Annotated in this window: 53 protein-coding genes and 1 riboswitch (1 of these 54 running past the window's edge); of the genes, 23 read left to right on the top strand and 30 right to left on the bottom strand. The window is 68.2% G+C overall.

Annotated elements, in window-relative coordinates; translation table 11 throughout:
- Positions 1–766, bottom strand: the 5' portion of a protein-coding gene (locus ACWDUD_RS22375) for a cytochrome P450 (RefSeq protein WP_450110709.1). The gene continues 467 nt to the left of window position 1, outside the view; 766 of the gene's 1,233 nt are visible here — the first part of the coding sequence; its start codon is at positions 764–766; the stop codon falls past the left edge of the window.
- 147 nt (positions 767–913) lie between these two features.
- Between ACWDUD_RS22375 and ACWDUD_RS22370 the strand changes: the two genes are divergently transcribed.
- Both ACWDUD_RS22370 and ACWDUD_RS22365 read left to right on the top strand, forming a co-directional pair.
- Positions 914–2,116, top strand: a complete 1,203-nt coding sequence (locus ACWDUD_RS22370; RefSeq protein WP_450110708.1) for a cytochrome P450 — start codon at positions 914–916, stop codon at positions 2,114–2,116.
- Between the two features lie 19 nt (positions 2,117–2,135).
- A complete protein-coding gene (locus ACWDUD_RS22365) occupies positions 2,136–2,936 on the top strand; it encodes an enoyl-CoA hydratase/isomerase family protein (RefSeq protein ID WP_450110707.1) in 801 nt (266 codons plus the stop codon).
- Between the two features lie 99 nt (positions 2,937–3,035).
- On the opposite strand, the gene ACWDUD_RS22360 is transcribed toward ACWDUD_RS22365, so the two are convergent.
- Positions 3,036–3,650 (bottom strand): hypothetical protein, encoded by a 615-nt coding sequence (locus ACWDUD_RS22360; RefSeq protein WP_450110706.1) that lies wholly within the window; start codon positions 3,648–3,650, stop codon positions 3,036–3,038.
- Between the two features lie 194 nt (positions 3,651–3,844).
- Here ACWDUD_RS22360 and ACWDUD_RS22355 point away from each other — a divergent pair, with 194 nt between their 5' ends.
- Positions 3,845–5,026 carry a trans-sulfuration enzyme family protein gene (locus ACWDUD_RS22355; protein ID WP_450110705.1) on the top strand — a complete coding sequence of 394 codons (1,182 nt, stop codon included), beginning with the start codon at positions 3,845–3,847 and terminating at the stop codon, positions 5,024–5,026.
- A gap of 6 nt (positions 5,027–5,032) precedes the next feature.
- Here the strand turns inward: ACWDUD_RS22355 and ACWDUD_RS22350 are convergent, their stop codons facing one another.
- Positions 5,033–5,656, bottom strand: a complete 624-nt coding sequence (locus tag ACWDUD_RS22350; protein WP_450110704.1) for a DJ-1/PfpI family protein — start codon at positions 5,654–5,656, stop codon at positions 5,033–5,035.
- Positions 5,657–5,762: 106 nt separating this feature from the next.
- Between ACWDUD_RS22350 and ACWDUD_RS22345 the strand changes: the two genes are divergently transcribed.
- Positions 5,763–6,479 carry an SOS response-associated peptidase gene (locus tag ACWDUD_RS22345; RefSeq protein ID WP_450110703.1) on the top strand — a complete coding sequence of 239 codons (717 nt, stop codon included), beginning with the start codon at positions 5,763–5,765 and terminating at the stop codon, positions 6,477–6,479.
- A gap of 63 nt (positions 6,480–6,542) precedes the next feature.
- Here ACWDUD_RS22345 and ACWDUD_RS22340 read toward each other — a convergent pair whose 3' ends face one another.
- Entirely contained in the window at positions 6,543–6,944 is a 402-nt protein-coding gene (locus tag ACWDUD_RS22340; RefSeq protein ID WP_450110702.1) for a hypothetical protein, read from the bottom strand.
- Between the two features lie 27 nt (positions 6,945–6,971).
- Positions 6,972–7,084: riboswitch (SAM riboswitch) on the bottom strand.
- Between the two features lie 54 nt (positions 7,085–7,138).
- Positions 7,139–8,047, bottom strand: coding sequence for an enoyl-CoA hydratase/isomerase family protein (locus ACWDUD_RS22335; RefSeq protein ID WP_197255730.1), 909 nt, complete (start codon positions 8,045–8,047; stop codon positions 7,139–7,141).
- Between the two features lie 88 nt (positions 8,048–8,135).
- Here ACWDUD_RS22335 and ACWDUD_RS22330 point away from each other — a divergent pair, with 88 nt between their 5' ends.
- Positions 8,136–8,939, top strand: a complete 804-nt coding sequence (locus tag ACWDUD_RS22330; RefSeq protein WP_197255732.1) for an enoyl-CoA hydratase/isomerase family protein — start codon at positions 8,136–8,138, stop codon at positions 8,937–8,939.
- Positions 8,936–10,405 (top strand): class I adenylate-forming enzyme family protein, encoded by a 1,470-nt coding sequence (locus ACWDUD_RS22325; protein WP_450110701.1) that lies wholly within the window; start codon positions 8,936–8,938, stop codon positions 10,403–10,405. Before ACWDUD_RS22330 ends, ACWDUD_RS22325 begins: the two co-directional genes overlap by 4 nt.
- A gap of 10 nt (positions 10,406–10,415) precedes the next feature.
- Here ACWDUD_RS22325 and ACWDUD_RS22320 read toward each other — a convergent pair whose 3' ends face one another.
- Entirely contained in the window at positions 10,416–11,954 is a 1,539-nt protein-coding gene (locus ACWDUD_RS22320; RefSeq protein WP_450110700.1) for a coniferyl aldehyde dehydrogenase, read from the bottom strand.
- A 210-nt stretch (positions 11,955–12,164) separates the two neighbouring features.
- On the opposite strand from ACWDUD_RS22320, the gene ACWDUD_RS22315 reads away from it, so the two are divergent.
- The gene (locus ACWDUD_RS22315) at positions 12,165–13,433 is read left to right on the top strand and encodes a cytochrome P450 (RefSeq protein ID WP_450110699.1); all 1,269 of its coding nucleotides are present in this window, start codon (positions 12,165–12,167) and stop codon (positions 13,431–13,433) included.
- Between the two features lie 45 nt (positions 13,434–13,478).
- Here ACWDUD_RS22315 and ACWDUD_RS22310 read toward each other — a convergent pair whose 3' ends face one another.
- Positions 13,479–14,276, bottom strand: a complete 798-nt coding sequence (locus ACWDUD_RS22310; RefSeq protein WP_450110698.1) for an SDR family NAD(P)-dependent oxidoreductase — start codon at positions 14,274–14,276, stop codon at positions 13,479–13,481.
- 207 nt (positions 14,277–14,483) lie between these two features.
- On the opposite strand from ACWDUD_RS22310, the gene ACWDUD_RS22305 reads away from it, so the two are divergent.
- Positions 14,484–15,227 (top strand): TetR/AcrR family transcriptional regulator, encoded by a 744-nt coding sequence (locus tag ACWDUD_RS22305; RefSeq protein ID WP_450110697.1) that lies wholly within the window; start codon positions 14,484–14,486, stop codon positions 15,225–15,227.
- A gap of 229 nt (positions 15,228–15,456) precedes the next feature.
- Positions 15,457–15,684, top strand: coding sequence for a hypothetical protein (locus ACWDUD_RS22300; RefSeq protein WP_450110696.1), 228 nt, complete (start codon positions 15,457–15,459; stop codon positions 15,682–15,684).
- A gap of 262 nt (positions 15,685–15,946) precedes the next feature.
- Here ACWDUD_RS22300 and ACWDUD_RS22295 read toward each other — a convergent pair whose 3' ends face one another.
- The 10 genes from ACWDUD_RS22295 to ACWDUD_RS22250 all read right to left on the bottom strand — a co-directional run bounded on the left by ACWDUD_RS22295 (position 15,947) and on the right by ACWDUD_RS22250 (position 26,666).
- Positions 15,947–16,549 (bottom strand): hypothetical protein, encoded by a 603-nt coding sequence (locus ACWDUD_RS22295; protein ID WP_450110695.1) that lies wholly within the window; start codon positions 16,547–16,549, stop codon positions 15,947–15,949.
- Between the two features lie 19 nt (positions 16,550–16,568).
- Entirely contained in the window at positions 16,569–17,828 is a 1,260-nt protein-coding gene (locus ACWDUD_RS22290; protein ID WP_450110694.1) for an MlaD family protein, read from the bottom strand.
- Positions 17,825–18,934 carry an MCE family protein gene (locus tag ACWDUD_RS22285; RefSeq protein ID WP_307846510.1) on the bottom strand — a complete coding sequence of 370 codons (1,110 nt, stop codon included), beginning with the start codon at positions 18,932–18,934 and terminating at the stop codon, positions 17,825–17,827. Before ACWDUD_RS22285 ends, ACWDUD_RS22290 begins: the two co-directional genes overlap by 4 nt.
- Before the next feature lie 32 nt (positions 18,935–18,966).
- Positions 18,967–20,061 carry an MCE family protein gene (locus tag ACWDUD_RS22280; RefSeq protein WP_450110693.1) on the bottom strand — a complete coding sequence of 365 codons (1,095 nt, stop codon included), beginning with the start codon at positions 20,059–20,061 and terminating at the stop codon, positions 18,967–18,969.
- On the bottom strand, positions 20,058–21,077 hold the full coding sequence (locus ACWDUD_RS22275) for an MCE family protein (RefSeq protein WP_197255744.1): 1,020 nt from the start codon (positions 21,075–21,077) through the stop codon (positions 20,058–20,060). The genes ACWDUD_RS22280 and ACWDUD_RS22275 overlap by 4 nt, the downstream gene beginning before the upstream one ends.
- Before the next feature lie 17 nt (positions 21,078–21,094).
- Positions 21,095–22,138 (bottom strand): MlaD family protein, encoded by a 1,044-nt coding sequence (locus ACWDUD_RS22270; RefSeq protein WP_197255746.1) that lies wholly within the window; start codon positions 22,136–22,138, stop codon positions 21,095–21,097.
- Entirely contained in the window at positions 22,135–23,484 is a 1,350-nt protein-coding gene (locus tag ACWDUD_RS22265; protein ID WP_450110692.1) for an MlaD family protein, read from the bottom strand. Before ACWDUD_RS22265 ends, ACWDUD_RS22270 begins: the two co-directional genes overlap by 4 nt.
- A 2-nt stretch (positions 23,485–23,486) precedes the next feature.
- On the bottom strand, positions 23,487–24,347 hold the full coding sequence (locus tag ACWDUD_RS22260; RefSeq protein ID WP_450110691.1) for an ABC transporter permease: 861 nt from the start codon (positions 24,345–24,347) through the stop codon (positions 23,487–23,489).
- Entirely contained in the window at positions 24,347–25,186 is an 840-nt protein-coding gene (locus tag ACWDUD_RS22255) for an MlaE family ABC transporter permease (RefSeq protein ID WP_248674407.1), read from the bottom strand. Before ACWDUD_RS22255 ends, ACWDUD_RS22260 begins: the two co-directional genes overlap by 1 nt.
- 310 nt (positions 25,187–25,496) lie before the next feature.
- Positions 25,497–26,666 (bottom strand): thiolase family protein, encoded by a 1,170-nt coding sequence (locus tag ACWDUD_RS22250; protein WP_450110690.1) that lies wholly within the window; start codon positions 26,664–26,666, stop codon positions 25,497–25,499.
- A 52-nt stretch (positions 26,667–26,718) separates the two neighbouring features.
- Here ACWDUD_RS22250 and ACWDUD_RS22245 point away from each other — a divergent pair, with 52 nt between their 5' ends.
- Positions 26,719–27,258 carry a Zn-ribbon domain-containing OB-fold protein gene (locus ACWDUD_RS22245; RefSeq protein WP_197255762.1) on the top strand — a complete coding sequence of 180 codons (540 nt, stop codon included), beginning with the start codon at positions 26,719–26,721 and terminating at the stop codon, positions 27,256–27,258.
- On the opposite strand, the gene ACWDUD_RS22240 is transcribed toward ACWDUD_RS22245, so the two are convergent.
- Both ACWDUD_RS22240 and ACWDUD_RS22235 read right to left on the bottom strand, forming a co-directional pair.
- A complete protein-coding gene (locus ACWDUD_RS22240; RefSeq protein WP_450110689.1) occupies positions 27,165–28,601 on the bottom strand; it encodes a phosphotransferase family protein in 1,437 nt (478 codons plus the stop codon). The genes ACWDUD_RS22245 and ACWDUD_RS22240 overlap by 94 nt on opposite strands.
- A 31-nt stretch (positions 28,602–28,632) precedes the next feature.
- A complete protein-coding gene (locus ACWDUD_RS22235; protein ID WP_197255764.1) occupies positions 28,633–29,868 on the bottom strand; it encodes a cytochrome P450 family protein in 1,236 nt (411 codons plus the stop codon).
- A gap of 236 nt (positions 29,869–30,104) precedes the next feature.
- Between ACWDUD_RS22235 and ACWDUD_RS22230 the strand changes: the two genes are divergently transcribed.
- The 3 genes from ACWDUD_RS22230 to ACWDUD_RS22220 all read left to right on the top strand — a co-directional run bounded on the left by ACWDUD_RS22230 (position 30,105) and on the right by ACWDUD_RS22220 (position 33,558).
- Complete coding sequence (locus ACWDUD_RS22230) at positions 30,105–30,908, top strand: enoyl-CoA hydratase/isomerase family protein (protein WP_197255766.1); 804 nt, start codon at positions 30,105–30,107, stop codon at positions 30,906–30,908.
- A 92-nt stretch (positions 30,909–31,000) separates the two neighbouring features.
- Positions 31,001–32,563 (top strand): AMP-binding protein, encoded by a 1,563-nt coding sequence (locus ACWDUD_RS22225; protein ID WP_308200798.1) that lies wholly within the window; start codon positions 31,001–31,003, stop codon positions 32,561–32,563.
- 119 nt (positions 32,564–32,682) lie between these two features.
- The gene (locus ACWDUD_RS22220; RefSeq protein WP_450110688.1) at positions 32,683–33,558 is read left to right on the top strand and encodes an acyl-CoA thioesterase; all 876 of its coding nucleotides are present in this window, start codon (positions 32,683–32,685) and stop codon (positions 33,556–33,558) included.
- Between the two features lie 96 nt (positions 33,559–33,654).
- Here ACWDUD_RS22220 and ligD read toward each other — a convergent pair whose 3' ends face one another.
- The 3 genes from ligD to ACWDUD_RS22205 form a co-directional block, all read right to left on the bottom strand.
- Entirely contained in the window at positions 33,655–34,623 is a 969-nt protein-coding gene (gene ligD / locus ACWDUD_RS22215) for a non-homologous end-joining DNA ligase (RefSeq protein WP_450110687.1), read from the bottom strand.
- Positions 34,624–34,714: 91 nt separating this feature from the next.
- A complete protein-coding gene (locus ACWDUD_RS22210) occupies positions 34,715–35,881 on the bottom strand; it encodes a serine hydrolase domain-containing protein (RefSeq protein WP_450110686.1) in 1,167 nt (388 codons plus the stop codon).
- Complete coding sequence (locus tag ACWDUD_RS22205; protein WP_197255774.1) at positions 35,878–36,342, bottom strand: hypothetical protein; 465 nt, start codon at positions 36,340–36,342, stop codon at positions 35,878–35,880. Before ACWDUD_RS22205 ends, ACWDUD_RS22210 begins: the two co-directional genes overlap by 4 nt.
- Positions 36,343–36,441: 99 nt before the next feature.
- On the opposite strand from ACWDUD_RS22205, the gene ACWDUD_RS22200 reads away from it, so the two are divergent.
- The gene (locus ACWDUD_RS22200; protein WP_450110685.1) at positions 36,442–37,122 is read left to right on the top strand and encodes a TetR/AcrR family transcriptional regulator C-terminal domain-containing protein; all 681 of its coding nucleotides are present in this window, start codon (positions 36,442–36,444) and stop codon (positions 37,120–37,122) included.
- 62 nt (positions 37,123–37,184) lie between these two features.
- Positions 37,185–38,279 (top strand): DUF7065 domain-containing protein, encoded by a 1,095-nt coding sequence (locus ACWDUD_RS22195; protein ID WP_231611384.1) that lies wholly within the window; start codon positions 37,185–37,187, stop codon positions 38,277–38,279.
- A 94-nt stretch (positions 38,280–38,373) separates the two neighbouring features.
- Here ACWDUD_RS22195 and ACWDUD_RS22190 read toward each other — a convergent pair whose 3' ends face one another.
- Entirely contained in the window at positions 38,374–39,123 is a 750-nt protein-coding gene (locus tag ACWDUD_RS22190) for a FadR/GntR family transcriptional regulator (protein WP_248674420.1), read from the bottom strand.
- Between the two features lie 201 nt (positions 39,124–39,324).
- Here ACWDUD_RS22190 and ACWDUD_RS22185 point away from each other — a divergent pair, with 201 nt between their 5' ends.
- Together ACWDUD_RS22185 and ACWDUD_RS22180 are read left to right on the top strand one after the other, a co-directional pair.
- The gene (locus ACWDUD_RS22185) at positions 39,325–40,794 is read left to right on the top strand and encodes an aldehyde dehydrogenase family protein (RefSeq protein WP_450110684.1); all 1,470 of its coding nucleotides are present in this window, start codon (positions 39,325–39,327) and stop codon (positions 40,792–40,794) included.
- A gap of 70 nt (positions 40,795–40,864) precedes the next feature.
- The gene (locus ACWDUD_RS22180; RefSeq protein ID WP_450110683.1) at positions 40,865–41,911 is read left to right on the top strand and encodes a spirocyclase AveC family protein; all 1,047 of its coding nucleotides are present in this window, start codon (positions 40,865–40,867) and stop codon (positions 41,909–41,911) included.
- A gap of 77 nt (positions 41,912–41,988) precedes the next feature.
- On the opposite strand, the gene ACWDUD_RS22175 is transcribed toward ACWDUD_RS22180, so the two are convergent.
- Positions 41,989–42,669, bottom strand: a complete 681-nt coding sequence (locus ACWDUD_RS22175; RefSeq protein WP_450110682.1) for a hypothetical protein — start codon at positions 42,667–42,669, stop codon at positions 41,989–41,991.
- A 78-nt stretch (positions 42,670–42,747) separates the two neighbouring features.
- Between ACWDUD_RS22175 and ACWDUD_RS22170 the strand changes: the two genes are divergently transcribed.
- From ACWDUD_RS22170 to ACWDUD_RS22155, 4 genes are all read left to right on the top strand, one after another.
- A complete protein-coding gene (locus ACWDUD_RS22170) occupies positions 42,748–43,590 on the top strand; it encodes an enoyl-CoA hydratase/isomerase family protein (protein WP_450110711.1) in 843 nt (280 codons plus the stop codon).
- Positions 43,591–43,604: 14 nt separating this feature from the next.
- Positions 43,605–44,393, top strand: coding sequence for an enoyl-CoA hydratase/isomerase family protein (locus ACWDUD_RS22165; RefSeq protein ID WP_450110681.1), 789 nt, complete (start codon positions 43,605–43,607; stop codon positions 44,391–44,393).
- Between the two features lie 160 nt (positions 44,394–44,553).
- Entirely contained in the window at positions 44,554–46,278 is a 1,725-nt protein-coding gene (locus ACWDUD_RS22160) for an acyl-CoA synthetase (RefSeq protein ID WP_450110680.1), read from the top strand.
- Positions 46,279–46,352: 74 nt separating this feature from the next.
- Entirely contained in the window at positions 46,353–46,733 is a 381-nt protein-coding gene (locus ACWDUD_RS22155; RefSeq protein ID WP_450110679.1) for a DUF1622 domain-containing protein, read from the top strand.
- A gap of 6 nt (positions 46,734–46,739) precedes the next feature.
- Here ACWDUD_RS22155 and ACWDUD_RS22150 read toward each other — a convergent pair whose 3' ends face one another.
- Genes ACWDUD_RS22150 through alaS form a run of 4 tightly spaced genes read right to left on the bottom strand, consistent with a single transcriptional unit; the run spans position 46,740 to position 52,627 of the window.
- Complete coding sequence (locus tag ACWDUD_RS22150) at positions 46,740–47,573, bottom strand: shikimate dehydrogenase (RefSeq protein ID WP_450110678.1); 834 nt, start codon at positions 47,571–47,573, stop codon at positions 46,740–46,742.
- Positions 47,563–49,440 carry an endolytic transglycosylase MltG gene (mltG, locus tag ACWDUD_RS22145; RefSeq protein ID WP_450110677.1) on the bottom strand — a complete coding sequence of 626 codons (1,878 nt, stop codon included), beginning with the start codon at positions 49,438–49,440 and terminating at the stop codon, positions 47,563–47,565. Before mltG ends, ACWDUD_RS22150 begins: the two co-directional genes overlap by 11 nt.
- Positions 49,437–49,958 (bottom strand): Holliday junction resolvase RuvX, encoded by a 522-nt coding sequence (ruvX, locus tag ACWDUD_RS22140; protein ID WP_197255797.1) that lies wholly within the window; start codon positions 49,956–49,958, stop codon positions 49,437–49,439. Before ruvX ends, mltG begins: the two co-directional genes overlap by 4 nt.
- A 2-nt stretch (positions 49,959–49,960) precedes the next feature.
- Entirely contained in the window at positions 49,961–52,627 is a 2,667-nt protein-coding gene (alaS, locus tag ACWDUD_RS22135; protein ID WP_450110676.1) for an alanine--tRNA ligase, read from the bottom strand.
- A 315-nt stretch (positions 52,628–52,942) separates the two neighbouring features.
- On the opposite strand from alaS, the gene ACWDUD_RS22130 reads away from it, so the two are divergent.
- A complete protein-coding gene (locus ACWDUD_RS22130) occupies positions 52,943–53,080 on the top strand; it encodes a hypothetical protein (protein WP_450110675.1) in 138 nt (45 codons plus the stop codon).
- On the opposite strand, the gene ACWDUD_RS22125 is transcribed toward ACWDUD_RS22130, so the two are convergent.
- Positions 53,077–54,483: a replication-associated recombination protein A gene (locus tag ACWDUD_RS22125; RefSeq protein WP_450110674.1), complete on the bottom strand. Its 1,407-nt coding sequence runs from the start codon at positions 54,481–54,483 to the stop codon at positions 53,077–53,079. The genes ACWDUD_RS22130 and ACWDUD_RS22125 overlap by 4 nt on opposite strands.
- Positions 54,484–54,642: 159 nt before the next feature.
- On the opposite strand from ACWDUD_RS22125, the gene ACWDUD_RS22120 reads away from it, so the two are divergent.
- Entirely contained in the window at positions 54,643–56,262 is a 1,620-nt protein-coding gene (locus ACWDUD_RS22120; RefSeq protein WP_450110673.1) for an alkaline phosphatase D family protein, read from the top strand.
- A 24-nt stretch (positions 56,263–56,286) separates the two neighbouring features.
- On the opposite strand, the gene ACWDUD_RS22115 is transcribed toward ACWDUD_RS22120, so the two are convergent.
- Positions 56,287–57,456 carry a kinase gene (locus ACWDUD_RS22115; RefSeq protein ID WP_450110672.1) on the bottom strand — a complete coding sequence of 390 codons (1,170 nt, stop codon included), beginning with the start codon at positions 57,454–57,456 and terminating at the stop codon, positions 56,287–56,289.
- Positions 57,457–57,671 lie beyond the last annotated feature (215 nt).

Below are 57,671 nucleotides of genomic sequence, written 5' to 3'. Positions count from 1 at the left end.
TGCTGGTGGTGTCGTGCCCGGCGGTGGCGATGAGGGTGTAGTACGACATGGTGTCGATGTCCGACAGCGGTTCGCCGTCGACTCGGGCGTTGGCGATGGTCGACGCGAGATCGTCGGTGGGATTCTCGCGGGCGGCGGTGAGCGCCGAGAAGTACTCGAACATCTCGAGCAGTGAGTTGATCTTCTCGTCGGCGGGCGTGGCGCGCTTGAGTTCGTCGTCGTCGCTGCCTACGAGTTCCTGGGTGAGCTTGCGCATCTTCGGGAAGTCGGATTCGGGGACACCGAGCAGCGACATGATCACGTAGAGCGGGAAGTCGACGGCGATGTCCTGCACGAAGTCGCACGCGCCGCCGTGCTCCCGCATCCGGTCGACGTAGCGCCTCGCGAGTTCCTCGATCCGGATCTCCATGGCCCGCATCGACTTCGGGCGGAACCAGTCAGCGGCGATCGCCCGCACCACCCGGTGCTGCGGGTCGTCCATGTGGATCAGGGTCCGGACCCCGGCGGCGGCCTGCATGGCGTCGGATTCCTCGGGCATCAGCACCGGCCGCGGCCAGTTGGTGAAGCGTTCGTTCGCGCGTTCGATCGCCATGATGTCGGCGTGCTTGGTGACGGCCCAGAACGGCTTGTAGGACGGCACGTCGACACGGGCCACCGGCGCCTCGGCGCGCAGTTTCGTCAGCGCGGCGTGCAGGCGCGGTTCGTCGGCGTATGCCGCGGGTTCTGCCAGCACTTTCGCGGCTTGCTCGACGATCGACATGCTCATCCGTGGCACTTTCGTTCGGTCCGAGAAGCGTTGTTCCGGGCATCAGAGTGATTTATAGTGAGCCTTACTGTCAAGCATTCTATAACTCTCTCCGTTACGGCGGACCGCAATCTCCGGGTGATGGGAAGCAACCTCCAGAGGTGATCAGTGGACAGCTCCGTCCGAGACGAATCGGCCACCGCCACACTCGACTTCCGCGACCCGTATCCGTTCTTCGCTGCGCGCCGCCGCGAGGGAGGCGTCTTCCACGGCACGGTCATGGACTACTCACGCACCCCGGAATCACTGCGTCCGGCGGATTCGTATGCGGCGCTCACCTATTCGACGGTCAGCGCCGCCCTGCGCAACGACCGCGTGTTCAGCTCCAAGCTGTACGACGCGACCATCGGCGTGTTCATGGGGCCGACCATCCTCGCGATGAGCGGCACGAAGCACCGCGCCCACCGCAACCTGGTGTCGGCGGCGTTCAAGCCGCAGTCGCTGCGGGTGTGGGAACCGGACATCGTGCGGCCGATCTGCAACGCGCTGATCGACGAGTTCGCCGGCGACAGCCACGCCGATCTCGTCGCGGACTTCACGTTCGAATTCCCGACCCGCGTGATCGCGCGGCTACTCGGGCTGCCCGCCGAAGACCTTCCGTTCTTCCGCAAGGCCGCGGTGTCGATCATCAGCTACGCCGGCAACGTGCCGCGCGCCCTGGCGGCGTCCGAGGACCTGAAGAACTACTTCCTCGGCCACATCGAACAGCGACGGTCGCAGCCGACCGACGACATCATCAGCGATCTCGTGACCGCCGAGGTCGAGGGCGAGAACCTGACCGACGAGGCGATCTACTCGTTCCTGCGCCTGCTGCTCCCGGCCGGCCTCGAGACCACCTACCGGTCGTCGGGCAACCTGCTGTACCTGCTGCTGCGGCACCCGGACCAGTTCGCCGCCGTGCAGGCCGACCACGGCCTGATCCCGCAGGCCATCGAGGAGGGTCTGCGCTACGAGACCCCGTTGACGTTCGTGCAGCGGTACACCATCGAGGACACCGAACTCGGCGGTGTCCCCATCCCCGCCGGGGCAGTGGTCGATCTCGTTCTCGGTTCGGCGAACCGGGACGAGGACCGATGGGAGCGACCGGAAGAGTTCGACATCTTACGAAAGACGCTGCCGCACATCAGCTTCACCGCCGGTGCCCACACCTGCCTGGGCTTGCACCTGGCGCGGATGGAGACGCGGGTCGCCGTCGAATGCCTGCTCACGCGGCTGACGAACTTCCGGCTGCAGGACGACGGCGATCCGCACATCACCGGGCAACCGTTCCGCTCCCCCAACCGACTGCCGATCACGTTCGACGTCGTCTGACCACCGGAAAGGAACGTTCGTGACCGACGAGTCCGTCCTGCTCACCGACCTCACCGACGGGGTGCTCACGCTGACCCTCAACCGCCCGGACCGCCGCAACGCGATCACCTCGCAGATGTGGACGTTGCTGGGCGAACGGTTGCGTGACGTCGAACCGGGTCACGACGTGCGCGCGGTCGTGCTGACCGGCGCGGGCGGCACGTTCAGCAGCGGGGCCGACCTGTCCGCCACCGCGGGCATGGACAAGTTTCCCGACCCGAGCGAGGAGACCCGCCGCGTCAACGACACCGTGCGACTGCTGCACGGCCTGCCGGTCCCGACGATCGCGAAGGTGCGCGGCGTCACCGTGGGCGCCGGATGGAATCTGGCGCTGGGCTGCGATTTCGTGGTCGCGACCCCGGAGGCGCGCTTCTGCCAGATCTTCACCCGGCGCGCCCTGTCGATCGACACCGGCGGTTCGTGGCTGCTGCCGCGGCTCGTGGGGCTGCAGCAGGCCAAGCGGCTGACGATGCTCGCCGACATGATCGGCGCCGACGAAGCACACGCGCTCGGTCTGGTCACGTGGCTGCAGCCCGAAACCGAAATCGACGGATTCGTCGACGCCCTCGCGGCCCGGCTCGCGACCGGCCCACCGATCGCGCTGGCGCAGACCAAGTCCCTGATCGACAACGGGATCGACCGGACGCTGGACGAAGCGCTCGACGGGGAGGCCGCGGCGCAGGCGGTGAACCTGGCGGCACCGGATGTGCTCGAAGCGTTCGCAGCATTTGCCGAGAAGCGCGACCCGGTCTATCGCCGCACCTCCGTCGCCGAGCGCTGACGCTCCCCCTGTTTTCCGAGCGAGCGGTACATTCAGTCGATCCAAGGAGACGAGCGGTACATTCGCTCGGGCACCACCGCCGACGACGCGCCGGCGACCTCACGAAATCCTGCTCAGCCGCCACCACTCGCCGGCTGCGGTGTCGCTCGTGCTTTCCCGCCCGGCGGCGGCGAGAACGTCGTCGCGGAACAGGCCCGGCAACACGCGGTAGCGGATCGAGGCGCGATCGCTGACCAGCGCGAGCGGCCACCACAGGGCGCGGACGTAGTCCCGAGCGCTGTCGGCACCGTCCCACTGATAGAAGCCCCGGTACCGGCCGGCCTCGTCCGCGGTGAGCCACAGCTTCGACACGAACCCGGGAAAGCCGGCGAACAGCGGTGTGTTGAGCATGCTTTCCGCCCGGAACAGTGCGTGTCCACGGCCCCGGACACCGCGCAGCCGGAATGCGACCACCAGGATCACCGGGTCGGCCGGGTCGCCGCGATCCGCGACGGTTTCGCGGTAGATCACCGCGGAGGTTCCGTCGGCGAAGGCTATCGTCCGGCCCTTGTTGCCGGTCGGCAGGTGCAGGCTCCGGTGGGCCAGCAGCGACGCGGTGCGTCCGGCGCAGCGCCCAAGACGCGGCAGCGCCGTGCGCAGCGGCAGCGGTTCCGGCCGGTCGTCCGGCTCGCCGCCGGCTCCGAGCGGTTTCGGTGCAGGATCGCTCGCAGTCATCGCCCAGTCCCGTCGTATCGGTGATACGGACATCGGAGACGCTACGCCGCGCTCATGTTCGGCACGACCTGATCCTTGTCGGCAGAGGTCCTCTTCTTGTCGGCAGACGTCCCGGGACGGCGCCTCGAGGTGCCGAACCGCGCATCCGCGATACTCGGTGACGTCCGAGGAGTCTCATGGAACGGAGCTAAGGCGTGAAGGATGCATCAGCGGGTCGGTCTACCAGGGCCATTCACGGCACCACCGTCACCGACGCCTACGGTGCGCCGCACATGCCGGTCTACAACACCACGACCTTCGCGTTCGAGAACACCGCGGCGCTGCTCGACGTCGCCGACGGACGCGTCCGCGGCCCGCTCTACACCCGCTACGGCCTGAACCCGACGATCTTCGCCCTCGAGGAGACGATGGCCTCGATCGAAGGTGCCGCCAGCGCGTTGGCGTTCTGCTCGGGGATGGCGGCCGAAACCGCGCTGTTCGTGCACTACGGCCGCGACGGGATCGTGTGCGTCGGCGATGCCTACGGCGGCACCATGGAACTGCTCGGCAATCAGCTCGCGCAGCTCGGGATCACCACCACGTTCCTGTTGGGCGACGAACTCGACCGGCTCGAGGACGTGCTGCGCGACGGAGCGAAGCTGGTGTTCTTCGAGACTCCGACCAACCCGGCGCTGGGCATCTATGACATCACCGCGATCTCGGAGCTGGCGCACCGTTACGGCGCGAAGGTCGCGGTCGACAACACCTTCGCCTCGCCGGTCAATCAGCGGCCGCTCGAGCTGGGCGCCGACCTCGTCTCGTATTCGGCGACGAAGTACCTCGGCGGGCATTCCGATGTCACCGCCGGATTCGTGCTCGGCGCAACCGAACTCGTCGAACCGCTGAAGGCCTGGCGGAAGAGTTTCGGTTCGACTATCGCGCCGGAAACGGCGTCGATGCTGTCGCGCAGCCTGCGCACCCTCGTCGTGCGGGTGCGTCAGCACAATGCCAACGCGCAGGCGGTCGCCGAGGCGATGGAGGCCGATCCGCGAGTGTCGCGAGTGCTGTATCCGGGACTGCCGAGCTTTCCCGGTCACCTGCTGGCGGCGAAGCAGATGTCCGGGTTCGGCGGGGTCGTCACCATCGAGGTCGCGGCGGACGCAGAGACGACCGTGCAGGTCGTGGACCGGCTCGAGTTGTTCGCGTTGGCGCCGAGCCTCGGTGGGGTGGAAAGCCTGGTGACGCAACCGGTCACCACCACCCACTACGACCTCTCCCCCGAAGAACGCGAACGGCGCAGGATCACCGGATCGATGATTCGCCTGTCGATCGGGCTCGAGGACGCCGACGATCTGATCGCCGACCTCACCCGGGCGCTCGACGTCGTCGGACGCTGAGTTCGGCTATTCGAGTCCGTGCGCCACGGCGAACGGATCACGGTCGGGGTCGGTGTGCAGCTCCAGCTCGATCTCGCGCGCGGCACGTTCGGCTTCCTCGCGGCCGAACAGGTACCTGAGCAGAGCACCCGTCATGTCCATGCCGGCGGCCACCCCGGACGAGGTCCACCGGTCGCGGTCGTGCACCCATCGTGCGCGGGGCGCCCATTCGACGTCGGTGCCGTGGCCGGATGCCCACTCGAAGGCCAGCTTGTTCGACGTCGCCCGATACCCGTTCAGCAGCCCGGCGGCGGCGAGCAGCGCGGACCCGGTGCACACCGATGTCACGATCGTCGCCGTCGATGCCCACTCCCGAAGCCAGGTGAGGAAGCGTTCGTCGCGGACAAGGGAGCGGGTGCCCATCCCTCCGGGCACCATCACGATGTCCGATTCCGGTGCGTCGTGGTAGCTCGCGGTCGCGACGACCTCGGTTCCCTGGCTGCTGCGGACCGGTCCTTCGTGCGGCCCGAGCATCAGCACCTCGACCGAATCGGGGAACCTGCTCAGCAACGCCACGGGCCCGAAGACGTCCAGCAGTTCGAAACCGTCGAACAGGACGATGGAGACGCTACGCGTTGCCGATCCGGTCACCTTCCGAGTCTTGCACGACGTCGGCGTGCCCCGGACGACATCGCCACCGATCGTCCGCCGTTCCGGCAGGATGGGACATGAGCCGAACCACGGGAAGGAGCGCCCGATGTGTGGACGCTATGCGAGCACGAGCACCCGCGACGACCTGATCGCGGCGTACGAAACCGCAGCCACGGTCGGTGACGAACTGCCCCCGTCGTACAACATCGCCCCCACCCAGCGAGTGAACGTCGTGCTCGAACGCGCCCCGCGAGACGAACCCGACGCCGAACCGGTTCGGCAGCTCAACAGCACGACCAGGTGGGGGCTGGTTCCGTTCTGGGCGAAGGACCCGAAGATCGGTTCCCGCATGATCAACGCGCGCTCCGAGACCGTCACGAGCAAACCCGCGTTCAAAGCGGCCGCGGCACGTCGGCGCTGCATTCTGCCGGCCGACGGCTACTTCGAGTGGCTGAAGGACGAGAACGGCAAGAAGATCCCGTTCTTCCTCCACGCCGACAAACCGCTCGCGATGGCCGGCCTGTACGAATTGTGGCCGAATCCGGAACTACCCGAGGACGATCCGAACAGGTGGCTGTGGACGTGCACTGTGCTCACCCGACCGGCGACCGACGCGGCCGGGCACATCCACGACCGCTCCCCCGTGTTGCTGCCGGAGTCGTTCATCGACCCGTGGCTCGACCCGACCCTCACCGATCGCGACGACGTCGAAGCCCTGCTCAACTCGATCCCGGAGCCGCATCTGCACCCGTACGAGGTGAGCACCGCGGTGAACAATCCGCGCAACAACTCCCCGGAGCTACTGCTTCCGGTGAACCCGTGACGGCGACCCGATCCCGTCGGCGGGCGGAAACACCTTTCCTACACCGAGTTCCGCCGGTCCCGCTCACACGAGTGCATTCAGCACCTGCTCGATAGGGCCCGTCTCCGGTTTCGGCGAGGTGCAGTCGGACCAGTGCTCCGAATCGCTCAGCGTGAACACGGTGCGGTCCTCCGGTTCCCGGCCGGGCAGAACGAGCACGCGCCATCGCGGGATCCATTCGCCGATGTCACCGCCGAGGTCGAGAGCCTGGGCGATCGCGTCGACGTCGTGGTGCTGGAACTCGAATCTGTTTCCGTCCCAGGACAATTGCAGGGTTCTTCCGTCGACGATCTCGACGAGCACGTGCACCGCGAGATCGCGGTCCGCGAGGGCGTGCCGAGCACGGATGTGATGGACGTGATGGCCGTCGTGGTACGAGCGGCACGTGACGGCGGTGCGGACGATCGAACGAGCGACAAGGATCATCGTGTTCCTCCGGGTAAGCCCCGGGACGGGGCGCTCCTGTCCGAGCCGGTCGGTCTCGGACCGCTTCGTCACCCGAACCACCCGCGAGCGTGGGGTTGGTGTGCCGTCCAGTCGGGGCTTGGCGACGGCAACTCGTGAAGCACCGTCACTGTACCGCATCCCTCGGTGTGCCTTTGTGGCGGCCCCAACCGCCACTAGTGCACACCGGCGGCGGAGCCGCCGGGATCGGGGACGTGGAAGTGCTCGTCGCGCAGGCGGAATGCTTCCTTGGTCCCGTGTTCGGCCCTCGTCTTGACGAAGTTGAACTCACCCGGCCCGAACTGCAGGTTCGTGCCGAAGGCGTGGAACAGATAGCTCGCGACCTCCTCGCCCTGATAGGCCTGACTCTGCTCGACGAGCCGGAACGCCTCCTTCGCGATGACGACCCCGTCGGCGGGCATCTTCGCGGCCTTCTCCGCCCAGTACCGGGCGCGTGCGGTGACCGCACCGGGCTCGCACGTCTCGGTGAACACTCCGAGGTGTTCGACGGACGCGGCGTCGACGATGTCTCCCGTCAGCAGCAGCCGTCGCGCGAGGACCGGTCCGAGCCGGTGGAAGAACATGTGCAGGCTGCCCAGCGCCGGGCCGAGGAACCGGGTGGCGGGCATCCCGATGCGGGTGTCCCGCGCGATCACGGAGATGTCGGTCATCAGTGCCATCTCGAACCCACCACCGAGCGCGTAACCGCTGATCTCCCCCACCGTGACCTTCGGATAGCCCAGGAACTCGTGGTAGAAGCCGAATGTCTTGCGGTCGACGGTGAGACGGCGCCGCTGGCTGGGCCGGCTCTTCTGCGAACGGTCCCACTCACCCTTCGTGCCATACCACCCATATGCGTTGTTCATATCGGCTCCGGTACTGAACACACCGTCGGCGCCCCGCAGCAGCACGACCGTGATGTCATCGTCCTGCGCGACGTCGTCGAGGTATCGGGCGAGCGCGTCGCGCATAGGGGCGTCGTAAGAATTGCGGCGCGCGGGGTCGTTGAGGGTGACGGTCGCGATGCGGCGATCCGGATCCACGTCGAAGAGGACACGTCCGTCCGCGGCACTGGAGCTCGTCATCGTTGTCTCTCTTCCGCTGGATCGGGCATAACGGTATGGGATACTGTAGATACACCAGTATGGCTGTCATCTCCGCAGAAGGAAACACATGCCGTTCGACACGATCGAGTACGAAGTCGACGGGCACACGGCCACTCTCACGCTGAACCGGCCCGAAGCCCTCAATGCGCTCAGCCCCCACATGATCACCGAACTGCGCGCCGCGTACGCCGAGGCGGAGAACGACGACAAGGTCTGGACGCTCGTCGTCACCGGCACCGGCCGCGCGTTCTGCACCGGGGCCGACGTCAAGGAGATCCCCGGTGACGGCAAGGTGATCAACGAGCGCCCGTATCTGTCGACCTACGAACAGTGGGAGGCGCCCCAGGAGGGCACACCACCGTTCCGGACCATGACGAAACCGATCGTCGCCGCGATCAACGGTCTGTGCTGCGGCGCAGGACTCGACTGGGTCACCACCTGCGACATCGTGATCGCCTCGGAGGAGGCCACCTTCTTCGACCCGCACGTGAGCATCGGCCTGGTCGCCGGCCGCGAGATGGTCCGGGTGTCCCGGGTGCTGCCCCGGTCGGTCGCCCTGCGCATGGCGCTCATGGGCAAACACGAGCGGATGAGCGCCGCGCGCGCATACGAATTGGGGATGGTCACCGAGGTCGTCGAGCACGACCGGCTCCTGGACCGCGCCCACGAGATCGCCGGCATCGTCAATTCCAATGCGCCCCTGGCGGTTCGGGGAACACGGCTGGCGATCGTCAAAGGCCTGAACGTCCCGCTGCACGAGGCGGAGATGCTGGCCGAGTCGTTCCGCGAACGCGTGACCCGCACCGAAGACGCCCTCGAGGGCCCGCGCGCGTTCGTCGAGAAGCGGGCACCCGTGTGGCAGTGCCGGTGACCACGCACGCATTGTCCGCGCGCATCGCCGCGGTCCTTGCGCTCGCACCGGATTCGCCGATGGTCGAATTCGACGACGCATGGGTGTCGCGAGGGCGGATGCGCGACGCAGTGCGCCGGATCGCGTCGACCCCCGGCGCCGACGGTGAGGTGGGGATCCTGCTGCGCAACCGCCCCGAGTTCGTCGCTGCGCTTCTCGGCGTCCTGGTGGTGGGCGGCACCGTCGTGGTGATCAACCCCGCACGCGGCGACGACCGCACCCGGGCCGACATCGCCGCACTCCGGCTGCCGCTGATCATCGGCGGTCCCGACGACCTGCGTGCCCTCGTCGCACGCTTACCCGGCACCGTGACCGTCGAACTGAGCGGTCTCGATGCCGAACCACACCTCATACCCGCGACTGTCGGACCGGAACTCCGCGACAGCACCGGTGTGGCGGTTCGGATGCTCACCAGCGGCACGACCGGACCTCCCAAGCGCATCGACCTGACCTACGACATGCTCGCTCGCAGCGTCCTGGGACCGGACGCGAACCGCGCACCCGCACCGACCCGGCCGCGCACCGGTGTCGCCATCGTCAACGCACCGCTCGTCCACATCGGCGGGGTGTTCCGGGCCCTGCAATGCGTCACCGAAGCGCGGCCGTTCGTGCTGCTCCCCCGCTTCGAACTCGATCGGTGGATCGCCGCGGTACGCACGCACCGGCCGCGCGCGGTGTCGTTGGTGCCGGCCGCGCTGCGCACGGTGCTGCATTCCGACCTCGGCCGCGAGGACCTCGCGTCGATCGAGGTCGTCACGTCCGGCACCGCACCGCTGTCCGCCGACGACGCGGACGCCTTCCACGACAAGTTCGGCATACCGGTACTCACGTCGTATGCCGCGACCGAGTTCGGCGGTGGCGTCGCGGGCTGGACCCTGCCCGAATATCGCCGGTACTGGCAGACCAAACGCGGCAGCGTCGGCCGAGCGAGTGGCGGTGCGCGACTGCGGGTCGTGGACGACGACGGCGCAGTCCTGCCCGCCGACCGTCCCGGTCTGCTCGAGGTCAAACCGGGCCAGCTCGGCCCGAAATCGGAGTGGATCCGCACCACCGACCTCGCCCGCATCGACGAGGACGGGTTCGTGTGGATTCTGGGCCGCGCCGATCAGGCGATCATCCGCGGCGGTTTCAAGGTCCTGCCCGACGACGTGCGCGCCGCGCTGGAACAGCATCCCGGGGTCGACGGTGCCGCGGTCGTGGCGGCACCGCACTATCGGCTCGGTGAGGTGCCCTGCGCCGTCGTCGAACCGCGGAACGGGGTCACCGTGACCTCCGACGAACTCGTCGAATTCCTGCGAACCCGGCTGGCGCCGTATGAGATTCCGGCACGGATCGTGTTCGTCGGTGCGCTTCCCCGAACTCCTTCCGGCAAGGCCGATCTCGGCGTGGTCCGCGCGCTGGTCAGCGAATCCAGCGGGAACACCTGAGCCGCTGCGGTCAAGACGTGACGGTCCCGGAGGGCGTCGGCCCATCCGTCGGACGGTGCGGAAGGCGACCGCGGGTACGTCGCCGCGAACGGCGGTGAGCGGCGTTCAGTGCGAGATCGACGATCCTCCGTGTCGGAGCCGCGAACGGCGGTGCCGCCATGGCGGTGACGGCGAACGGCAGGTCGGTGCCGACGATCGTGCGGTGGTGGCTGAACGTGTCGAACCCGGCCTTGCCGTGGTAGGCGCCCATGCCGCTGTGCCCGACCCCGCCGAACGGCGCGTCGTCGGGGAGCATGTGGATCGCGAAGTCGTTTCGGGCGACACCGCCGGTGCGGGTCCCGCGGACGAAGCGGCGGAAGTCCGGGCCGTCGGGACCGAACCAGTACGCGACCAGCGGCGACGGCCCGGCGTTGACCCGGCCGATCACCTCGTCCAGCGCCGTGTACGGACGGACGAGGACGACCGGTCCGAAGATCTCCTCGCTCGCGATGCGCATGTCGTCGGTGACGTCGCGGACGACGGTCGGCGCGATCTTGCGGGTCACCGGGTCGGGTAGGAGTTCACCCGCGGGCGCCACCGGCTCGATGCGCGCACCTCGGGTCCGCGCGTCGTCGAGCAGCGCCAGGATCCGTTCGTAGTTCGCGGTGTCGACGCACGCGGTGTAGTCGTCGTTGCCGACGATGGTCGGGAACATCGCGCGCAGCGTCGACTGCAGCGTGACGGTGAACGCGTCGATCCGGTCGGCGGGTACGTACACGTAGTCGGGGCACACGCACACCTGGCCACCGTTGACCATTCGCGCCCGGGCGATGCGCTCGGCGGATCGGTGCACGTCGGCGTCGGATGCGACGACGACGGGGTTCTTCCCGCCGAGTTCGAGCGTCACCGGTACCAGGTTCTCCGATGCGGCCCGCTGCACGAGCTTCCCGACGCGGGTCGAGCCGGTGAAGAACAGGTGGTCGAACGGCAGTGCGGAGAACTCCGCTGCCACGTCGGCGCCGCCGGTGACGACCGCGAACTCGATCGGATCGAAATAGGACGATGCAAGCGACCGCGTGAGTTCTGCTGTGTGACCGGTGATCTCGGACATCTTGATCATCACGCGATTGCCGGCGGCGAACGCGGCCGCCGCGGGCAGAACGACGAGATTGAGCGGGAAGTTCCAGGGTCCGATGATGCCGACGACGCCGAGCGGGGTGGGCTGCACCTCGGCGCGGATTCCGTAGAGCCGGGCGCCGGGCTTCGGGTTGCGCGGTTTCATCCATTTGTCGATGTGGGCGCGGGTGTGTTCGATCACCGAGAGCATGCCCATGATCTCGGTGAACAGTGTCCCGGTGCGCGCACGCGTCCCGAAGTCGGTGGACAGCGCGTCGACGTAGGCGTCGCGGTTGTCCAGAACCATCGCGACGAGCCGGTCGATCCGGTCCCGCCGAACCGCCGCGGTGGGTGGACCTTCCGCCAGGAACGCCCGACGCTGCTCGTCGAGCAGCGTGGTGAGGTCCGGTGCCGGGTGGAGGCCGGTGGGATTGTCGGCGGTGCCGGTGCTCATTCGCTCAGCCTTCCGGTCGAGTCTGATCGGCAGGCTCGACGCCGACCGCACGAACTTCGACCCGTCGGCGGATATCGATCCCGTAACATCAACTGTAATACCGAACACTCGTCTGGAAGTCCGAATACAGGGGGATGCTGTGACCGGCCGACACTACATCGAATTACGCACCGATGCAGCACTTTCCAACGGTTCGCAGGACGGGGCCCGATGACCGTCGACGGCACCCCCTCGCCGCGCCCCTTTCATCGGCTCGACATCTCGGCGCCCGAGTTCTGGAAGAACGACTTCCGCACCCGGGACGACACGTTCGCGGCACTGCGCGCCGAGGAGGGCTTGAGCTGGCACCCACCTACCCCGTCGATCTTCCCGCACGCGGAGACCGGATTCTGGGCGGTCACGCGCCACAGCGACATCCAGTACGTCAGCCGCAATCACGAATTGTTCTGCTCAAGCCAGGGTGTGAGCATGGACCCGATGCCGGCCGAGATCCAGCGGGCGATGACCTTCTTCCTCGCCATGGATCCGCCCGAGCACACCCGGTACCGCCGTCTGATCAACATGGCCTTCACCCCGAGACAGATCCGGTTGATCGAGGACCAGATCCGAACCAGTGCCCGGGAGATCGTCGACGATCTGGTTGCCGATCTGGCGGCGAACGGCACGGTGGATTTCGCTGCGGAGTACTCACGCAGGATGCCGATGCGCACGATCTCCGACATGATCGGCGTCGCTCCCGAAGATCGCGAGAAGATCGCCGATGCGGTGGAGAGCCTGTTCGGGGCCAGCGACGAGGAGTATTCCTCCCTGGAGGAACGCGCGCCGCACCTGATGGCCCAGCTCGGCATCCTCGCCGGCGCCGGCACCGAACTGGCGGGTGCGCGTCGCGAGGATCCCCGCGACGATCTGATGACCAACATCGTGAACGCCGAGGTCGACGGCCACCGCCTGAGCGACGAGGAGATCGGCGCGTTCATGGTGTTGCTCGGTTCCGCGGGCAACGACACCACCAAGCAGGCGAGCAGTCACGCCCTCGCCGCGCTCGTCGCGCACCGCGAGCAGCGGGACTGGCTGCTCGCGGATTTCGATGCCCGTATCGACGGTGCCGTCGAAGAGTTCGTGCGCTGGTCGACTCCGGTCATCCACTTCGCCCGGCACGCGACGGAGGACACCGAGGTCGCGGGCACGAAGATCGGAGCCGGCGAGAAACTCGTGCTGTTCTACTGTTCCGGCAACCGCGACGAGTCGGTGTTCGACCGACCCCACGAGTTCGACATCACCCGAATCCCGAATCCGCACGTCGGCTTCGGCGCGCCGGGTCCGCACTCGTGCCTGGGCCGGCAGCTCGCGAAGATGGAACTGCGGCATCTGTTCCACGAACTGCTGACGCGGCTGCCGGACATCACCGTCGGCGAACCCGAGTACGTGCACAGCGATTTCGTGCACGGCATCAAGCGGATGCCGATCTCCCTGCGCTGACGGCCATCTCGATCGGTCCCCCGGAACGTCGGGCGGCGGTTCGGCTCAGGTGAAATCCGAGCCGCCGTCGACGTTCACGTTCGCCCCGGTCATGTACGAATTGCGCCGCGAGGCCAGAAACGCGACGACGGCACCGATCTCCTCGGGCCTACCGGCGCGCGGAAGTTGCGCGGCGTGGCCGTATTCGGTGTCGATGAGTTCCATCAACCGGTAGGGATCCTCCGACTCGACACCCACCGACGCGGCCCAGTCGACCAGAGCCGGGGTGACCACCGCTCCGGGTGAGACGACATTGACGAGAATCTCGTCGCGGGCGAGCAACAGCGACAGGTTCTTCGACGCGCTGGTCACCATCGCCTTGGCCGCCGTGTAGGCCGCGAGCGAAACACTCTGCCGCTGCGTCGACTGCGCGGAGAAGTTCACGATCCGGCCCCACTCGGCGCGCCGCAGCATCGGCAGGGCGGCGCGGGCGCAGCGGACCATCGACAGCACACCGTCGTCGACCGCCTCGTGCCACTGGTCGTCGGTCAGCATCTCGAAACTGCCCTGCACGTTCGGTCCGACCGCGTTGACCAGCACGTTGAGTTCGCCGTTCCATCGTCGATCCAGTTCCGCGAACACCGATGCGACACGCGCGGCATCGCGAACGTCGGCGACCAGGCCGAACGCCTCCGGACTACCGCGATCGGTCAACTCCTGTGCGGCAGCGGTGACGGCGGCCTCCGATCGGCCGACGACGGCGACGCGCGCCCCTTCCTCGGCAAGACATCGAGCGGTGGCCAGGCCCATCCCGCGGCTGCCACCGACGACCACCGCTGCCGCGTCCGCTAGTCCGAGATCCACGACGTGCCGCCTCTCGTCCACCCCGCACAAATACCGACAATGTTACTGTATTGCTATCGGTAAGGATATCGGGATAGGCCGTCACCGGGCCGACCGTGCCCCCGTCGGTATCATTTACGGTGGCATGTACGGGTGGGTCGGCGGCATCGAGCCGGTCCGGCGGACGGGTGGCACTCCGGTGCGACACCACAGAGTTGGGAGTGTGACATGGCGAAACGGCCACGGCGCGAACGGGGTTCACTCAACCCTGACGACATTCTCGACGGCGCGTTCGAACTCGCGGAGGAAGTCTCGATCGACAACCTGAGCATGCCGATGCTCGGCAAGCACCTGGATGTCGGTGTCACCAGCATCTACTGGTACTTCCGCAAGAAGGACGACCTGCTCAGCGCGATGGCCGACCGGGCACTGCGCGAGTACGCCTACTCGATGCCGTTCGTCGAGGCCGCGAACTGGCGCGACACCTTGCGCAACCACGCACGGACCGTTCGGGAGACGTTCGTGAAGAACCCGATTCTGTGCGACCTCATCCTGATCCGATCCGCGTTGAGCCCCAAGGCCGCCCAGCTCGGCGCGAAGCAGACCGAGAGCGTCATCGCGAATCTCGTCGAGTCGGGGTTCACGCTCGAGGACGCGGTCGACGTCTACTCGGCGGTGCAGTTGCACGTCCACGGCATGATCGTGCTGCAGCGCCTGCAGGAGAAGAACCGGCAGTCCGAAGCTCCGTCGGGTGCGTACTACGAGCTCCTTCCGATCTCGAGCGAAACCACTCCGCTGCTCGCCGAGGCGAATGCGAAGGGAATCCAGAGCGGGGCGCCCAACGACCGGAACTTCGAGTACGGTCTCGACTGCATTCTCGACCAGGCCAGCCGCCTGCTCGAGGCCCGGCAGGCCGAGGGCAAGACCCCGCAGTCGAAGAAGTCGCCCAGCGCAGCGGCCGTCACCAACTAGCCTCCGGGCCCCCTGACTCCGGTCACGTCCGACGAGCCACAGATCCACGGCAGCGAGGTGAGCTGCCGACATGCGGCCAGCCCTGGCTGTAGACGGTCCGTGATCGTTGATGCGGGTGGCGATTCCGCGCCCATAGGGTCGGCAAGATCGGGGTCGGCCCCGCCGGGAAAGGACGGAGTAGACCAGCTCCTCCCCTTCACCCCACGAGCAAAGATAGAGAGCACGCCCGATGACCACTACCAAGCAACTGATGCAGCAACTCGCGAACAACGAGATCAGCCTGGACAACGTCGCGGCAGAGTTGAGGGCCAAGTCCTTCCCCCGAGTCGAGAAGTCAAGCGGCCAAGCAGACGTCCCCGTCTACGACGACGACAGCCTGTTCTGGCTCGGACATGCGAATTTCGTGGGCGTCATCTCCGACGAGGAGTACAACATGCTCGTCCACAGCGCCGGATAGAACCGTCACCTACCGCAACGTACCGCTCGATCCGCCCGTCCGGTTCGCGATCCATGAGCAGCAACTGCGCCACGACTGCCGCCGCTGCGCCGGCGACATCCCGGCCGGGCCGGCGGCGTGGGAGGAGCGGATGATCCTGATGTCGACCCCATCTCGACGAAGCGCTGTACGAGCTGGAACAATCGACGGCCCCGCGCGGATCGTCATCAGCAACAGCGGTTTCCGGGCATTACCCGGAGCGTGATCGCGCCCGGCCGCGCGATCAGAGCAGGTCGACCCTGCTCACCAGCCAGCGTCCGTCCACATTGTCGAGCGTCATCACCACGCGGCTGCGATCGACCCGCGGTTCCGGGGTGGCGGTGTTGGTGATCGTCTGGTCGACGAAGAGCAGCACCACCGCCTCGTCGGCGGTCGCCGACCGCACCGCGGCGTCCACCACCGTGCCCGTGCTGCTGGCGTTGTTGTCCACCAGCATCTGCTTGAGCTGGCTGCTGGACCTCGAGTACATGTCGCGGAACTCCCCGGTCGCCCCGGCGAGGACGTCGGAGAAGTTCCGGTCGATGTCACCGGCCTGGATGCTGGTGAGGGTGACGGCGTAGTTCCTCGCGGTCTCGAGCGCCTCCGATGCGGCGCGGTCCACCGCCGCGTCGGAGTACATGCGCCAACCGGCGAACCCCGCTCCGGCACACACCGCGGCGGCGAGTACACCGGCGAGTACCCTGCGGATGGGGTGTGTCGTTGTCCCCGGGGCGGGTGTCGCGGTGTCCGGTTCGGAGACAACGGCTTTCCCCGGCTCGGATCGCTCGGCCGCGGCCGTCACGGTGTCCGGGTCGTCCTCCAGCAGGGGATCCTTCACGCTGCTCACGGTTACCTCCAGGTCGGGTTCAGTTGAAGTGGATCGGCGGCCCCGCGTACGGGGTCGGCAGGGTTTGCGGGCCCTGCGGAGTCGGGCTGGTGCGGCCCAGCGGATCGCTGCCCGGCGCCGGCTTGTCGGTGTCGTCTCCCGGGGGCCGCGGTGCCGCCGCCGCGCCGCGGGGAAGCAACTGCGGATCGGGGCAGTGCGTATTGAGGAACGGCTCGGGGAAGTCCGGGCGCGAGGGCGCCGACCGGGGCAGCGGATAGTCGCACGGCACCCTCGGGTAGACGTCGACCGCGCCCCAGATTCCGCCGTCCCGGAAGACGGTCCCGATCGACTGGAGTGTCGACCCGTCGCGCTGCTGCGGGAAAATGAACTCCTGCAACGCCGGCAGGCGCACGTTCACCATCTGCGTCACGGTGACCAGGTTGCCCAGCAGTTGCACCATGGTCGGCGAGTTGTCGGCGAACAGGGCGTCGATGCTGCGCACGGTCGCCGGGGTCTGCTCCAGCAGCTGCCGCAGGCCGCCGTCCATGGCGCTGACCCCGCGCAGGGTGCCGTCGAGATTCGCCGCGGTCGCGGCCAGGCCGGGTGCCGTCTCGGACAGGGTGGCCAGAACGACCTTGTCGGTCTGCAGGATTCCCAGGGTCTGCGGCAGCACCGCGTGCAGCGTGGACACCAGGAACGTTCCGCCGTGCACGATGTCGCGCAGTTTGTGGACTCCCTCGGGACCGGTCCCGAGTTCTTTCGTGATCACGGCCAGATCGTCGGGGTCGATCTGCGCCAGCATCGGCTCCATGTTCTCGAGCATCGTCGCCATCGGGACGGGGGTCGACGTGTTCGATTCGTCGACGACGGAACCGTCGGTGAGGTAGGGGCCGTCGTCGGTGGTGGGCTGGAAATCCAGGAACTGTTCGCCCGCCGGGGACAGGCTGGACACCCGCACCTGCCCGGTCGCCGGGATCGGCACGGCGGCGTCGATCACCGCGACCGCCCGGACGCCCGTGCCGTCGATATCCACCGACTCGACCCGGCCGACCGCCACCCCGCGCAACGTCACGTCCTGACCCGGCAGCAGACCACCGGACTGCGCGAGCCGGACGTCCACCCGGATCGTCGCCCTCGCCGGGTTGAGCTCCAACGTATTCAGGAACAGGTAGGCGACGCCACCGACGAGCAACGCGACCAGAGCCAGGACCGACAGCGCGGTCCGGTGTCGCCGGCCCCACCGCACCCCGGAGAGCAGCCCCCGCGCCGAGGCCTCGACGATGTCGCCCTGCGTGCTCATCGCGGACCCTCGAGCCGTTGCTGGAGGCGGAACATCGTCACCGCGAGCGACCCGGCGAAACGCTCCCAGTCCCCCGCGTCCGGGAGCCTCGATCCCGGGTCTGCGTGGTAGTTCGGGTCGTCGAACGCGCCGAGCGCGAACTGCGAAATCGACACGTCGACATGACCGGAGGTGCCGCTGGTGAGCTTGATGATCGGGCCGAGGATCCGGTTGACGTCCTCGATGCTGGCGCCCGGCGCCGTCGCCGCCGCGTTCAGCCATCCGGCGATCCGGTTGATGTCCTGCACCATCCCACCCGCACCTGTCCCGTTGATCGACGGGAACCGCTCCAATTGCTGGGTGATCCGGGTGAGCTGGTCGACCGTGCCGAGAATCGCCTGGGTGTTGTCGGCGACCACCCCGAGGGCCGGTCCGGCTGCGGCGAGCGCGGAGTCGATACTCTGCTGCCGCTCCACGACGGTGTCGGCGAGGGCGTTCGCCGAACCCAGCACCGCTTCGATCTCCGACGTCCGCGCCGACAGCGACGCGACCAGCGTGGTGGACTCGCGGACCAGCGCACCCAGTTCGTCGCCGCCGTCACCGACCGATTCACCGAGACCGTTGACGAGTTTCGTCAGATTCCGGATGGCACCGCCGTTGACCAGCATCGCCGCCGTCGAAAGCACCTCCTCGACCGTCGCGCCCGCGGACGTCGACTCCACCGGGATGGTGTCGCCGTCCTGCAACACCGCACCCCCGGGGTCGGCGGGCGGTTCCAGCGCGACGAAGACGTCTCCGAGCGGTGTCGCGGAACGCAATTCTGCCCGCGTGCCCTGGGGTAGCAGGGTTCCGTCCCGGAGTTGCATCCGCACCACCGCCAGGTAGTCACGGACCTCCATGTCCAGCACGAATCCGACGTCGGCGCCCTTCACCCGGACCTTCGCCTTCGCCGGCAGGTTCAGCGCGTTCCGGAAGATCGCGGTGACGACGAAGCCGTCGCCCCCTGTCCCGGGCGCGGGCAGCGGGAGCTGGCCGAGCCCCACCGAGCAGCCGGCGAGCGCCCAGCAGAGCACACAGACGACGGCCACCGCGATCGGCGACAGCCGTGACTGCCGTGCCGCAGGCACCCGTGACCGCCCAGCCGAGCGTCGAACCGTCCTCACGGGACCACCCCCGCCACGGTCGCCAGCATCGCGGTGATACCGAAGTCGGGTCCGAAGTCCTGCGGTTTGCCGGTCGCGCACCCCAATTCCTGAAGTCCGGCGAGATTGCAGACCTCCTTGAGCATCTGGTGGTCGAACAGAATCCGGTCGGCGAAGGTGTGCACGCGGACCACTCCGTTGGTGCGGTCGATCGCGTTGTACGCGTTGTCGAGCAGCAACGGGGCCACGTTCAGGAACTCCGACATCTCCCGCTCGTAGTCGCTCATCGCCCGAGTGAGGGTCTCGGTGCTGGCGACCGTGCCCTGAATGGGAATTCGGTTCTGTGCCAGCATTTCCTCTGTCCGGATGAGGATTTCGTTCAGTTTGGAACCGGTGTCGCCCTGACCGAGGGCCTCGTCGGCGAGCATGTCACTGAGCCGACGCAGGCTCCCGCCGAATTCCCGGATCGTGGCATCGTTGTCGGCGGCCGCCTGGGTGAGCGCGTTCAGGTTGTCGACGAGGGTGACGATCGAGTCCCGCGTGGCGCTCGGGTCCTCCCCCGTCCGGAGCGCGTCCGATAATCGGCTGAGGGCCTCGCGCATCGCCGGACCGTTCCCCTCCAGCGAATCGGCGGTGACCGCGAGCATCCCCCCGACCGGGCCGTCGCCGCCGTCGTCGCTGCCCAGTTCCCGCGACAGGGTGTCCACCATCGACAGCAGCCGGTCGAACTCGATCGGTGTTCGGGTGCGGTCCAACGGCAGGAAAGCGTTGTCCGACAACACCGGACCGCCGGTGTAGGCGGGCGATAGTTCGATGTGCCGATCGGTCAACACGGACGAGGACACCGCGACCGCCTGCACGTCGACCGGGACGGGGACCTCCGGATCGACCTCCATCGTGATATCGACCGCGGTGCCGCGCGGCTCGATGGTGACGATCCGGCCGACGGTGATTCCGAGCACGGTCACCTTGTTGCCCTCGTACAGTCCTGCGCCGCTCGCGAACTGGGCGACGATGGTGCGCTGCTTTTCGCCCGGCCACGCGGCCGCCGCCGCAACCACGACGAGCACGAGCATCAGCGCCGCCGTGAACCCGATCCGCCGGCGGTTCATCGGCATTCCTGGAAGTACGGGTTCGCTGCGAGTTCTTCGGCGCGCCCGCTCAGCGCGCACATCCAGGAGTCGACCAGGACGCCGGCCGGCCCGGTGAAGTCGACGTAGTTTCCGGACCCCGATGCGTTGGTGAAATTGCGCACCGGCAGGGGCGCCACCTCCAGGATGTTGCGGAGCAGGTCGTCGTGCCGGGCCAGCGATCCGAGCATGCTGTCGAGTTCGGCCATCAGTTCCTGGATCTCGGGGCTGTCGTCGACGACGGTCCGGTGCAGCTCGTCGATCAGGGTGGTCGTCGCGGCGAACATGCCGATCACCGACTCCCGGCGCCGGTCGAGTTCCGACATAAGATCGCGGCCCTGCACCATCAGGGACCCGATGTTCGACTGCTGCGTCCGGATCACCGACGTGATCCGCTCGGTGCCGCTGATCAGGTCGCCGATCTGCGTGCGCCGGGCGGCGACGATCTCCGCGAGGGTGCCGGCGTTGGCGATCGCCTGGGGCACCACCTCGGGTGCCCCCTCCAGCTGGCCGGTCAGTGTGGTCATCGCGTCGGCGACCTCCGCGGCGTCGACCTGCTCGAAGGTGCTGGTCGCCCCTTCGATCGTCTCCTGCAGATCGTAGGGAACTTCGGTGTGGTCCAGTGGAATTCGCCGGTCCTCGAAGGTGCCGGACCCTCCCGGCGTGAGCGCGACGTAGCGCGAGCCGAGCAGCGTGGTGAGTTTGATCGACGCCCGCGTGTCGGCACCGAGCGCGACGTCCCGGTCGATCTTCATCGTCACGTTCACCCGGTCACCGGCGAGTTCGGCGCCGGTGACCTCTCCGACCGCGACGCCCGCCACGGTCACCTGGTCGCCCACACGGATCTCGGCGGCCTGCGCGAACTCGGCCACGATCTCACGGCGTCCGGGATCGATTGAACTGACCCCGACGATCGCCAGGACGACCACGACGAGGGCGACGACCCCGGCGATTCCGAGCCGCAGCGAATCCCACTCCTCGACCGGTTTCCTCGTCATCGTGTGCACCCCCGTCCTCATGGCTGACAGATCGGCGAGTACTGGGCCTTGCCGCCCGGCGTGGAGTCGGCGACCATCTCCGGAACCAACGGCACCAGGAACGGAGCGAACCCGAGTGGGTTGAGATCGCACACGTAGGCGCCGAGGAAGCTGCCCTCCTGACTGATCCGGGCGAGGCCCTTGAGCAGCAACGGCGCGTTGGCGCCCAGGTATTCGAAGTCTTCCTTCCCCGCGTTGAAATGGGAGGAGAACCCCGGCTCCCGGTCCAGGAACTCGGTGACCTCGGGCCGGGTGGCCGCGGCGATCTCGGCGACCCGGTTCCCGACCCGAGTGATGGTCTCCGCGGACGTGACCAGGTCGCTCCTGCGGGACGCGAGCTCGGTGAAGATCACCTGGGAGCGGGTGATAACGTCCTGAAGATCTCCGGACTGCCGGGACAGCCCGGTCAGCGCGGTCCCGAGTTGGGTGATCAGATCCCCGAGAACCTCGTCCGGGCCGGCGATCGACTCGGCGAGGGCCGAGGTCTGCGCGAGCAGCCGCGTGATCGATCCCGCGTCGCCGCCGAGGGCACCGACGAGCGCTTCGGAGAGGTCGTTGACGCTGTCCGGATCGAGGACGCTGAACAGCGGTTCGAATCCGTTGAGCAACAGTGAGATGTCGAAGGACGGTTCGGTGTGGTCGACGGGGATCTCGGCGCCCGGTTCCAGCGGCGTCGGCGTGCCGAAGTCGCCGAGCGACAGCGCCAGATAGCGCTGGCCGATGAGGTTCTGATAGGTCACCGCGGCCCGGGTGTCGCCGCTGAGCGTGTGGTCACGGTCCACCTGGAAACGTACTCGGGCGAGATTGCCGTCGAGATCGATCGAGTCGACGCGGCCGACGCGGACCCCGGCGACCCGGACGTCGTCGCCGGAACGCAACCCGGATACATCCGTGAACACGGCGGAGTAGGTGTGGGTCGAGCCGCTCATCCCGCGGCGCAACGTGTTCAGGATCGTCCAGGTGAGGACGACGGAGGCCACCAGGAACAGCGAGAGCCAGATGATCGAGCGCCGGTAGCTCATCGTCCTCCCTCCGCGACAGGGACCGGATCCCCGGCTCCCGCCGGCACGGGGACGGTGTCCACGCTCACGTTCATCCCGCGCAGCAGAGGTCCGAGAATCAGCGAGGCCGCCGTGGTCGCCTGTTCACCGAGCAGTTCCCGCAGGGCCTCCATCTCGGCGGGGCCGCCGACCGGGCCGACGTTGCCGCCCGACAGAGCCGCGGGTGGCCGGAAGTTGCGCGGGTCCAGGCTCGCCGGCAGCACCGGCTGCGCACTGCCGGCCGGTGCCGGCCACGTGCACGACGGACCGGCGAGGTCGCCGTAGCGGGGGCAGTCCGCGGGGCCGAAGACCTTGTGCGGCGTCAGCGTCCACACGAAGTGTCCGGTGCCGCGCTGGCGGGCAGGGTCCCAGAATTCGGTCGAGAACCGGCGCGATACGACCGCGATGTCGGTGGCGATCCCGGGGAAGGCCGCGCCGCCCGCGGCGAGCAGGTCCAGCACCGGGGCCAGCTGACCGGTGATGGTGATCATCCGGTCGGCATTGTTGCCGAGTGCCCGTTCGGTGGTTCCCATCGTGTACTGGCCGGCTGCGAGCAGGTCGGTGAGTGCGGCCTGTTTCTCGGCGACGGTCAGCATCGGCACGGCCGAGTGATGGACGGCGTCGAGCAGTTCGGGTGCGGATTCCTGGAGTCCCCGCAGCGCGGTGGCCAGGTCGACCAGCTGGGACCGGTCCGAACCGTCGTCGACGGCGGCATTGAGCGCGGTGGTCATGTCGACGAGTTGCCCCCCGGCGTCGCGGATCTCCTGCCCGCGGTTCTCGGTCGCCGATGCGAGCGCGGTCAGCACGCCGACGGTGGCGTCGCGGCGGTCCCGCCCGACCGCCGCGACGATGTCCCGCATCTTCGTCAGGGCCGTCTGCAGTTCGACGGTCGGCCGGCTCGTGTCGGCGGGGATCACCGCACCGTCGGTGAGCGGGGCCCCGGCACCGTTGTCGACCAGCTGGACCGACGAAACCGCGAACACGTTGCTCGGGACCACCCGCGCGGTCACGGTTTCGGGAATGCCCTGCGCATCATGGGGTTCGAGCAGAATCGACACCTCGTTCGGCCGGCCGTCGCGGCCCGGTTCGACGCCGGTGACGATACCGACGACGAGACCACGGAACTTCACGTCCGATTTCGCGGGGATACCGTCGCCGACGTCGGGAAGCAGTGCGGTGACGGCTACCCGGTCGTCGAGCGACCCCGTCGAGCGCAGCAGCAGGACGGCGACGACCGCCGCGATGACGACGAGACCGACGAGACCGCGGATCAGCAGAATGCGGTCGGTCGGCGCACCGGCCTCGGATTCCAGCGAGATCGTCCGCATCCTCAGCCCCCCAGCTTCGAACCGGCCGAGACTCCCCAGAAGGCCAGCGTGAGAAGCAGATTGACGATGATCATCACGCTGATCCCGGAGCGCATCGCACGTCCCACGGCCACCCCGACGCCCTGCGGGCCACCCCGGGCGTAATAGCCGTAATAGCACTGGATCGTGGAGGTGATGGTCACGAACACCACCACCTTGATCACCGAATACACGATGTCCGGTCCGGCCATGACCAGGTGAAAGTAGTGCTGGTAGGTGCCGATGGACACGCCGCCGGCGAGCGCGACGACCAGCTGCACGACGACGTAGGTGAGCACCAGGCAGCACACGAACAGCGGGATGACGGCGATCATCGACGCCAGCAGACGCGTGGTGACGAGGTACGGAATCGGTCTGATAGCCAGCGATTCCATGGCGTCGATCTCCTCCGAGATGCGCATGGCACCGAGCTGGGCCGTGAACCGACAGCCGGCCTGCGCCGCGAAGGCCAGCGCCGCCATGATCGGTGCGAGTTCGCGGGTCGCCGCGGTGGCGGAGACGAGCCCGGTCGCCTGGCCGAGACCGAGCAGGCGCAGCGCGTTGTAACCCTCGATCCCGACGATCGCCCCGGCGCTGGCACCGAGCACCAGGATGACGCCGGCCGTGCCACCGCCGACCACCAGGGACCCGTTCCCCCAGGTCACGTCGGACAGCAGGCGCAGGAACTCGCGGTGGTAGTGCCGGAGCATCGCAGGCAGACCTGCCACGGCGCGGCAGAAGAACGACACCAGGTGCCCGATCATCCGGATCGGTCGCGTGATCGCCCCGTACGCGACCACGAGTGGGCGCACGCCCGGGGGGTGGTAGGCCGACGGCGATGCCATCAGAACGACGCCCTCGGGAACGCGATGACGTAGAGCTGGGTGAACAGCACGTTGACGACCATCAGCAACATGATCGACCCGACCACGGTGGAGTTCACCGAGTTCGCGACCCCCGCCGGACCACCGTGGGTGGACAGTCCCTTCTGGCATGCGACGGTCGCCACGATCGCACCGAACACGATCGCCTTGACCATCGTCAGCACCAAGTCGCCGACGGTCGCGAACGACGCGAACGTGGCGACGAAACTGCCCGGCGCACCGTCCTGGACGTAGACGTTGAACAGGTAACCGGCGAGGAAGCCGATGAAGGTGATCGTTCCGGTGAGCGCGGTGCCCACGACGACCGCGGCCGCCAGGCGCGGGACCACCAGCCGCCGGACGGGCGAGACACCCATCACCTTCATCGCGTCGACCTCTTCGCGGATGGTCCGAGATCCCAGATCGGCGCAGATCGCGGCACCGACGGTGGCGGCCATCATCAACGCGGTCACCAGCGGCGCGCCCTGCCGGATCACGGCGAGACCGCTCGCGGCACCGGCGAGGGAGGTGGCACCCACCTGCCCGGCGAGCAATCCGAATTGAATCGACAGGGTGACGCCGATCGGGATGGCGACGAAGAAGCTCGGCAACAGCGCGGTTTTCGCCATGAACACCGCTTCGCGGACGAAGTACTCGAAGGGGAACCGGCCACGCACGAGGTCCACGACGAGATACCGCATCGCCTCGATACCCAGCTTGATCTGTTCCCCGACGGTGACGAGCGACCGGCCGAGATGCCGGTCGAGGTATCCCCTCGACCAGTCGGTGATCTCGTCGACCGCACCCCCTGTCGTGTCCACGTGATCCCCTGCCCCGCCTGGAATCTCGTCTTCAGTCACCTCAACCCCGTCCGGTTGCGACGAACAGACATCCGATCAGCGATCCGCGCGATCCCCCACGCCCGTGCGGACCGTCGAGTCATTCATATAACCCAATTTACTGTATTGCTTCGGCCATGTTCCGCACTTTGGCCGGATCGACTCCACTCTGATCCGGCTCCCGCAGAAGGCACTCGTCCAGAGCACGGAGATGACGGTCGGCGTACCGAAGTTTCGGTACACCAACCACCATAAGTGGTGTTACCGAATGACATTCGACTTCGACCGCCGGTCACCGCGTGAGGAGCATACATCCGGCGATCGGTCCTCCCCCGACGGACACCGCCGCCACCTCGGGTGGACGGGGCACCTGCCGGTCCCCCGCCGTGCCGCGCAGTTGAGCACACGCCTCGTGCAGCACCCAGTAGCCGTGCATCCGCCCGGCGGACAGCTGACCCCCGTAGGTGTTGAGCGGTAGCGATCCGTCGCGCGCGATGCGGGTACCTCCGTCCACGAAGTCGCCACCGCCGCCCTCCGGGCACAGCCCCAGCGCTTCGAGCCAGGTGATCGTGAGAAACGTGAATCCGTCGTACAGTTCCGCGATGTCGACGTCGGCCGGGGTTAGTTCGGTCCGGCTCCACAGCCGCGCCGCGGCATCCGTGGCGGCCATCCGGGGATAGTCGGGCCGCTGGGTCCATCCCCCGGTTCCGGCGGCCCCGCCGATCGCTGCGATGCGGACCGGTGGGTGCGGCATGCCGGCGGCGTGATCGCGGTGGGAGACGACCACCGCGATCGACCCGTCGACGGGCACATCGCAGTCGAGCAGCCCGAACGGCGTCGAGACCGGCCGGGCCGCGAGATAATCGGCCATCGTGATCTCGTCCCGGAACACCGCCGACGGATTGAGTGCCGCGTTGCGGCGCGCGTTGATCGCGACCCATCCCAGATGCTCTCGGGTCGTGCCGTACTCGTGCATGTGCCGACGGCAGTGGAGCGCCAGCCAATTGGCCGCGGAGAACGCGTTGGCCGCCAACAGGTACGACACATCGCCCATGGCCGGGCCCGGACCACGACGGGGCCGCCCACCGCCCTTCCCGCCACCGGACCGGCGCGGTCGATCGACCGTGCCTCCCATCATCTGCACGGTCCGATAGACGAGGACGTGCCGGGCCCGGCGCTCCCCGACCGCGACCGCGGCCTGCTGCACCGGGACGAGCAGCCCCGCATCACCGTCCAGTGCCGGAAGGTCCGGCGATTCGATGCCCAGAGCGCGGGCAGCCTCGGCCGCCGGAGTGTCCCCCAGTGTCAGGACCGTGTCGATGTCCGCGGGCGTCAGGCCTGCATCCGCGACCGCCGCCGATGCACTCTGCACGGTGAGATCGAGTCCCGGTGTGCCCGTTTTCCTTCCGATGTCGGAGATGCCGATCCCCGAGATGATCGCGTTCTGCTCAGGAAAGTGCATCGGAGCCTCCGTTCGGATGCGGCCGGGTGGGGGTCGCGGATACTGTGAAGCGATGCAGGAGCTCTCGACCCCGCAGGTCCGCCCGTATGTTCCGACGCCCACCTCCGTCGACCGGCCCTTCTGGACCGGCGGCGCCGATTCCGTTCTGCGCCTGCCGTTCTGCGAGAGCTGTGCGCGCTGGTTCTTTCCGCCGGCGGCCACCTGCCCGGACTGCAACGAGCCGGCGGGGATTCGCGACACGTCCGGCGCCGGGGTGGTCTACACGTTCACCGTCAACGTCCAACGGTTTCACCCCGAGGTGGCGGTCCCGTACGTGATCGCCCTCGTCGAACTCGACGACCAGGCCGGGCTTCGTATCCCCGCCGGCATCGTCGGGTGTCCGCCGGAGTCCGTGGAGATCGGCATGCCGGTGACCGTCGCGTTCGAGGAGGTCGCGGGGACGCATGAGGACAAGGACCGGGTGTACGTGCCCGTGTTCGCGCCCTCGACCCCCGGTGGTCACCAGCCCACCGACGGATCGCGGGTCGGGATCGGCTCCCCGTTGTCGACGGGTCCGGTCCCGTGGGTGATGGGTGGCCAGGTGCGGTCGTAGAGGGCGCCGGACGCGGTCCGCATCAGGTAGTCGTCCCGTTGGACGCCCTTCCACATCTGGGCGACGTAGTCCAGGACCGGGATTTCCCCGTCGATCGTCCGCCGGGCCAGAGCAGCACGCCCATCCTCGACGGAGGCCGGCATTTCGCCGAGCAACTTCGTCAGTTCCGCGATCTCGTCGCGGTCCAGCACCCCACCGACCCGGTCGCATTCCTTCAGGTACTTGACCAGCCGCGCCGCACCCTTGGTCCAGCGGGCGGCCAGCGGGTCACCGGCCTGTCCGGCCGCCGCGCGCAGCACCGCCAAGGTGGCGTCGAAGACGTGGCCGTTGCCGGGACCGTCCGGTTCCGGATGGAACTCGGTACGCTCCATGTCGATTCCCACCGCGTGACCGAGCGCCTCGATGAGCAGGCGCCGGTGCAGCATCCCGTAGATCAGGCTGTTGCCCGCGTCCGGGGAACCCACCGCGACGGAACCTCGACGGTCGTCGGCGCCGTCGTGGAAGGTCGCGAGCTTCGCCTCCGCCAGCAGCCGGTAGTACCAGATCTTCGGTTCGTCGATCCGGTGGCCGGACAGCGCCTCGTACTCCGCGAGCCGATCCGGGAAGCTGGTGAACGGGTCCTGCGCGGCCCGCAGCGACAGCCACGCGATGTCGTCCATCGGGTCACCGAAGTGGGCGAGTTCCCAGTCCACGATCGCGGTGACTCGGCCGTCGCGGTACATGAAGTTGCCGGGACCGGTGTCACCCTGCACCAGCACCACCGGGCCGTCGTCGTCGGGCATGTTGCGTTCGAGCCAGTCGACACAGAACGACAGCAGCGGCATCGGGCCCTTCTTGCGAGCCATGCGCCGCCGGATTCCGGCGAGTTCGTCGGCGAGGTGCTCGCGGACCGATCGAACCGGCCCGAGCGAGTCGATCACCAGATTCCGGGGATCGATCCGGTGGATCGCTGCGAGATGACCGATGAAATCTCGCGCCACTGCCACCTGCTCGTCGGGGTCACCGATCAGATAGAACCAGGTCTCCCCGTCGACCCTCCGGAGGAGAACCGCCTGCAGGGTCGGGTGCACGGCGACCACGGCGGGCACGCACGCACCGGCGTCCGACAGCGCACGTATGATCTCCGCTTCCACCTGTAGCGGATGGAACGCGCTGTCGGGCTGCGGTGGTCGCGGATCGTAGCGGAGGAACAGGGCACCGTCGGACACCCCGTGGGCGTCCACGAACCACGCCTGCCTGCTGGCGCCACCGGGGACCTGCTTCGCGGTGATCTCGTCCGCGCCGGTAACGGACAGCAGCCACGCGCGTAATTCCGCGGGCAGGCCCTGCATTTCCACCGTCATTCCTTCCCCCTCGTCATGCCCGGCCCCGGACTCAGCCGACCCGCATGGGTAGGGCTTTCAGCCCGCGCAGCGACAGTGTCGCCTTGTATCGCAGGTCGGTGTCGGCGGCGGTCACCTCGAGCCGGTCGAACCGGTTCAGCAGCGTCTGCAGCGCGATGCGGCCTTCCAGGCGCGCGAGGTGGTGCCCCAGGCAGTAGTGCGCCCCGAATGCGAACGACATGTGCTTGTTGGGGGTGCGGGTCAGGTCCAGCGACTCCGGGTCGTCGTAGCATTCCCGGTCCCGGTTGGCGGAGATGATCATCCCGATCACCTGGCTGCCCTGTGGAATTCGGGTGCCGGCGAATTCCACGTCCTCCACGGCGATCCGTGGTGCCGCACACGCGACCGGCGTGGTGTACCGGAGCAGTTCCTCGATCGCGGTGGGCCACAACGACTCGTCCTCGCGCAGCAACTGCAGTTGCTCGGGGTGACGGGCGAGCGCGAGCATGCTGCTGCCGATCAGGTTCGAGGTCGTGTCGTGCCCTGCCAGCAGCAGGAGGAAGATCATGCCCAGAACCTCGCGTTCGGTGAGCCGGTCGCCGTCCTCTCGCGCCTCCACGATCGCTGAGATCAACCCGTCGTCCGGGTGGGCGCGTGCGTGGTCGGCAAGGTGCTGGATGAAGGCGAGCAGCTTGTTCGCCGCCGGCATCCGCATGATCATCCCGATCGGGCCGGTGCCGGAGTCCTCGGTCACCTTGCCGACGAGGTGGTGGAAGCGCTCACGGTCGGTGTCGCCGACACCGAGCATGCTGGAGATGACCCGCAACGGAAGTTGCACCGCAAAGTCCTCGACCAGATCGATGTCCTTCTTGCGGGCCAGTTCGTCGGCGAGTTCGGCCGCGATCTCGGTGACCTGGTCGGCCATGCCCGCCACCAGCTTCGGGGTGAACGCCTGGTGCACCAGTGTCCGGAGCCTCTTGTGTTCCGGATCGTCCTTGAACACCATCGTTTCGCCGAGCAGCTTGAGGGTTTGAGGCAGTATCCAGTTGAACTTCGCCGCGCCCCCGTACTTCGTGGCGTCGGTGGAGAACCGGTTGTCGCAGTGCAGTGCGAGGACGTCGCCGTGGCGGGTCACCATGTAGCCGGTGCCTCGCACCATCATCGGAGCCTTGACCCGCGAAACAGGTTCGTGCTCACGCAGATACGCGTATCGCGGGTACGGGTTGTAGTACATCACCGGGTCGGCCAGGTTGGTCACGGACATCGGGGCGGCCGCAACTCTCGTCATGAGGATGACCTTTCGTTCGTGTCCGGCAGGACGGTCGCGACCGCTCGAGACCATCGGGAGCGCGGCGTGCGGGATGGCCACCGGCACCCGTTACTTCTCCGGCACAGGTTCTCCATACATCCCCCTGCTCGCGTCGATATCCCGATTCCGCGCGCCAACAGTAAACTGATTTGTATGATTTCTACCACAGGCTCAGTGGGAAGTGAAGCGCATCACGCAACTACAGGAGGACATTCGTGAGCATCGACGTCACCACTCCGGACCTGGCAACGATCGAGTTCGAGGTGGCCGACGACCACGTAGCCACGATCACCCTCGACCGGCCGGACGCCCTCAACGCCGTGAACGACCGGATGGCGGCCGAAATCGAGTGGGCGTGGCGGACGATCCGCGACGACGACTCGATCCACGCGGTGGTGCTGCAGGCCAACGGCGACCGCGCCTTCTGCACCGGCGCAGACGTCAAATCCGCGTCCTGGTTCGCCAAGTCGAACGTGTGGAACACCTTCGACCCGGGCATGACCCTCTCCCCCAAACTCCATCACCGGGTCTGGAAGCCCGTGGTCACGGCCGTGCACGGCATGGCCGCCGGTGGCGCCCAGTACTTCCTCAACGAGTCGGACATCATCCTGGCGTCCGACGACGCGGTGTTCTTCGACCCCCACGCCAACGGCGGCATCGTCTCCGCCCTCGAACCCATCGGGATGCTGGCCCGCGGAGTCCCGCTGGGCGACGTCCTGCGGTGGGCGCTCATGGGCACCGAGGAACGCATCACCGCGGACACCGCGCTACGGCTGGGCCTGGTCACCGAGGTGGTCGAGCGGGATCGGTTGCGCAGCCGCGCGCGGGAGATCGCGGCGTCGATCGCGGCGCGCAATCCCGTGGCAGTGCAGGGGACGGTGCGCGCGATCTGGGAGTCGCTCGACATGACCCGCAGTACCGCGCTGCAGAACGGGATGGCGTACACCCACATCGGCAACCCGCCGGTGGCGGAGCGGCGTGCGACGCCGCGCCGGAACGATCCCCCGACCTACCGGTGATCCGGCGTCGCCGGGTACTCGTGCACCGACAACCGACAGACCTGATCCGGACAAGCTCGGAACTCGCGGCAGGAATCGAGACGGAGGCTCATGTGGAACACCCCTGGGATCGGCGACTCGGGTTCTGGTGGATCGCGGAGGATCACCCGGACCAAACGGCGATCGTGGCATCGCCCAGCGGGCAGACCATGTCCTTCGGCGAGCTCGCCGCGGCCGCGCACCGTCTGGTCCACGCGCTGCGGGCGCACGGCATCGGCACCGGAGACATCGTGGCGTACGCGCTGCCCAACGGTGTGGAGCCGATCATCTGGCAGCTCGCCGCGCTGGAGACCGGCATCCGGTACCTCGCGCTCAACCCCGCGCTCTCGCACACCGAGTTCACCGACATCCTGACCCATTCCGGCGCGACCGCCGTCGCGGTGCACCCGGACTACGCGGACCGGATGGGCAGTGTGAACGACATCCCCACCATCCGGCTGGCCGTGGCCGTCGGCGGAGACATCCCGGGGTTCGTGCGGTACGAGGATCTGATCGCCGGACAGCCGGACACCGTGCCGGCGGACCGCACACTGGGCGGCGCGATCATCTACTCGTCGGGAACCACCGGCAAGCCGAAGGCAATCCTCCGGCCGCTGCCACCGCTGGAGCCGTCGGCAGCGGCCAATGCGATGTCCACATTCGGGCGCGCGTTCACCTTCCTTCCCTTCGACGGAGTCCACCTGGTCTCCACCGGAATGAATCACGGTGGCTGCCAGAGCTTCTACCTCGGCGCACTGAATGTCGGGCAGGCACTGGCAATCGGGGGCAAGTTCGATCCCGAGGCCACGCTGCGGATGATCGACGAGCACCGGGTGACGACCGCGTACATGGTGCCCACCCAGTTCGTCCGCTTGCTGAGGCTCCCCGACGAGATCCGCGCCCGGTACGACCACTCGAGCCTGAAGGTGGTCGTGCATTCCGCCGCTCCGTGTCCTCTCGATGTGAAGCGGCAGATGCTCGACTGGTGGGGCCCGGTCATCTGGGAGACCTACGGCGGCATGGAGGGCGCCGCCACCATCGCCAAACCGCACCGCTGGCTCGAGAAGCCGGGCACCGTCGGGCGTGCGGTGACGGGGATGACGGTGCGCATCCTCGACGACGACGGGACCGAGCTACCGGCCGGCGAGATCGGGAACGTCTACCTCGAGCCGCGGACACCGAGTTTCGAGTACCGCGGCGACCCGGTGGCGACCCGCTCCGCCCACCGGGGCAAGGCGTTCACGATCGGCGACGTCGGCTACCTCGACGAGGACGGCTACCTGTTCATCTGCGACCGTGCGAAGGACATGATCATCAGCGGCGGCGTGAACATCTATCCCGCCGAGGTCGAGGGCATCCTCTCCACGCACCCGGCCGTGGCGGACGCCGCGGTGATCGGCGTCCCGGACCCGGAGTGGGGCGAACAGGTCAAGGCGCTCGTTCAGCTCGCCGCACCCGCGGCACCCACGGATGAGCTGGCCGACGAGCTGATCGCCTGGTGCCGCACCCGCCTTGCCGGATACAAGTGCCCTCGAAGTGTCGAGTTCCGAATGTCCCTGCCCCGGACGGAGACCGGGAAACTGCTCAAACGCACTCTCCGCGAGGAGTTCTGGGCTTCGAGCGGCCGCCAGGTTTGATCCGACCCACCGAGAGAAGGAAGCATTTGTATGAGTGACTCCCGAACATGCGTCGCGGCACCCGCCTCCCCGACCGGTGCCGTCGCCCGCCCGAGCGGCGTCCACACGCAGGGGTTCCGGTGACGGCCGAACACAGTGCCGCCTCGACGGCGCGGTCGCACTCGGTGGCCGCGTCCGGCACCCTGGCGGCAACGGTCGCCGAGGCCCTGACCCTCACCTCGACCGGACCCGACACCTTCGTCGCGGCGAGGGCCGGGGCCGACGATCCCCGCGGACTCTACGGAGGCCGGCTCACCGCGCAGGCGCTGCGCGCCGCGTCCCACACCGTTCCCGACGAGCGACTGGCGCACTCACTGCACAGCTATTTCCTCGCTCCCGGCGACGCCACCAAGCCGATCACGTACACCGTCGGACGGGAGCGCGACGGGGGCCGCTTCTCGGTCCGGCGGGTCGTCGCCAGCCAGGAGGGAGTACCGATCCTGAACCTGGAGGCGTCGTTCCAGCAGATCCAGCCGGGCGCCGACTACCAGGCCGAGGCGATGCCCGACACCACTCCGCCGGAGGCGTTGCCGACGGTTCGTCAGGACCCGCGGATGCTCGACCTGGACGTCCGCATCCCCCATGACGACGAGGCCTATCACCGCTGGCCGACGCGGCTGTGGGTCCGCATCAAGTCATCGCTGGGCGACGACGCGAACCTCCGCGCCTGCGGGCTGGTCTTCGTCTCCGACATGTGCACCGGGCTGTCGAAGGCTCCGCTGGTCAAGCACGTCGGCATCCTGCCGAGCATCGATCACAGCGTGTGGATCCACCGTGGCTGCGATCCGAACCGGTGGCTGCTGCTCGATCTGGCCCCGGAGTCGACCTCGCAGGGGCGCGGCATGTACACCGGGCGCATCTACGACGAGAACCGGGTGCTCGTCGCGAACCTCGCGCAGGAGTCGCTGTTCCGGCTCCGCAACTCGCACGGGCGGTCCGGACCGTCGCGGACCTGACCTCACGGGTGGCTTCGACACCGGAACACCCCTGGATTCGGGTCCGGATCGGCGCCGTGGCGATGCGCCGGGACCGAGGAACGAACGCCGCCGGCGTCAGTGTCGGCCGGGCAGGTCGACCTCGTCGACCGTCTTGTCGGCGCGTAGTCCCCGCCAGCTCGGATGCCGCAGGCTCCCGCCCGCGTACTCCCGGTACTCGACCTCCCCCACCAACGTCGGCTCCACCCAATGGACTCCGTGAGTCTCCCGCTTCGGCGGTGCGACGGACAGCGGGCTGGTGGATCGCTCCAACGGCCGCAACCGGGACCGCAACTCCCGGCGGGTCGCGGCAGCGAACCCGGTGCCGACGCGACCGATGAACACCAACCGACCCTCGTCGTCGTGCGCCCCGAGCAGCAGCGAGCCGATACCTCCGGCCGCTTTGCCCGCTCCGGGGATCCAACCGACGACCACCCCCTCGGTAGTGCGGCGCAGCGGAATCTTGATCCAGCTCGACGCGCGGGTGCCCGGCAGATACGGGCTGTCGGGGTCTTTGGCGACGATGCCTTCGAGACCGTTCTCCCGCGCCACCTCGAGCATGGTCGCGGCGTCGACGTCGCTCCAATAGGGCGACAGCTGCACCCGTGCACTGGGGGTGATCAGGTCGTCGAGCACGGCCCGCCGTTCGAGATAGGGCAGATCGATTGTGGAGTCGCTGTCGACGGCGAGCACGTCGAACAGGTACACCATGACCGGCACATCAGCGCGCAGCTGTTCGGTGGGGCGCTGGACATGCATCCGGCGTTGCAGCCGAGCGAAAGACGGCCGCCCATCGCTGTCGAGGGCGACGATTTCCCCGTCGAGGACGCAGTCCCTGCCCCCGACCGCGGTGAGCACCGGATCCGGGAGCTCGGGAAAGGTGCGACTGATGTCGTTGCCGGCGCGGCTGGTCAACCGGCACTGTCCGCCCTCGACATTGATCAGGGCGCGTTGGCCGTCCCACTTCATCTCGAACACCCGATTGCCGCTCGGTGCTTCACCGAGGGTCGCCAACATCGGGGACAGCCGAGGGGAGACAGAGGCCATGACCCGAGTCTGCTGCATCAGGCCGAACGGCATTGCCGAACCGCGTACCGCCTCCGGTCCTCATCGCGGAGGAGTTGCCGAGTTCGTCCGATCAGCGGGGAGGCTCGACGTTCCACTTCGACGCCTGCGCGCCGAAGGCCACGCGGTGGAACGCGTCGAGCGCTCCATCGATGGGATGCGGTGTGGGCCTGCCGGAGGCGTCGAGTTCGTTCCAGCGCTGCCGGTTGATCGCCACCGTCATCTGTCTCCTCCCATCGGCCCGCGTCATCGTGATCGCGCCGCCACCCCACACGGAACCGTCGTGACCCCAGAACGTCCCCTGACCGGGAACCTCCTTGCGGTGCAGGCCGAGCCCGTAGTCGACGATCGTGCCTTCGAACGAGACGACAGGCACGGTCTGCTGCATCTGCGTCAGCATGGCCGGGCCGAGGATGTCGCCGGCCAGCAGGGCGGCGAAGAACCGGTTGAGATCGGCAGTGGTGGAGATCAACGATGCGGCCGGCCCGACCCAGGACATGTCGAAGACGCTGTAGTCGCTCAGCGGCGGGTTCATGCCGAACCACGACTCGTACAACCGCGAATGCGGGCCGTCGACTTCGGGACCGGACGGGAATCCGGTGTCCGCCAAGCCCGCCCGGGCGATGAGGGCGTCGTCGATGTGCTGTTCGGCGGATACACCGGTGATCAACTCGATGAGTTGGCACAACAGAAGGTAGTTGGTGTTGGAATATCGGCCTGGTGACGTACCGGGAGCGGCGGCCGTCGACGCGCGGACGCCCATCTCGATCAGGTCCAGCGGGTCGAATCGTGTGAATCGATTGTCGTCGAGGCTGCGCGGTGAGGTGTCGGCCACCACCGGGAACGCGGCCAGCGACGGATAGGCCGTCGGCAGGTAGTCGGCGAGACCGCTGGTGTGGTTCAGCAGCATCCGCACGGTGATGGCATCACCGCGGCCGCCGGGGACGAGGTTCGGCAGATACCGGCGGATCGGTGCGTCGAGATCGACGGCACGCCGCTCCACGAGTTGCAGAACGGCGGCCGCGACGAAGGTCTTGGAGATGCTGCCCACGCGGTGACGCATCCCGGGGTTCACGGGTGCGCGCGTGACGAGATCGGCGACGCCTGCGGCGCCGCGCCACACATCGTCACGCACACGGACTTCGGCGAAGATCCCCGGGATGCCTGCAGCGTGGACGTCGCCGGCCGCGGCTTCCAGAACAGTGGTTTCCAGGGCGCCGGTTCGGACGAGGTCGGTCATCGGAGTGTCTCCTTCCGTTCGGAGGTGCGGCGCCACAGCAGGACGACCGCGACGAGTCCGGCCACGCACGGCGCCAGTCCCGTCCACCCGACGATGGCGGGCAGCGCGGTGTCGCCGGAGGTGTCCCGGACGGTCAGGTCCAACAGGGCGATACCGGTGGCGACGATCCACAGGCCGGTGGCGAGCAGTCGCGCCCACGATGCGTTCCGGCGTGCCACCCAGAGGGTGGTGAGCCAGCCCAGGGTGCCGAGGACACCCAGAACGATCAGGTAGGTCAGGTAGATGTCGGTGGCCGCATCGATGCGGTCCTGGGTGAAGGACGGGTAGCCCGCGCGGACGTGTGCGGTGAGGATGCCGGAGTTCGTCTGGCCGCCGTAGACGGCGATCGCGGAGACGACCGTGAGGACGCACCCGACGAGCAGGGCCACTGTCGAGGAGCGGGAAATGCGTGTCGTGTTCATGACCGTGGGCTCTCTGGATGCAAAGTCTTACGCCGTAAGTCTTACTGCTTCCACGGTAAACTTACGCCGTAAAACATGTCAACGGATCGAGGAGCCGCAATGCCCGGTCACCGCCCCCACGGACAGCATGCGGGCCTGAATCCACAGGTCATCCTGGACGCCGCCATCGACTTGGCCGACTCGCAGGGACTCGCGGCACTGTCGATGCGACGCCTCGGCGCCACACTCGAGGTCGAGGCGATGACGCTGTACCACTACTTCCCGAACAAGGCTGCACTGCTGGACGGCATCGTCGAACGGCTCGTGTCCGCGGCGGAGCTGCCGATCGGGACCGATACGGACTGGAAGGACGGACTGCGTCGCTATGCCCGGTCCGGGTTGGACACTCTCGCAGCCCACCCGAACCTGGTCCCGCTCATGCTGTCTCGGCCCGGCACCACGGCCGGAAACCATCGGGTGATGGAGACGCTGCTGCAGGTTCTGACCCGGGCGGGATTCGATCCGTGCACCGCGCTGGACCTGCTGTACGCACTCAATTCCCTGATCGTGGTCCACGGTGCCGTCCGCGCCGGGTCCGATTCCCCGCAGCCGCACGGTGAGGAAGGCCAGACCAGCCGCCTCGCCGAACTGTCGCCCGAGGACTATCCGCTCCTGACCGCCGCCGCCAGGGACAGTGCCGGACGTGGGCCGACAGCTCGATTCGACGCCGCCGTCGACGCATTGATCACCGGGTTCGCCGCCGCGCGGCCGACTCCGCACCCGAAATCAGCAGTGCAATAAGTTATCTGATTTGGAGCCCGAAAATGCTCCGAATCAGTCGGCTCGCTGCTACGGTCGGCCAGGTGAACGACGATGTCCCGAGCCCGGGCGAGATCACCGCCGACACCCCCTTCACGCCCGACGACGACATGTATCACCAGCCGCCGAACGACGATCCGTACTGGGTCGAAACCAACTGGTGGTCCTTCAACATCCCCGAACGCCACATCGGCGGGTGGCTGCACGCGCGGTTCGACGTCAACCGCGGAGTGGTCACCTGGCGCGTGTTCGTGTGGGACCCCAGCGGCGCCGACCTCGGTCGCCTCGCCTACTACCGCACCGGCGTCGATCAGCCCATGCCGGAGCATCCCGACCTGCGGGACATCACGTTCCCGGGCGGGGGTTTCTCGGTGAAGATGGTCGAACCGCTGAAGCGCTACGAGCTCGGGTATTCCGATCCGGACAACGGTTTCGCCGTCGCGTTCGAGCACCGGGCCGTCCACCCGCCCCGCCGGTTCACCCCGGGCGAGCCACCCGCGATGTACAGCCCGCACCTGGACCAACTGGGGCACCAGGTCGGCGAGCTGGTGCTGCGCGGCGAGTCGATCACCATCGACTCCTACTCGATCAGGGACCGCACGTGGGGTCCCCGCGGTGGTCACCACATGCGGAGCCCTAAACCGGCCTACCAGCGCGGAGAGCACCGGGTGCTGCATCCGGGTGGTCCCCGATGGCGGGAGATCGAACGCGAACGCGGACGCGGCCGGATCCAGTACATCTTCGGGCACTCCGGACCGAACACCGGGTTCCTCGGCTTCGTCCGCCCCCAGGACGGGGACGCGGCGGGCTGGTCACCCCTCAACCACGGATGGCTGTTGCGGGACGGCCGGTTCGAGCGTCTCGACAAGACGGCGTCGCGGATGCGCAACTTCCGTGATCCTCGCACCGGCTGGAGCGCGCACATGGAGGTCGACCTGACGGATCTCACCGGACGCACCATGACCGCCGAAGGCTTCTCCGTGGCCCACATGTGCGAGGGCGGACGAGGCAGCAACGCGCTCATGCGATGGGAGTTCGACGGCGAGATCGGCTGGGGTGAAGACCAGGACGGCTGGACTCGGTCCCACTGGACGAAGTTGATGAACGCCCTGCGCGCGATCCGAAGCCAGGAGGCGTGAGCGAGGAGTTCGCGTCCCGGCGTCGGGACGATCACACCGACGATACGAAAGCCGCACTCCTACACGAAGTTCCGTGTACGGCCGGACTCGGACGTCAGTTGAAGAGGTCGACGACCGACTCCGAAGCGAACCGGCCCCAGAGCATCTTCTTGGCGGACGTGGCCATATGTCGCTGCCAATGCTGTTCCGCCGCATCGGCATCGCCCGCCTCGACGAGTTTGACAGTCTTGCGGAACGCCCGGATGGTGCGCTTGAACTGAACCTCGACCTCGGTCGTGTCGGTCGTGCGGGACACCACCCGTGACATGTGGGTCGAGACCACGTCACCGATGATCCGACCCAGCAGCCCGAGCGTCCGGTTGCCGGCACGCTCGAGGATGAGGTCGTGGAAGCGGAACGCCGTCGCGGACCACTCGTCGAAGTCGGCCCCTTCCGTGCCCGCGTCGACCAGGATCGCGAGCTTGTCGATGACCGCGGTGAGGTCCTTGATGTCCTCCTCGCTGCGCCGGGTCGCCAGCATTCGCACAGCAGCGGGCTCGAGCACGGTGCGCGCCTCGTAGAGGTCGGCCAGCGTCGTGCTCTCGATCTGCAACAGCAACCCGACGTACCGCGCGGCCACCGCGACGTCCGGGGACATGACCTGCACGCCACCGCGCGAACCGCGCCGCACCACGATCAGCGACTCGTTCTCCAGGATCCGGAACGCCTCGCGCAAGGTGGGACGGGAGACGTCGAACCGCTGCCCCAACACGGTTTCGGGCGGAAGCGTGTCCCCCGGCTTGAGGATGCCGCGCACGATCTGGCTACGAAGCTGCTGGGCGATCACCTCTGCGGTCTTCGGCACCTGGATCCGGTGGGGAAGTTCGTTCTCATCGACGGAGCGGTTCGACAATTTCTCTACGCCTTCCGAATTCCCTGACCAGCAAGCCGGATCAGCCTAACACCGACGGACGTCACTTCACTTCGCCGTTTCGGCACTCGATTCAACTGCACCATTGTACGGTTGAATCAGATAACTCAATTGCAAGATTGCGGGGGTGCGCGCATGGCGAGTGAGCGAGCAGGGCAGCTCTACATCGGGGGCAAATGGGTCGACGGCCGGGGCACGGAAACGCTCACGGTCGTCAATCCCGCGACCGAGGCAGTGATCGGCACCGTGCCCCAGGCCACGGCCGCCGACGTCGACGACGCGGTCCGCGCGGCGCGGACCGCCTTCGACGAGGGACCGTGGCCGCAGATGAGCCCGCGTGAACGGGCCACGGTCCTCCGGCGGATGGTCGACGAGCTCCAGCGCCGACGCGCCGAACTCGTCGACCTCAGCATCGCCGAAGCGGGATCGACCCGCACGCTCGCCGAGTTCATCCAGGTCGGCACACCGATCGACCACTTCGCCGACCTCGTCGACCGCGTGATCGGCGCCTTCCCGTTCGAGACTCCGATGCCGCCGATAGTCGGCAACGGCATCGGGCAGGGCACGGTGGTCCGGGAACCGTACGGCGTCGCCGCCCTGATCACGCCCTTCAACTTCCCGTTCTTCCTCAACGTCTTCAAGGTGGCCCCGGCACTCGCAGCCGGATGCACCGCAGTGCTCAAGTGCTCGCCGTACACCCCCTTCGAAGCACTCGTCTTCGGAGAGGTCGCCGAGGCCGCGGGTCTTCCCGACGGCGTGCTGAACATCATCACCGGCGACGTCGAGGCGGGCGCGGCACTGACCACAAATCCCGGTGTCGACATCGTCAGCTTCACCGGCAGCGACACCGTGGGCACCAAGGTCTACGGGCAGAGCGCCCAGAGCTTGAAGAAGGTCGTCCTCGAACTCGGTGGCAAGTCCGCGAACATCCTCCTCGACGACGCCGACCTCGACGACGTGATGCAGAGCGTGCTCGGCGGCTTCATCACGCATGCAGGACAGGGCTGCGCCCTGCTGACACGGATCCTGGTCCACGAGTCCCTCCACGACGAACTCGTCGCCAGGGTCAAGACGGCACTCGACTACGTCACGGTCGGCGACCCGGCCGATCCTGCGGTGACGATGGGCCCGCTGATCCGGGAGACACAGCGCCGGCGTGTGGAGGAGTTGATCCGGGTCGGCCAGGACGAGGGTGCGGAAATCGCCTACGGCGGTGGCCGTCCGGCGGGATTGGACAAGGGCTTCTTCGTCGAGCCCACCCTGTTCGTCGGCGTCGACAACTCGATGCGCATCGCGCAGACCGAGGTCTTCGGTCCTGTGGGTGTGGTCATCCCCATCCGGGACGACGAGGACGCGGTCCGAATCGCCAACGACAGCCCCTTCGGTTTGGCGGGCGGGGTGTGGTCGTCCGACCCGCTCCGCGCTCACGGCATCGCGCGTCGGCTGCGTACCGGCATGGTCGTCGTCAACGGCGGTGGTGGCGGACTGAGTCCCGACGGGCCGTTCGGCGGGTACAAGCGCAGCGGCATCGGCCGCGAGTTCGGCGCGGCGGGACTCTCGGAATTCTTGCAGCACAAGACAATCCAGTGGCCGGCCGCGCGATGACCATCACCGTCGAGCGCGCCGACGCCACGGCGCCCCCTCACCCCACTCGTACAGGAGGGAAACCAGCACGATGGTGAATTCGACAGGCAAGACGACGAGCGAGGACACGGTCGAAGCACCCGCCGCGACGACCGCGCTCGAGAGCAGCCCCGTGGGGCGCGATTCTCCCCCGATCGTCTGGCTGGCCCGGGTGGGCGCACTGATCGTCGCGCTCCAGGCCGTCATCTACATCCGGTGGATACTCTCCGACGGGTTCACGCCGACGCCGCCGGGTGCCGATCCGGTGCCGACACACACCGTCTGGATCATCAAGATCGCCGAGGGGATCTGCGTCGTCGGCACCATCGCCTCGATCGTCTGGCTGGTCCGCAAGACCCGCAGGGAAGGCCGGTTCCCCACCATCGGGGTGTTCCTGGTCGCGTGGCTGCTGGCCGCCTGGCAGGACGTCGGCGTCAACGCGGTCCGCCCGGTGTTCGGCTACAACACGGAGTTCTTCCAGATGGGTACCTGGGCCGAGTTCGTACCCGGCTGGGTGAGCAAGGGCCCGGAGACCCCGGCACCGATCCTGTACACACTCGGGGACTACTTCCTGTTCTTCCCGCTGGCCGTCCTCGGGATCAACGCACTGGTCGAGCGTGCCCGCAAACGGTGGCCCCGGCTGAACAAGGCCGGCATCGTCGCCGGGTTGCTGCTGCTGTTCCTCGTCCTGGACACCGTCGGCGAGCAACTGCTGCAGCGCCAGGGGTTGTGGACGTACTTCCGGGTCAACGAGACGTGGTCGCTCTTCACCGGCACCATCAACCAGTTCCCCCTCTACGAGAACGTCGTGTTCGGCTCGATCGTGATGGTGCTCTCGATCTGCATCTACATCTTCCGGCGCAAGGACGGCGGACTCATCTCCGACGCCGGGATCGAGCGGCTCCGGACCAAGCGGGGCGTGAGCATCATCCGCATCCTCGCGCTGACCGCGGTGATCAACGCGATCATGCTGGTGTTCAACCTCGGCTACAACCTGGTCAACCAGCACGCCGACATCACTCCGCCGTCGGTACCGAGCTATCTCCACGTGGAGATGTGTGGCGTTCCCGGCAACCCGCCCTGCCCGCCTCCCAGGTGAGCACGCACGCAACAGGGATGGACGGCACGACGGCCGGGGTGCAGTGCACCCCGGCCGTCGCCGCCTCTGACGAATCCCTACCCGGTCGCGTTCCGTCGCGTGCCGTACCGCGTCCCGGCAAGTGTTCCGACGTCGGCGGCAACGGTGTTGACGACGCCCGTGCACAGCACGTCACCGTCGAGCAGTAGCCGCGCCGTGGAGTCGATGCCGCGCTCTCCCACCGTGCGGTCGATGGTGAATTGCAGTTCCGTCGCCAGCGGCGTGGGCCGCCGGTAGGTCACCGTCAGCGATCGCGTCTTGCCCGAAACACCGACCGCGCAACTCTGGTGCTGGGTGACGGAGTCGAAGAACACCCCGAGAAATCCCCCGTGGACCAGGCCGGGCGGACCCTCGAAAGCCAGCGGGAAGGTGACACGGCCCTCGGCATGGTCCGCGTCGAGCCGGTCGAAGACGTACTCGGGAAAGCACGGGTTGAATGCACCGATGTCGTACGCGTGGTCGACGTAGACGCGGCGGGCATCGTCGGCGTCCGGACCGATTCGCGGCCGCTGGTCCGGGGGCGCCACGGATGCGAGGTCGCGCTCCCAGTCGGCGAGTCGCGCGGCCATCTCGTCCAGGACCGGGTGCGGATCCTCGAGCGACATCACGAGCCCGACGAGACGGCGCAGCGCGGGCGCGACCGCGAGCTGCTGCGGCAGGGGTTGCGCCCCATAGGAGATCCGTCCGGCCTCCACGACCCGACCCTGGTGCTCGCCCATGAATTTCCTTCCCTCCGACCCCGCCCCCCTGTTATCTTCGGACGGAGTAACGGTATCAATTACCGTAATACAAACAGTATCAATCCGGGAGCGGATGTGACCACAGCGAACCGAGATGCCTGGCCCGGCACCGGTGGTGCCGTGACCGCGCACCGCGAGGATGCCGTCCTGCACCTCACGCTGGATCGCACCGACCGTCGAAATTCGCTGAGCCAGAACATGATCGATTCCCTCGTCGATCAGCTCACGCACGCCGCCTCGGACGATACGTTGCGCGCGATCCACCTCCGCGGGGCCGGCGACGACTTCTGCGCCGGCGTCGACTGGGTTTCCCGCAACACTGACGGAACGCGCCCGCGCGCAGGCGATTTGGTTCGACGTATCCCCCACGCCGCGCACCGCGTGATCGAACTCGTGCACACCGTCCACCTCCCGGTCGTGTGCAGCGTCCGGGGCTGGGCCGCCGGCCTGGGCTGCAACCTGGCGCTCGCCGCCGATTTCACCGTCGCGGCCGACGATGCCGTGTTCTGGGAGCCGTTCGTCGCACGCGGCTTCAGCACGGACTCCGGGGCGACCTGGCTGCTGCCCCGGCTCGTCGGGATCGCCCGGGCCCGTCGCATGCTGCTGCTCGGCGAGAAGGTCCCGGGCGGTACCGCCGCCGATTGGGGCCTGATCCACGACGCGGTTCCGGCGGGCGATCTCGACACCGCGGCGGGCGAACTGCTGGACCGCCTCGCCTCCGGGCCGACCGTCGCACTGGGCCTGACGAAACAGGCACTGACGCACGCTCAGCACGCGACACTCACCGAGTCGATGAACCAGGAGCTGTTCGACCTGGAGTTGGCTTGCCGAACAAGCGATTTCAAGGAAGGCCTTGCCGCGTTCCGGCAGCGGCGCAACCCGGAGTTCGAGGGTCGATGAGGCAGGGGGCAGCCGTGGGCACCGCATTCGAGACCATCCAGCTCGACGTCGCACCCGAGGACAAGGTCGCGACGATCACCCTGAACCGGCCCGAACGTCTCAACGCGTTCGATCGGCGGATGCGCGAGGAGATGGCGCGGGCGTGGCGCCTGGTCAAGTTGGACGACGACGTCCATGCGATCGTGCTGCGAGCGGCCGGCACCCGGGCGTTCAGCGCCGGACTCGACATCAAATCGAGCTACGGGCAGCCGAACAGCGTGTGGCACCACGAGGATCCGGGTGAGCTGCTCAGCCCCAAGTGGCAGAAGATGTGGAAACCGGTCGTGTGCGCGGTGCAGGGCATGTGCACCGCCGGCGGGTTCTACTTCGTCAACGAATCCGACGTGGTGATCTGCTCGTCGGACGCCACCTTCTTCGATTCGCACGTCTCGACCGGCCTGGTGTCGGCGCTCGAGCCGATCGGACTGATGCGGCGCGTGGGTCTCGGTGAGACACTGCGGATCGCGTTGACGGGCAACGCCGAACGCGTCGGAGCCGACACTGCACTGCGGATCGGGCTGGTTTCGGAAGTGGTTGCGCCGGAATGCCTGTGGCAGCGGGCCCACGCGATCGCGGCCACCATCGCCGCGAATCCGCCCGCGGCGACGCAGGGCACCGTCAAGGCCATCTGGGAATCGCTGGACAAGCCCTATCGCGCCGCCCTCGACCACGGCCTGATCTACACCCGCCTCGGCAACCCGCTCGGCAGAGCCCAGCTCGCGGAGACCCCGGACGGCGACGGCCGGGCACCGCGGATCCGCTGATGAACACGGTCGTCACCTGCGCGAATCCACATATCGACGACCCGTGCCTGCGGTATCGTCCGAGGAACTGTACGACCGACGGTTCGCCGTTCGGGGGGACCGCAGCATCGGGCACCACGCTGCTGTAGCGCATTCGCCGGCATCCATCCGAGGAGTTGCAGTGCCACACACGAACGGGACCGAATCGGACTCGACACCAGTCGAATTCACCCTCGATCGAGCGGCGAGCATCGTCGCCGCCGCGATACCCGACCGCGAGATGATCGTGCAGGGCGACCGCAGGTTCACCTTCGCACAGGTCGACGAGCGCGCCCGACGCTTCGCGTCGTTCCTGCATTCGCAGGGACTCGGCTGTCACACCGAGCGCGCCGACCTCGCCCCGCACGAGGTCGGGCAGGATCTGTTGGGATGTCTGGCCTACAACGGCAACGAGTACATCGAGGGACTGCTCGGCGCGTTCCGCGCCCGGGTCGCGCCGTTCAACGTCAACTATCGCTACACCGGCAGCGAACTCGCTCAGCTTCTCGCCAACTCGGAGGCGACGGCGTTGCTCTATCACGCGGCGTTCGCCCCGACGGTCGCGGCGGTGCGGTCGAGCCTGCCGTCGCTGCGCGTGTTGATCCAGATCGCCGACGGCTCGGGCAACGAACTGCTCGACGGCGCCGTCGACTACGAGACCGTGCTTGCCGAAAGTTCCCCCGAACCGCTGCCGATACGATCCACCCCCGACGACCTGTACGTCCTCTACACCGGCGGCACGACCGGCATGCCCAAGGGTGTGCTGTGGCGTCAGCACGACATCCTCATGGCCGGCTGCGGCGGCAGGAACATCTACAACGGAGAACTCGTCGACTCCTACGAGCGCATCGCCGCGAACGCGGTCGCGAATCCGGGGCTGCGGATGATGATCCTGCCGCCGCTGATGCACGGGGCCGCGCAGTGGGCCGCGTTGACCGCGGCCCTCACCGGACAGACGGTGATCTTCTCGACGGTGCCGGATCATCTGGACGGTCCCGAGGTGGTCCGCACGATCGAACGGGAGAAGGTCGCCGTCGTGACCGTGGTCGGCGACGCGATGGCACGACCGCTCGCCGCCGCGATCGAGGACGGCGACGCCGACGTGTCGTCGCTGGTCCTCGTCGGGAACGGGGGCGCGGTGCTGAGTCCGACCGCCAAGGAACGTCTCATCGCGGCGATGCCGGGCGTCGTGGTGCTCGACGGCGTCGGGTCGTCCGAAACCGGCGCGCAGATGCAGCACACGTCCATGACCGGTGCCGTGGCGACGGGCACGTTCCGCGGCGGCCCCGACACCTGCGTCGTCGCCGAGGATCTCGACGGTGTCCTCGAGCCCGGCCACGACGGCATCGGCTGGCTCGCGCAGCGGGGGTTCGCACCGCTGGGTTACAAGGGCGATGCCGCCAAGACGGCGGCGACCTTCCCCGTCATCGGGTCGATCCGGTACGCCCTGCCGGGTGATCGTGCCCGTCACCTGGCGGACGGCAGCATCGAACTACTCGGCCGCGACTCGGCGACCATCAACTCCGGCGGGGAGAAGATCTTCGCCGAGGAGGTCGAACTCGCGATCGTCTCCCATCCCGACGTCGTCGACGTCGTGGTCGCGGCGCGCCCGAGTGAACGGTGGGGACAAGAGGTGGTCGCGATCGTCGTACCCGCCGAGGACGCCGAACTCGACGCCGCCGGCGTCATCGAGCACGCCGCGCGGTCGATCGCCCGGTACAAGTTGCCGAAGGCCGTCGTGTTCCGTTCCGAGATCGCCCGCAGCCCGGCCGGGAAGGCCGACTACCGGTGGGCGCGCGCACAGGCGGTGGCGGACGATGCGCGCACCGTCGACGACACGAACACCGCACGAGAGTCGGTGAGGTAGCGCGCTTCCCGCCCACATCCGGGCTGTCGTGGTCACAATGATCCGGACACGCGGCAGCGCCGGAGGGAGTGTGCATGGACATCGCCGAGGTGATGGACACGGTCGGCTCGGTCATCGACGTGGTCGGGGTGGCCGTCATCGTCGTCGGTGCACTCGTGTCCAGCTGGATCGCGTACGACACCCGCCGGCGCACACCCCGAGCACCGATCTACGTCGCGTATCGCCGCAATCTGGGCCGGTCGATCCTGCTGGGTCTCGAATTCCTGGTGGCGGCCGACATCATCAAGACCGTCGCCGTCACCCCCACGTTCACGTCCGTCGGGGTGCTGGCGATCATCGTGCTGATCCGCACGTTCCTGAGCTGGTCCCTGCAACTCGAGATCGACGGCCGCTGGCCGTGGCAGAAACCCGTCTCGGACGATGCCGCGGGCCCGAGGACCCCGCTATCGTCGTGAGACTCCCTACAGGCCGACGGCCTTCGCCATCTCGTCGCGCGGTGCGGGACGGCCCGTGAACTGTTCGACCTGACCGAACGCCTGGTGCAGCAGCATGTACAAGCCGGACACGACGACGCTGCCCCGGGCCTGCGCCGCCGACGCGAGCGGCGTGGGCCACGGGTCGTAGATCGCGTCGAGGATGAACGGGGCGCGCGCCAGAACGTCGGCGAACGGTGCGGCCCCCGCGGCCGGGACGGTCGACACCAGGGCCCCCGCCTCGGCACACACGTCGCCGAGGCCCGGATCGTCGAATGCGACCCACCGCGGCGTGACCCCGACAGCTTCGGCGCAGTCGAACGTCTCGGTGGCGCGAGCCTCCGACCGGGCGACGACGGTGATCTCCCGAACGCCGAGGGACGCCAGTCCGACGATGGCCGGCCGGGACGTTCCGCCGTTGCCGACGACGACAGCGGAACGGCCGGTGAGGTCGGTGACGCCGATCGTGCCGAGCGCGCCGGTCACGCCGTCGACGTCGGTGCAGTCGGCACGCCAACCGCTCTGGGTGCGGACGAGGGTGTTCGCCGAGCCGATGGTCACCGCTCGGTCGGTGCGTTCGTCGGCGTAGGCCAATGCCGCGAACTTCCCGGGCATCGTGACCGACAGGCCGACCCATTCCGGGCCCAGCGAGTCGACGAATGCGGGAAGCTGCTCGCCGGTGCACTCGATCCGGTCGTACGTCCAGTCGGTCAGGCCCAAGGCCCGATAGGCGGCCAGGTGCAGCAGCGGCGACTTCGAATGCTGGATCGGGCTGCCGAGGACCGCGGCCTTGCGCGCACCGGTCGGGTTGTCATCTACCACTGTCGAGAATTCCGCTTTCCAAGGCTCGTTCGGTGTTCACGAGGTGCTCCTCGTAGTTGTCGGCGAACAGGGTCGTGCCCTGCGCGTCGATGGTCACGAAGTAGATCCAGTCGCCCGGCTCCGGGTTCTCCACGGCCTGCAACGCACCGATGCTCGGCGACGAGATCGGCGTCGCCGGCAGGCCGGGGCTCGCGTAGGTGTTCCACGGAGTCACCCGTTCCCGGTCCGCATCGGTCGTGGCCAGTTCGGTTTCGTCGAGCGAGTAGTTGACCGTCGAGTCGAACTGCAACGGCATGTCGATCGCGAGCCGGTTGAGGATCACTCGCGCGACCTTCGTGAAATCCGGAGGGAGCGCTTCACGTTCGACGAGGGACGCCGCGACCAGCAGTTCGTAGGGCGACAGACCGGCCTTGGCGGCGGCCTCGGCGATCCCCGTGCGGTCGTACTGCTCGGCGCTGGCCGACACGAGCTTGGCGAGCACCTCGGTGGCGCTGGCGGACGGATCGAAATCCCAGCTTCCCGCCGCGATGAGCCCTTCGAGCTGCCGATCACGGTCCGGCACACCGGTGACCGCCTGGCGTGCCCACGCGGGAACTCCGAGCGCGGCGAGATCGGTGCTCGCCCCGGCCTGGTTGAGTTCGTCGTAGGTCAGGCAGTGGGAGGCTCCGCTGTCCTCGTAGCAACTCGCTTCCGCGATCAGCGTGTAGATCCCCTTGCGGACCGCGCCCGTGTTGACGTCGCGAATGTCGTGCAGCTGGCGGCCTTCGGACACGACCAGCGCACCGACCCGGGAAGTCGGATCGACGAGTTCGGCGACGGCCTCGACAGCCGGGAGGTTCGTCGCGAGAGCGTAGAAGCCCGGTTGCAGCGAGTTCATCCCGGTGTTCTGCACGGCAGCATTGAAGAACGCGGACGCGCTGGCGACGACGCCCTTCTCGGCGAGTTCGACGGCGATGTCGTCGGCGGTTTCACCCGAGCGGACCTGCACGATGACGGCCGGGCCGGCGGGGCCGGTGAAGTCCGGGGGCAGGTCGGGGCCGACGATCTTCTTGTACACGAAGAAGCCGCCGCCGACGGCGAGGACGAGCAGCAGCGCCACGGCGAGCGAACCGATGACCCGCCCGCGCTTCTTCCGTGCGCCGGCCTCCCGTTCGTGTGCGCGCCGCGCCGGGGACACGCCCACCGCGGCCGGTTCGGCGCGCTCGGCGTCGGGCCACGGCGCGGAATCGGTCTCATGCGCCGCGAATGGGTGATCGTCGTCGTAAGGGACGTGATCGCCGGAGGTCCCAGTTTCCGGGTAGCTGTCGGTTCGATCGGCGTAGCGGTAGCCACCGACGTACTCGTCGTCGTAGCCGTCGCCCCTGTAGTCGTAGTCGTACCCGTCACCGCTGTAGTCGGCCTCGGCGGTGCCGACCTGATAGCCACCGTCGGCGGTGCCGACCTGATAGCCACCGTCGGCGGTGCCGACCTGATAGCCAGCGTCGGCCGAACCGGCCGCATAACCACCGTCGGCCGAACCGGCCGCATAACCACCGTCGGAGGTACCGAACGCGTAACCACCCTCAGCGGCGTAGCCGCCATCGGCGGCGCCGACCTGGTATCTACCGTCGGCGCCGACCTGGTAACCAGCGTCGGCGCTCCCGGTGCTCGGCGGCGGGCCGTCGAACACACCCTCCTCGAAGTGCAGAACCGTCGTCGGTTCGTCGTCGGGGCGTGTTTTCGGTCGGAGCTCCTGCTCCGGCTCCGAGCGGATCCTGTCGAAGGCGCCACCGACCTTCCGGCGACCGTCCACAGGTTCGTCCCCGAAACCGTCACCGAAGAAATGCTGCTGTGTTGCCTCGTTGTCGTCGTCGGACCGTCCGGTCACCGGCCACCCCCCTGGTCGCCGTCCTCGGCCACGTTCAAAGCTGCACTCCGCTCGTCCAACCAACCCTGCAAGATGGCGACGGCCGCGGCCTGGTCGATGACCGGCCGTGCACCGCGCGCGCTGACTCCGCTTTCGCGGAGGGCTCGCGCCGCAGTGACCGTGGTGAAGCGTTCGTCGGCCATCCGTACGGGAACGTCGGGAAGTTGCCGCCGAAGCCGGCGCGCGAAGTCGCTCGCCAGTTTCGCAGCCTTGCCGGGCTCACCGCGCAGCGTCTGCGGCAGACCGACGATAACCTCAACGGCTTCGTATTCCATAACGATTTGGATAATGCGCCGGATGTCGGGCGCGTCGGGCCCGCGGTCCTTGGACCGCGGGACCGTCTCCACCGGAGTCGCGAGGATGCAGTCGGGGTCGCTCGAGGCGACCCCGATCCGGACGCTGCCCACATCGATGCCGATGCGGCGGCCGCGTCCGGGGTCGTCGTCGCCCGGGCGATCCGGGCCGGCGACTGCCGCCACGGTCAGCCGGCCAGCTCGCGCAGTCGCGCCCGGAATGCTTCGAGCGCCGCGGGGATTCCGGAGGCATCCGAACCCGAGCCCTGGGCCATGTCCGGCTTGCCGCCGCCGCGGCCGCCGATCGCCGGTCCGAAGCTCGACACCAGCTCGCCGGCCTTGATGCCCTTCTCCTGGGCCGCCTTGGTGGTGGCGACCACGAACGGAACCTTGCCGTCGGCGCTGCCGAGCAGCAGCACGACAGCGGGTTCGCTGCCGAGGCGACCACGCACGTCCGTGGCGAGGCTGCGCAGGTCGTTGCCCGCGACGCCCTCGGGTGCCGCTTCGGCGATGACCAGGACATCTCCGATCCGCTGGGCCTTCTCGGCGAAGGTGCCGGCCGACGCGAGGACCGCGGCGGCGCGGGTCTTCTCGAGTTCCTTCTCGGCGACCTTGAGACGCTCGATGAGCGATTCGACGCGGCCGGGCACTTCTTCGGACGGCACCTTCAGGGTCGAGGACAGTCCGGCGAGCAGTGCGCGTTCCTTCGCGAGGTGCCGGTAGGAATCGAGACCGACGTAGGCCTCGACGCGACGGACGCCGGAGCCGACGGACTGCTCCCCGAGGAGGGTGACGGTGCCGACGTGCGACGAGTGCTGCACGTGGGTGCCACCGCACAGTTCCATCGAGAACGGTCCGCCGATCTCGACGACGCGCACTTCGTCGCCGTAGTTCTCGCCGAACAGCGCCATCGCGCCCATCTTCTTGGCCTTGTCCAGGTCCGTGACGAAGGTGTTCACCGGGAAGTTCGCGACCACGGCCTCGTTGGTGACGGCCTCGATGTCCTGCTTCTGCTGCTCCGACAGGGCGCCCGGCCAGGAGAAGTCGAAGCGCAGGTAGCCGGGCTTGTTCAGCGAGCCGGCCTGCACGGCGTTGGGGCCGAGAACCTGCCGCAGCGCCGCGTGCACCAGGTGCGTGCCGGAGTGGCCCTGGGTGGCACCCTTCCGCCAATCGGGGTCGACCTGCACGAGGACGGTGTCGCCCTCGGTGACCTGACCTTCGAGCACCGTGACCTTGTGCACCCACAGCTGCTTCGCGATCTTCTGCACGTCGTTGACCTTGATGCGCAGTCCGGTCGCGGTGATGGTGCCGATGTCGGCGATCTGGCCGCCGGCTTCGGCGTAGAGCGGGCTGCGGTCGAGAATCAGCTCGACGTCCTGACCTGCCTGCGCGGCGTGGAGGCGTTCGCCGCCGGTGATGACGGCGAGCACGTTCGCCTCGGACACCAGTTCGGAGAATCCGGTGAACTCGGTCGGTCCGCGGTCGAGCAGTTCCTTGTACACGGTGAGGTCGGCGTGCGCGTGCTTGCGGGCACGGGCGTCGTCCTTGGCGCGCTGGCGCTGCTCGGCCATGAGCGACCGGAAGCCCTCTTCGTCGACGGACAGGCCGGCCTCGGACGCCATCTCCAGCGTCAGGTCGATCGGGAACCCGTAGGTGTCGTGCAGCGTGAACGCCTCGGCCCCGCCCAGCACGGTCCGACCTTCGGACTTGACCGCATCGACGGCACCCTCGAACAGCTTCGAGCCGGTGTCGAGGGTCTTGAGGAACGCCGTCTCCTCACCGACCGCGACCGTTTCGATACGCGAGAAGTCGGTGGCCAGCTCCGGGTAGGACGGGGCCATCGTGTCGCGCACGACAGCCATGAACTGCGCCATCGTCGGAGAGGTCGCGCCGAGCAGGCGCGCCGAGCGCACGATGCGGCGCAGCAGCCGGCGCAGCACGTAGCCGCGGCCGTCGTTGCCGGGGTTGACGCCGTCGACGATGAGCATCGCGGCAGTACGAGCGTGGTCGGCGATGACCCGGAATCGCACGTCGGAGGCGTGCTCGGCGCCGTAGCGGCTGCCGGTCAGTTCCTCTGCCTTGTCGATGACGGGACGGAGCAGATCGGTCTCGTAGACGTTCTCGACGCCCTGCAGCAGGAAGGCGACGCGCTCGACGCCCATGCCGGTGTCGATGTTCTTCTTCGGCAGCGGCCCGAGGATCGGGTAGTCCTCCTTGGCACCGCCCTCGCCGCGCTCGTTCTGCATGAACACGAGATTCCAGATCTCGATGTAGCGGTCCTCGTCGGTTTCCGGGCCGCCCTCGACACCGTATTCCGGGCCGCGGTCGTAGAAGATCTCCGAGCACGGGCCGCACGGGCCGGGGATGCCCATGGACCAGTAGTTGTCCTTCATGCCGCGCCGCTGGATGCGTTCCTCGGGCACACCGACCTCGTCGCGCCAGATACCGAACGCCTCGTCGTCGTCGAGGTACACCGTGGCCCAGAGCTTCTCCGGGTCGATGCCGTAGCCGCCCTCCTCGACGGACCCGGTGAGCAACGACCAGGCGTGCTTGATCGCCTCGCGCTTGAAGTAGTCGCCGAAGGAGAAGTTGCCCGCCATCTGGAAGAACGTGTTGTGGCGGGTGGTGATGCCCACCTCTTCGATGTCGAGGGTGCGCACACACTTCTGCACCGACGTGGCCCGCGGGAACGGCGGGGTCTGCTGACCGAGGAAGTACGGGACGAAGGGGACCATGCCCGCGTTGACGAACAGCAGATTCGGGTCGGCGAGGATCAGCGAGGCGCTGGGCACTTCGGTGTGGCCGGCCTTCACGAAGTGGTCGAGAAAGCGCCTGCGGATCTCGTGGGTCTGCACGTCATGGTCCTTCGGGGTCTGGCGGTGTGGTGTGTGCCCGCGGTAGGGCTGCCGACTCCGACGAATCGGCCATCGTTCAGCTTATCGCGACTTCCGAAGGCGGCGTCGGTCCCCTCTCACCGGGACCGCCTTTTCCACGGTGAGGCCAGCTCTCTATCCTTTCGGGCAAGAGAGACATAACGGACTCTCGGTGCCGAAGATTGGAGCATCAGTGTCTGGACAGAACGCGAACGGCACGGACACGTGTGACACGGACAGGGGGTCGCCGAGCGGGCCCGCACCCTCGCGGACGCACTCGCCGCCTCGCTCGACACGTTGTTCGACCACATCGAGACGACCCGGCGCATCCCGGAGCAGGAACTGCAGCGGCTCACCGAGATCGTGGCAGGCTGGAACGACACCGTAGCGCAGCTCGACGTCGCCGCCCGGCCCGCGGGCGTGACCGCCCTCTAGCCACGCACGATGCGCCGCAGCTTCGGCACCCGCGTTCCCAGTTCCCGTTCCGCGCCGTGCGCGGTGGGCTTGTAGTAGTCCACGCCCACGAGTTCGTCCGGCGGATACTGCTGCGCCAGGACCCCGTCGGGATGATCGTGCGGATAGCGGTAGCCGATCGCGTTGCCCAGCCCCTGCGCCCCCTTGTAGTGGCCGTCGCGCAGGTGCGGCGGCACCGGCCCGGCCCGGCCCGCCTTCACATCCGCGATCGCCGCGCCGAGCGCCGCGGTCACGGCCCCAGACTTCGGTGCCGTCGCGATGTGGATCGTGGCCTGCGCCAGGGCGAGCTGCGCCTCGGGCATTCCGACCTGCTGCACGACCTGCGCGGCAGCGACCGCGGTCTGCAGGGCGGTCGGATCCGCCATACCCACCTCTTCACTCGCCTGGATCATCAGCCGCCGCGCGATGAACCGGGGGTCCTCCCCCGCGACGATCATCCGCGCCAGATAGTGCAGTGCCGCGTCGACGTCCGAGCCGCGCAGCGACTTGATGAAGGCGCTGGCCACGTCGTAGTGCTGGTCGCCGTCGCGGTCGTAGCGGACCGCGGCCTTGTCGATGCTCGATTCGACGGTCGGCAGATCGATGACCGCGTCGCCGCCGGCAGCCCGATCCACCGCCGTCTCGGCCGACGCCTCGAGTGCCGTCAGCGCCCGCCGAGCGTCACCGCCGGCGAGCCGCACCAGGTGATCGAGCGCATCGTCGGTGATCGCGACCGTGTCGGCGAGCCCGCGCGGATCGGTGCGGGCCCGTTCGAGCAGGGCGCGGATGTCCTCGGGCGAGAGCGGCTGCAACTGCAGCACCAGCGACCGCGACAGCAGCGGCGCGACCACAGAGAACGACGGGTTCTCGGTGGTGGCCGCGACGAGCAGCACGATGCGGTTCTCGACGGCGGCCAGCAGGGCGTCCTGCTGGGTCTTCGAGAACCGGTGGACCTCGTCGATGAACAGCACGGTCTGCTCGCCCTGGGCAAGCCGACGCCTCGCGAGTTCGATCACGCCGCGCACGTCCTTGACGCCGGCGGAGAGCGCGGACAACGCCTCGAATCTGCGGCCGGTGGCCCCGGAGATCAGCGAGGCGAGCGTGGTCTTGCCGGTGCCGGGCGGCCCGTAGAGCACGACGGACGCCGCGCCCGAACCCTCCACCAGCCGTCGTAGCGGCGCCCCCGGCGCGAGCAGGTGCTGTTGCCCGACGACCTCGTCGAGATTGCGCGGGCGCATCCGGGCCGCGAGCGGTGCGCCCGGGCCGCTGGGCCCGAGGTTCGCGCGGCGGATCGACGGCTCGGGTTCCGGTTCCGGCGCCGTCGGCGCCTCGAACAGGGCATCCGGAGAAGCGGCAGGATCGTCCGCCCCGAAAAGATCACTCACGCCCACGACGCTACAAGGCCCGGCGGACACGCGGCACGGGCCGCCACCGCGCGTGAACATCGGGGATACCCGTGTGTCGGTCTTTACCTCGACCCGAGGGTGTGGTCGGATCGGCCGGTGCCCCCTACTTCGCCAGGCCCGCGGGTTCCCAGGCGGGTCGTGCTGCGTTCCGGCGCGATCGCCGTCGGCGTCGCCGCCTTCGGGACGTCCGTTCCCGCGTCGGCAGTCCCGGCCGCGTTCGCGCACGGCATCGCCTCCGGAGATCCGCTTCCCGACCGGGTGATCCTGTGGACCCGGGTCACCCCGTCCCCCGAGGCGACGCCCGGCTCCGGGCTGGGCCCGGACACCGCGGTGCGCTGGGAAGTCGCGTCCGACGAGAGTTTCCGCGAGGTGACCGCGTCCGGCACGGTCACCGCGACCGCGGCGGACGACCACACCGTGAAGGTCGACGCGACCGGTCTCGACCCGGACACCACCTATTTCTATCGGTTCACCGTGCTCGGATCCGGTGCGGTCTCCCCGATCGGGCGGACCCGCACGGCTCCCGGCGACGACACCAGCCCCGATCGGCTCCGGTTCGGTGTCGTCTCGTGCGCGAATTGGGAGGACGGCTACTTCTCCGCGTACCGGCACCTCGCGGCCCGCACGGATCTCGACGCGATCGTGCACCTCGGCGACTATCTGTACGAGTACGCGACCGGCGAGTTCGCGCCGCGCAGCGGGCCGGTGCGACGCCATGCGCCGCTGCACGAGACCGTCACGCTCACCGACTACCGCATCCGGCACGGCGAGTACAAGACCGATCCGGACGTTCAGGCGCTGCACGCGCGGCTGCCGTGGATCGTCACGTGGGACGATCACGAATCCGCGGACAATGCCTGGTCCGGCGGCGCCGAGAACCACGAGCCCGCGATCGAGGGTTCCTGGGCCGATCGCATCGCCGCGTCCCGCCGCGCGTACCTGGAATGGATGCCGGTGCGGACCTCGGGCGCGGACCCGCGGTTGTATCGGCGGCTGCGGTTCGGTGACCTGGCGGAGCTGTCGATGCTGGATCTGCGCAGCTACCGATCCGCGCAGGCCCACTTCGGTTCGGGCGTGCGGGCGGTCGACGACCCGGCCCGCACGATCACCGGTGCCGAGCAGATGGCCTGGCTGACCGCCGGGATCACCAGCTCCCCCACGCGCTGGCAGCTCGTCGGCAATCCGGTGATGTTCTCACCGCTGCTGGTGCCACCACTCGATGCGCACACGACGGCTGCGTTGACCGAGCTCCTGGGCGTCCCCTCGACCGGAGTTCCCGTCAACCTGGACCAGTGGGACGGATACGCCGCCGACCGCCGTCGGGTGCTCGACGCGATCACCGCGGCCGGGCGCCGCAACGTCGTGTTCCTCACCGGTGACATTCACACGTCGTGGGCGTGCGACGTCCCGGTCGATCCGGCCGCCTATCCGGCGGCGGGCACCGTCGCGACCGAACTGGTCGTCACGTCGGTGACCTCGCAGAACATCGACGATCTTCTCGGCATCCCGCCGCGCACGTCCTCTCCCGGCATCGAGTCGGCGATCCGCGAGCTCAACCGTCACGTGCGCTATGTGGAACTCGACTCGCACGGTTTCGCGGTCCTCGACGTCACGCCCGACGCCGTGCAGATGGACTGGATGTACGTGCTGGATCGGGCGGATCCGGCGACCCCTGCGCGGTACGGCGCGAGCATGCGGGTGGCCGCCGGGTCGGCTCGCGTCGAGCCGGCGGCCCCACTGGGCGATGTCGTGCGCTGACGAGCGCCTGACGTACGTGCCTGTCTAGACGTCCTCGCGACGACCCCGGATGCACGCCGACACGTCGTTCGCGTGCTCGGCGACGGCGTCGTGTCCGGTAGCGGCGGCGAAACCGGCGAGCAGCGACCACCGCGCCTCGAGCGCATCGAGCCGGTGCACCGACAGCTGGTGTGTCCGCACCGACGCGATCCGGGCGTGGTCCTCGGGGAGGTACAGCTCGGTGCTCAGCCACACGCAGGCGAGCTGCGCGTCGAGCAGACGCGTGACGAACACTTCGTCGAACGCCAGCTGCGGCCACATCGCCACGACCTCGGCGCGCCACGCGTCCGCCATCGCCCGGACCCGGTCGGGGGTCAGCGGTGCGGTGCACAGGCAGGCGGGGAACGAGGTGAGCGCGTAGGCGATGTCGAGGGTGGCGTCCCGGAAGCCGCCCCACTCGTAGTCGAGGAACTGCACGCCGTCGTCGCCGACGACGATGTTGTCGGGGCACAGCTCCGACGGGCTGAAGGCCCGGAACCGTCCGCCGGTGAACAGGTTGGCGGCCCGGTCCGCACGGTCGAGCACGGACTGCGGGACGGTGAGCCCGAAGTCGCGGGCGAGCAGGTCGGGCACCGCGCGGATGGCCTGCACCGCCTGCTGGGCCATCACGTCCGCGGCATTGCCGATGTCGGCGCGGCGCAGCAGCGCAGCGAAGTCCTCTTCGCGGCCGACGGTCGCGGCGTGCATGCGGCCGAGGGCCTGCGCCAGGGCCATCAGGGTGTTGCCGACGGTGTCGGCGTCGCCGCTGCGCAGCAGCGAGGCGAGCGGGGTCGCGTCGCCGAGGTCACTGAGAACGAGCAGGCGGGTTTCGAAATCGTAGGCGAGCAGTTCGGCACCGGGCCGGTTGTCCTTCGCGAGGGCGGTCGCGAACTGGTAGGACACCGCCTCACGCAGGAACGCGACCTCTTCGTCGGTTTCGGCGCCGCGGAAGTCGACGTGTCCGATACCGCGGGTGCGCGGCAGTTGCTTGAGGACCAGGGTCCGGGGAAGCGAGAAGGGGTTGGCCGCGACTCGCACGCGGAGGACGGTGGAGAGGCCGCTGCCACCCAGGTCCACGGGGTCGGCGAGGGTCACCGGCGCACCGGTGCGCCGGGTGAGCAGCTTCTCCGCCGCCTGAACAACCTCTGAAATGGGGTCTGCCAATGTTGCAGTCATCGCCTCACAATCTACCTGGTGTGAGGCTCGGGCAGGTCCTGCAGAAGTCTCGATCCGACTAGGACCTTGGGTTCGAAGGACACGGAACGGACGCACGATTCCGCAGGTCCGTCACGGTCGACGCTCCGGCGGGCGGAACGGCGGATCCGGCCGGGCGAGGTCCGGATCGCCCGGGTCCGTGGGGGGTGGGGGGCGGACCTCGTCAACCCCCCGTC

The organism is Rhodococcus sp. NPDC003382 (assembly GCF_053589135.1).
Note: the sequence above shows the minus strand (reverse complement) of the source record. Positions and strands in the feature narration are given on the sequence as shown.

Excerpts from the sequence above, each read along its gene's own strand:
- ACWDUD_RS22360 (WP_450110706.1), bottom strand. The coding sequence starts at position 3,650 with ATGACTGCGAGCGATCCTGCACCGAAACCGCTCGGAGCCGGCGGCGAG.
- ACWDUD_RS22345 (WP_450110703.1), top strand. The coding sequence starts at position 5,763 with ATGTGTGGACGCTATGCGAGCACGAGCACCCGCGACGACCTGATCGCG.
- ACWDUD_RS22340 (WP_450110702.1), bottom strand. The coding sequence starts at position 6,944 with ATGATCCTTGTCGCTCGTTCGATCGTCCGCACCGCCGTCACGTGCCGC.
- ACWDUD_RS22335 (WP_197255730.1), bottom strand. The coding sequence starts at position 8,047 with ATGACGAGCTCCAGTGCCGCGGACGGACGTGTCCTCTTCGACGTGGAT.
- ACWDUD_RS22330 (WP_197255732.1), top strand. The coding sequence starts at position 8,136 with ATGCCGTTCGACACGATCGAGTACGAAGTCGACGGGCACACGGCCACT.
- ACWDUD_RS22320 (WP_450110700.1), bottom strand. The coding sequence starts at position 11,954 with ATGAGCACCGGCACCGCCGACAATCCCACCGGCCTCCACCCGGCACCG.
- ACWDUD_RS22315 (WP_450110699.1), top strand. The coding sequence starts at position 12,165 with ATGACCGTCGACGGCACCCCCTCGCCGCGCCCCTTTCATCGGCTCGAC.
- ACWDUD_RS22305 (WP_450110697.1), top strand. The coding sequence starts at position 14,484 with ATGGCGAAACGGCCACGGCGCGAACGGGGTTCACTCAACCCTGACGAC.
- ACWDUD_RS22300 (WP_450110696.1), top strand. The coding sequence starts at position 15,457 with ATGACCACTACCAAGCAACTGATGCAGCAACTCGCGAACAACGAGATC.
- ACWDUD_RS22290 (WP_450110694.1), bottom strand. The coding sequence starts at position 17,828 with ATGAGCACGCAGGGCGACATCGTCGAGGCCTCGGCGCGGGGGCTGCTC.
- ACWDUD_RS22280 (WP_450110693.1), bottom strand. The coding sequence starts at position 20,061 with ATGAACCGCCGGCGGATCGGGTTCACGGCGGCGCTGATGCTCGTGCTC.
- ACWDUD_RS22275 (WP_197255744.1), bottom strand. The coding sequence starts at position 21,077 with ATGACGAGGAAACCGGTCGAGGAGTGGGATTCGCTGCGGCTCGGAATC.
- ACWDUD_RS22270 (WP_197255746.1), bottom strand. The coding sequence starts at position 22,138 with ATGAGCTACCGGCGCTCGATCATCTGGCTCTCGCTGTTCCTGGTGGCC.
- ACWDUD_RS22265 (WP_450110692.1), bottom strand. The coding sequence starts at position 23,484 with ATGCGGACGATCTCGCTGGAATCCGAGGCCGGTGCGCCGACCGACCGC.
- ACWDUD_RS22260 (WP_450110691.1), bottom strand. The coding sequence starts at position 24,347 with ATGGCATCGCCGTCGGCCTACCACCCCCCGGGCGTGCGCCCACTCGTG.
- ACWDUD_RS22250 (WP_450110690.1), bottom strand. The coding sequence starts at position 26,666 with ATGCACTTTCCTGAGCAGAACGCGATCATCTCGGGGATCGGCATCTCC.
- ACWDUD_RS22245 (WP_197255762.1), top strand. The coding sequence starts at position 26,719 with ATGCAGGAGCTCTCGACCCCGCAGGTCCGCCCGTATGTTCCGACGCCC.
- ACWDUD_RS22240 (WP_450110689.1), bottom strand. The coding sequence starts at position 28,601 with ATGACGGTGGAAATGCAGGGCCTGCCCGCGGAATTACGCGCGTGGCTG.
- ACWDUD_RS22235 (WP_197255764.1), bottom strand. The coding sequence starts at position 29,868 with ATGACGAGAGTTGCGGCCGCCCCGATGTCCGTGACCAACCTGGCCGAC.
- ligD (WP_450110687.1), bottom strand. The coding sequence starts at position 34,623 with ATGGCCTCTGTCTCCCCTCGGCTGTCCCCGATGTTGGCGACCCTCGGT.
- ACWDUD_RS22210 (WP_450110686.1), bottom strand. The coding sequence starts at position 35,881 with ATGACCGACCTCGTCCGAACCGGCGCCCTGGAAACCACTGTTCTGGAA.
- ACWDUD_RS22205 (WP_197255774.1), bottom strand. The coding sequence starts at position 36,342 with ATGAACACGACACGCATTTCCCGCTCCTCGACAGTGGCCCTGCTCGTC.
- ACWDUD_RS22200 (WP_450110685.1), top strand. The coding sequence starts at position 36,442 with ATGCCCGGTCACCGCCCCCACGGACAGCATGCGGGCCTGAATCCACAG.
- ACWDUD_RS22185 (WP_450110684.1), top strand. The coding sequence starts at position 39,325 with ATGGCGAGTGAGCGAGCAGGGCAGCTCTACATCGGGGGCAAATGGGTC.
- ACWDUD_RS22180 (WP_450110683.1), top strand. The coding sequence starts at position 40,865 with ATGGTGAATTCGACAGGCAAGACGACGAGCGAGGACACGGTCGAAGCA.
- ACWDUD_RS22175 (WP_450110682.1), bottom strand. The coding sequence starts at position 42,669 with ATGGGCGAGCACCAGGGTCGGGTCGTGGAGGCCGGACGGATCTCCTAT.
- ACWDUD_RS22155 (WP_450110679.1), top strand. The coding sequence starts at position 46,353 with ATGGACATCGCCGAGGTGATGGACACGGTCGGCTCGGTCATCGACGTG.
- ACWDUD_RS22115 (WP_450110672.1), bottom strand. The coding sequence starts at position 57,456 with ATGACTGCAACATTGGCAGACCCCATTTCAGAGGTTGTTCAGGCGGCG.